We start from the raw sequence: 57,671 nt of genomic DNA, 5'->3' as shown, positions 1-57,671 counted from the left end.
TTAAGGTTTTCATGAGCTCGTCGAGCCCACCCATGGCTTTTAGCTGGGCTTTTTCTTCATCGCTTAGGTGTTTTTCAAACTCTTTACGCAACCAGTCTTTAGGTAAGTTGTGCTGTTGTTTTAAACTTTCGAGCAAATCAAGGTCGGCAATACCGCTAAAATAGTCGCTGAAGGCTTTGTCGAACCTGTCAAAATGGGTTTCGTCTTTTACCATTATGGTGCGCGCTAAATGGTAAAAGCCATCTACATCGGCAAATATAACGCCTTTTTTTAAGGCGTTTATTAAATCGAGTAGCTCGCGTAGGCTTACAGGTAAACGGTATTTGCGCAGCGTGAAAAAAAACTGTACTAGCATGTTAGCGACGGCTCATAAACGCAAGTTTTTCGATGAGGCTTATGTCTTGCTCATTTTTAAGCAGTGCGCCAAACATCGGCATTAAGCCGCCTTTTTGGGCTTTATCGTGCAGTGTTTTAGCGTCTATATCTTCGGCCATTAAAAGCTTTAACCAATCCAGCAGTTCGCTGGTGGAAGGTTTCTTTTTAAGACCGTTGGCTTCACGTAAGTTAAAAAATACTTCGAGTGCTTGGCGAACTAAATCTTGTTTAACGTTAGGGTAGTGCACATCAACGATTTGCTGCATTTCTTCGCAGCTTGGAAAATCAATATAGTGAAAAAAGCAGCGGCGTAAAAAGGCATCTGGTAGTTCTTTTTCGTTGTTTGACGTGATGATCACAATAGGGCGTTCTTTCGCTACAATGCGCTCGTTAGTTTCGTAAACATGAAACTCCATTTTATCAAGTTCGAGCAGTAAGTCGTTTGGGAACTCGATGTCGGCTTTGTCTATTTCGTCGATTAAAAGCACTGGGCGTTTGCCGTTAAGTTCAGCGTAGTTAAACGCTTGCCACAGCTTACCTTTAACAATGTAGTTGCCAATGTTATGTACGCGCTCATCGCCTAATTGGCTGTCGCGTAGGCGCGATACCGCGTCGTATTCGTACAAGCCCTGTTGTGCTTTAGTGGTTGATTTAATGTGCCACTGAATAAGCTCGGTATCTAAGCTTTTAGCAAGCTCTTCAGCCAGCATGGTTTTACCTGTACCTGGCTCACCTTTAATTAATAAGGGTTTTTCAAGCATAATAGCGGCATTTACAGCCTGTTTAAGCGAGCTGCTAGCGATGTAGTTGTCGGTAGAATTAAATTGCACGGGTTCCCCTTGCCTGGTCTGATCAGTGTTGTATGTGATTATAATGCCATAGTTAATCTGCAGCTCCAAGGTAGGCAAAGCGTGGAATAGTGTGTCCATCTTTTTCAACAGTTTCTAAAAACATACTTAGTGGGCGTGCCCACATGCCGTACTCGCCATACAGGGCTTGGTATATAACTAGTTGCTCGTCGGTTTCACTGTGTGTTGCTACGTAAAATACTTTGTATTGTGGGCCTTTGTAGTGTTGATATATCCCTGGTTTGAGGGAAAGCGGTTTTATTGCTGTAGTCATGTTTTGATCTCTTGTATAATTGCGTTTGCTTTTTATTATGCCAAAGAATACACCAACACTATGAATTATATTTCGCTCGATGATCACAAAAAAGCCTGGGTTTTTCGTCATAAAGACCTCCCTGTATCTGAAGAAGACGCTGCGCGTATTAAGCCAATGACCAGCGAACGTGCTGCGGTGCTTTGGAGCACTATGGTGAGCCGCGAGTTCGACCACCCCGATTTTTTTGATAAAACCGATTGGTGCGGTAAAGAAGAAAGCTTTAGCGATGAAGTAAATTGGGAAGATGCGTGGGAAAATGGCGACGAAAGCTTACCGCAAGCTATTTTGGATCATTTAGATTGGCAGGCTAATACCACCGTTTATTTTTGTATGGCACGCGATAACGTTATAGAAACCACCTTTGATGTATTTAAACGTAATTGGCAAAACTTTATGTTTTTAGCTGATGGCAGTTTATTAATTGGTAAAAAGCGTAATACCGTGGTGCAATTTTTAGAAAGCGGCATTGCTAAATTAGGTGAAAAGCCAAGCGCTTAAATTGACAAGTGCGCTTAAAAAATAGCCGCTATTGTGCTATAAAACAGCTACCTAATTGTTTTTTGAGTATAACTATTGGTAGCGAAGAGTCAGCCACTTGCAGCTCAGCAGCAAGAAATATGGCAAAGTGATGCGCAAAAAGTGCTGTATGCACAATTGTGCAATGCGTTTTATCAGCGAGAGGTACAGCGCTTAGTTGCTGAGCCTAATGCCGATAAACTACGCCGCCAATTAAAAAGCTTACCGTATTATATAGAACGGGCGGCAACTTTGGTTGCCAATGGGAGTTCGCCGTTTACGCTCGACTCACAAAATGGCTCTTGGCTTGAAAAACAAAAGCCAACACCGCCAGAGGTTAACGCTCAGGCAAATGAACTTTTTTATAAAAAATATGCCCAAGTGGGGCTAATAGTGCCGGTGTTAATAAATAGCCATGACCAAGTGAGGCTAAGAATAGACAGCATAGATCAAGTAAGCGACAATAAACTGCACTGTAATGAACTAGGCTGGTTTGATTTTTTTGGCAAGGGCCTAGAGCAAGCAAATGCGCAGTTGGTAAAACCCAGTAAAATGAGTTTAACAGCGGCGTGTTGCGGGCATCAGTGGCAATTTTCAAAACGCTGCGCACCTAGGTTGCTTTCACTTAGAGAAATGCTATTAGCGGGTAATATTAATTGGCGTAATATAAAACGCCCACGAGCCTAATTTTATTTAAAAACGAATAGGGAGTGTCAAATGCGGTTTTTTCAGCTTGGCCTGTTGTGCTTAGCACTGTTTATACAATACCGACTTTGGTTTGGTCATAACGGTGTGCAAGACTATACACGTTTAAAAGCAGCCGTGGCTTCTCATCAACAAACTAACGAAAAACTAATTAAGCGCAATAAAGTACTTACCGCCGACATAGAAGATTTAAAGCTTGGTCAAGAAGGTATAGAAGAGCGCGCTCGTAACGAATTAGGAATGATTAAACCTGATGAAACATTTATACGTGTTTTACCGGGCAAACAACATGAAAAATAATAATTCAATAGCTGCCATTGTACCCGCTGCCGGTGTAGGCAGCAGAATGCAGCACAGTGCACCTAAGCAGTATATTAAATTGGCAGGAAAAACTATTTTAGAGCACACGCTCTGTAAGCTTTCGCAATTACAAAGCTTAAGCCAAATAGTTGTAGCCGTTAGTCAAACCGACCCTTATTTTGACTCGCTTGCGCACATAGACTCGCGAATTTTACGCGCGAACGGCGGGCAAGAGCGAGCAGACTCAGTGCTTAATAGCTTATTATTTTTAGAAAATAACCCTCCTGAATGGGTGCTGGTGCACGACGCAGCCCGCCCCTTAGTCACTATTAACGATATTGAAACCTTAATAGCGCATTGTATAGCCGACGACGAAGGCGGTATTTTAGCAAGCAAGGTAAAAGACACCATAAAGCGCGGTAACACGCATAGCGAGCAAACCGTGCCTCGTGATGATTTATGGCAAGCGCTTACACCGCAGTTTTTTAAATATGACGAGCTTAAAAATGCGTTGCAACGTGCGCTTTGTGAAGGCGTAACTATTACCGATGAAGCCAGTGCCATTGAGTGGGCAAATAAACCCGTTAAGCTAATTGCAGGGCGCAGCGACAATATTAAAATAACCACGCCTGAGGATTTAGACCTAGCGGGGTTTTTATTAAACAAACAACAAAACGAGCAAGCATTATGATTCGAATTGGCCATGGTTTTGACGTACACAAATTTGGTGGCGAAGGCCCAATAACAATTTGCGGCGAAAAAATAGATTACCCGCAGGGCTTTTTAGCACACTCAGATGGCGATGTTGCTATTCATGCATTATGCGATGCTATTTTAGGCGCGTTGGCAATGGGCGATATTGGTAAGCATTTTCCGGATACGGCGAGCGAGTATGAAAATATAGATAGCCGTATTTTACTTCGCCATGTTGTAGGCCTTGCCAAAGAGCAAGGTTATGTACTGGGCAATGGCGATGTCACTATTGTGGCGCAGGCTCCTAAAATGTTGCCACACATCCAAGCTATGCGCTCTAATTTAGCCAGCGATTTAAATTGCGAGCTTTCACAAATCAATGTTAAAGCGACCACCACCGAAAAGCTCGGCTTTGAAGGGCGTAAAGAAGGTATTTCTAGTCATGCGGTGGTTATTATGAGCAAAGCGCCTGAGAGTACAGCAAGCGCATGAGCGATTTAAATTACCTATACGGTGCACCCCTTTCAAAAGCAGACTTTAAAACCGTTGCTGAAGATTTTATGGTTGATGAAGACCTCGGCATAGAATTTACCGGCAGTGGTGAGCATGTATGCTTACAGGTCGTTAAAAAAGGTGAAAACACGCAATATGTGGCCAAGCTAATTGCACAAAAGGCTGGAGTGTCACCGCGCGAAGTAAGCTATGCCGGTATGAAAGACCGCCACGGCGTGTGTAGCCAATGGTTTAGTGTAAAAGTACCCATTAAAAAGCACATTGATTTTAGTGAACTCAATAGCGACAGCATTTTTGTGGTTTCGCAACAGCGCCACGAACGTAAATTACGCACCGGTTGCCACAAAGGAAACCGATTCACTATTACGCTTCGTAATGTAACCCAGCCGCTTGATATTTTATGCCGCATTAATGCCGTACGTGCGGGTGTGCCTAACTACTTTGGCGAGCAGCGCTTTGGCCGCGATGGGCATAATTTAGTTATGGCCGAAAAAATGTTTGCCGGCGAGCGCATTCGCGATAAAAAACTACGCGGTATTATTATCTCCGCTGCCCGTTCACATGTATTTAATCAAATAGTGAGCTTACGTGTTAAAGAGCATGGGTTAGCTAAAACCATGCACCGTGAAGTATTTATGCTAAGCGGTAGTAACGCATTTTTTGAAGATGCAATAAGCGATGAAAACATAGCGCGTTTAGCCTCTGGCGATATTATGATGTCGGCTCCTATGGTTGGTAAAAGCGAAAAGGGCTTAACTGATCAAGAAAAATTATGGCTAAAACCATACCAAGCATGGTGTGAGGGCTTAGGCGAATTAGGCCTTAAAAATGAGCGCCGTATGCTGCGCCTCATTCCGCAAGATTTAACCATAGAAACACTAGACGAAACGACTTTAAAATTAAGCTTTGGATTGCCTAAAGGGTGTTTTGCTACCGCACTTTTACGTGAGCTGGTGGATTACACCGATGCAAGCCCTAATGAGCGAAAAGAAAAGGACAGTCAAAATGAAGATACTGCTAAGTAACGACGACGGTGTAAACGCTAAAGGGATTGCTGTTTTATACCAGGCTCTTACGCAAATTGCCGATGTAACCCTTGTAGCCCCTGATCGTAACTGTAGTGGTGCCAGTAACTCGTTAACGTTAATAAATCCACTGCGCTCTACCACGCTTGAAAACGGCTTTATATCGGTTAATGGCACACCTACTGATTGTGTTCATTTAGGGGTTAATCAGTTAGTAGATGAAACGCCTGATTTAGTCGTAGCAGGTATTAACCACGGCGCTAATTTGGGCGATGATACATTGTATTCAGGCACTGTGGCTGCGGCGACCGAAGGGCGCCATTTAGGCTTGCCTGCTATTGCCGTGTCGCTTTGCTCGCACCATGGTGAGCACTTTGAAACCGCAGCAGCTGTGACCGTTAACATAATTAAAGGGCTGGCATCGCACCCACTGCCTAAAGATCAAATTATCAACGTAAATGTACCCGATATTCCTCTAAGTGAGCTAAAAGGGGTGCAAGTTACGCGTTTAGGCGCTCGACATAAAGCCGAAACTATGACCAAACAAACGGACCCATGGGGGCGTGATATTTTTTGGTATGGCTCGCTTGGTATTGAAAGCGATGCCGGTGAGGGCACTGATTTTTACGCTGTTAATAATGGCTATGCTTCAGTTACACCGTTAAGTGTTGATATGACAGCAAAAGAAAGTATTGAAGCGGTTGGGGAGTGGTTAGCTGAAATGGAGATAAACCGTGCTGGCTAATTACTCGCGCAGTGCTATTGCGCTTTCTAAGCTATTAGAGCAAGAAGGGGTAGAAGACAAACAGGTATTAAAAGCCATTGCAGATATACCACGTCATGCCTTTATTGATGATGTACTAAAACACAAGGCGTACGAAAATACGGCGTTGCCAATAGGGCAAGGGCAAACTATTTCGCAGCCTTATATTGTGGCGCGTATGACCGAGCTGCTTCATTTGGCTGGTGTACGCGACAAAGTGTTAGAGATAGGCACAGGCTCTGGTTATCAAACCGCAGTGTTAGCCAAGTGTTTTAATAAGGTGTATTCGGTCGAGCGTATAAAAGCACTGCAATGGCAGGCTAAACGCCGTTTACATCAACTAGATTTATACAATGTAACCATGAAACACGCCGATGGCTGGCAAGGCTGGCAATCGCAGGCCCCGTTTAATGGTATTATAGTTACCGCGGCCGCATCAAAAGTGCCCCAAGACTTACTTGCACAACTAGCTGATGGCGGTGTACTCCTAGCCCCCATTGGAGAGCAAGAACAAAAATTAACCATGGTTATTCGCCAAGGCGATAGCTTCACAGAGCATGTTATTGCACCAGTTCGGTTTGTCCCTCTCGTCCCTGGTGATATTGAATAGGAATTCACGTTGAAATTGTTTACTAAGTTATACGATATGGCCCTAGTGTGGGCAAAACACCGCTTTGCTGAGCGCTATTTAGCAGCCATGAGCTTTGCTGAGTCTGTTTTTTTTCCGGTACCACCGGATGTAATGCTTGCTCCTATGTCGCTTGCTCAGCCAAGTAAAGCGTGGCGCTTTGCAAGCTTTGCAACAGTTGCTTCAGTACTTGGGGGGATTGTAGGTTACTTTTTAGGTTACTGGTTATTTGAGCCTGTTGTACAGCCCTTTATTGAGCAGATGCACTGGCAAGAAAAGTTTGAAACAGCGCTTACATGGTTTAAAGAGTATGGCGTGTGGGTGGTATTTTTAGCAGGCTTTTCACCTATCCCTTATAAGGTATTTACTATTGGTGCAGGGGTATTACAAATGGCATTTTTACCATTTTTAATAGCGTCTGCCGTTGGCCGCGGTGCGCGTTTCTTTTTAGTTTCTGCTTTAATGAAGTGGGGCGGGGTTAAAATGGAGCAAAAATTACGTCAATATGTTGAAGTACTTGGTTGGGGTTTAGTTATATTAATAGCGGTTGCTTACTTTTTATTACGCTAACAAGCAAAAGTAGTACTTTTTAAATTTCGGAGCAAAACACCTTGAATAGTCAGTACGTATTATATGTAGTTGTATTTATTGCTGTTTTGCTTTCGGGGTGTTCATCTCGCCATATTCCTGCTCCTGTTAGTAGCCTCAATACTAATGTTAATGATTTTCAAAAAGGCATTAACATTAATGGAAATAAATACACAGTACAAAAGGGTGATACTTTATATTCCATTGCCTTTAGTGCAGGGCAAGATTTTAGGTCGCTTGCAAAAAACAATTCAATTCCATCACCTTATGTTATTTATCCTGGGCAAGTTATTTCGCTTGCAGTCACCAGTAGCCATGCGGTTGCTAGCAATTCACCCGTTAAACAAAAAATAACACCCACTAAAATAAAACAAAAAACTAACAAAAAATTAAAGAAAAATCTTGATCAGCCGAAACAACGAGAGTATGTTCGAAAACAAGCCAATGAAATAGTTAGTAATGCTAAACCTTCGTCGAGCAGTAAAGTAAAGTGGTTTTGGCCTGCAAAGGGCAAAGTGACTAAACGCTTTTCTAATAAGGAAAACGGTTACAAGGGTTTACAGATTACTAACCGTACAGGGGCTTCAGTTTTAGCCGCAGCACAAGGAACGGTGGTGTATGCGGGTAATGCGCTTCGAGGGTACGGTAATTTAATCATTTTGAAACATAATGATGATTACCTAAGTGCTTATGCACATAACTCGAAACTACTTGTTAGAGAAAAGCAGAAAGTTAAGGCAGGACAAAAAATAGCAGAAATGGGCAAGTCAGAATCTTCGGTCACTGCGCTTCGTTTTGAAATTCGCTACCGTGGGCAAGCTGTCAATCCTGCTAAATACCTTCCCTAATTTTTAGGTATTGATAATTGCTCGGGAGAAGGCTTATGGCTAACGCAGCAAAACTTGACAAAAACACCACCGACGAAAAATTTGATGACACCTCAGTAGAAGAAACTGCAGCATTACTTGAAGAGGTTGATAACGAAGAAGAGATATTTGCAAAAGAGGAAGTAACTAAAAACCTTGATGCAACCCAACTTTATTTAGGAGAAATTGGTTTTTCTCCCCTACTTAGCGCTGAAGAAGAAGTCTTTTTTGCCCGCAAATCGCTACGTGGATGTGAAGCATCTCGCAAGCGTATGATTGAAAGTAACCTACGTTTAGTTGTAAAGATTGCCCGCCGTTATAACAACCGAGGATTAGCACTTCTAGATTTAATTGAAGAAGGTAACCTAGGTTTAATTCGCGCTGTTGAAAAGTTTGACCCAGAACGCGGTTTTAGATTTTCGACTTATGCAACGTGGTGGATACGCCAAACAATTGAACGCGCCATTATGAATCAAACGCGCACAATTCGCCTGCCAATACATGTAGTTAAAGAATTAAATGTTTACTTGCGTACAGCACGCGAGCTGACACAAAAGCTAGACCATGAGCCAACTGCTGAAGAAATTGCTGAAAGCTTAGGTAGACCCGTAGAAGACGTAACTAAAATGCTACGCTTAAACGAAAAAATTGCCTCAGTTGATATGCCAATTGGCGGTGAGAACGACAGCGCACTGTTAGACATTATTGCCGATGAAAAAAGCGCAGGCCCTGAGGGCGAAGTTCAAAACAACGATATTAACAAACATATTGTTGATTGGTTAGGTGAGTTAAACCCTAAGCAACGTGAAGTATTAGCGCGTCGCTTTGGTTTACTTGGCTATGAGCCATCAACACTTGAAGATGTTGGCCGTGAAATTGGTTTAACGCGAGAGCGCGTAAGACAAATTCAGGTAGAAGCATTACGTCGTTTAAAAGATATTTTACAACAAGAAGGGTTAAGCACAGAAAGTTTGTTTGACCAGTTCTCGTAATTCCCTTTTATATGTCTATGTGTTTAAAAGCTGAAGGATAAAACCTTCAGCTTTTTTTATGACTTACGACCCCCAAGAAATACTATTTACAGTATTATCAGCCTCTTAACCACCGCTCAAGTTACCTATATTCAAAGTAGTGCTTTTAATTTATAAAGAAGTTCGTGTGCTTGACGCGGCGATAGGTTATCAGGGTCAATGGCACTGAGCTGCTCCTCAACTTCAGAAGGCTCAGGCGCAGGTAACTCATTAGCAAATGAAAACGCCTGTTGCTCAGCATTAGGCGCTGTTACACTTTGGTGATTTTCGAGCAGTTTAAGCTTTTGTTTTGCTTGGGCTATCACGGCTTTAGGCACGCCGGCAAGCGCTGCGACCTGTAAGCCAAAGCTTTTACTTGCTGCACCATCAAGCACAGTATGCATAAATGCAATGGTGTCGTTGTGCTCTATGGCATCTAAGTGCACATTCACCAGCCCAGTTTTTTGCTCGGCAAGTTCCGTTAATTCAAAGTAGTGCGTAGCAAATAATGTTTTAGCAGATATTTTTTGTGCCAGATGATCAGCCGTTGCATAAGCAAGTGATAAGCCATCGTAGGTACTGGTGCCTCTGCCTATTTCATCCATTAATACCAAAGATTGCGCAGTTGCATTATTTAAAATTGTGGCGGTTTCAGTCATTTCTACCATGAAAGTAGAGCGACCAGAAGCTAAATCATCGCTTGCACCAATGCGAGTAAATATACGGTCAATATTACCAATTTTTGCACTATCAGCAGGGACATAACAGCCAATATGCGCCATCAATACGATAAGTGCTGTTTGGCGCATATAGGTTGATTTACCACCCATGTTTGGACCGGTAATAATCAACATTTTACGCTGGCTATTTAGCTCCACAGGGTTGGCAATAAAAGGTTCTTTCATTACTTGCTCTACCACGGGGTGGCGACCTTGTTTAATGCTTATATTGTCATCATCGCATAGCTGTGGTTTAGCATAGTTAAGCGTTTGTGCTCGCTCTGCTAAGTTATTCAATACATCTAAATCAGCTAATGCGCCAGCCATCATTTGAAGCTGTTCAATATGCGGGGCTATAAACTCAAATAGCTCTTCATATAATTGTTTTTCAAGCGCAAGAGCTTTTGATTGGCTGCCAAGCACTTTGTCTTCGTGCTCTTTTAATTCAGGTATTATGTAGCGTTCATTATTTTTAAGCGTTTGGCGGCGAATATAATCAGCAGGTACTAAGTGTGAATTTGCACGACTTACCTCGATAAAAAAGCCATGCACCTTGTTATAGCCAATTTTTAATGTGCTGATCCCGGTGCGCTCGCGCTCTCTAAGTTCTAGTTGCTCAAGTATATCGGTAGCGCCTTTACTCAAATTTCGCCATTCATCGAGTTCGCTGTTGTAGCCTGGTGCAATAACGCCCCCATCGCGAATTAATACTGGTGGGTTATCAATAACAGCACGCTCAAGTAAAGCTTGTAGTTCAGGCAGCTCTGGAGAATGGCGAACAATGCTAGCGATACGCTCATCATTAGCATCGTTTAATAAAGCATGCAGTGGTGCGAGTGCTTGTAGGGCACTGCGCAGTCGAGTCAAATCGCGCGGGCGTGCGGTGCATAAAGCAAGTCGTGCTATTACGCGTTCTATGTCACCAATTTCTTTTAATGAATCGTGTAACTCGACATATAACTGCACATCTAAAATAGCGCTAATGGCATTTAAACGTGAGTTAAGCTCATTTTTATTACGCACAGGTGTATGAATGCGGCGTTTAAGTAAACGCGACCCCATGGCCGTGGCGGTTTTATCAAGTACCTGCGCTAAGGTGTTTTCATAGCCGCCCGATAAATTAACGGTTAGTTCTAAATTTTTGCGTGTTGCTGCATCTAATATAACTGCGTGCTCATTATGCTCAAGCGTAATAGCGCGAATGTGAGGTAGGGCAATACGCTGTGTATCTTTTACGTATTGCATTAAACAACCCGCAGCGACCAAAGCAGCGTGCGCTTTATCTACACCAAAACCAACTAAATCTTTGGTGCCAAACTGCTCGCACAGTAAGTGTTGCGCGGTGTCTAGGTCAAACTCCCACTCAGGGCGTCGGCGTGCCCCTTTTATATGCTCAATTAAATGTGTGTTTTCAAAGCTTTCACAGTATAAAAGCTCAGCGGGTGCTAAGCGCTGTAGGGTTGAAGTAAATGCTTCGTCGGTGTTAACTTCAACTACGTTGAAACGCCCTGAATTTATATCAAGGTAGGCAATACCGTATAGCCCTTTTTTATTTTGCCATACGCTAGTGAGTAAGTTATCTTGGCGTTCTTGCAATAGCGCTTCATCTGAAATAGTACCCGGTGTAACGATACGTACGACTTTGCGCTCTACTGGCCCTTTACTGGTTGCAGGATCGCCAACTTGCTCACATATAGCAACCGATTCGCCCATTTGCACTAAACGAGCTAAATAGTTTTCTACTGCATGATAAGGGACACCCGCCATAGGGATAGGATCGCCGCCGGCTTTACCGCGATGCGTTTGCGAAATATCGAGTAGTTGGGCCGCGCGTTTAGCGTCGTCAAAAAAGAGTTCATAAAAATCCCCCATACGATAAAACAATAAAATATCGCGATGCTCTGATTTTATTTTTAGATACTGCTGCATCATAGGGGTTTGTTGTTTTATAGTGTGCGGTGCATAAAGATCAAACGACATGTATTTACCCAAAGGCTGAATATGGAATTACATCAAGAGATTAAAACACTTGCTGCGCAATTGGGCGTTATTTTAACGGATAAACGCTTATGGATCACTACCGCTGAATCATGTACTGGTGGCGGGGTGAGTTATGCGCTTACAGATACGCCAGGTAGCTCAGGTTATTTGGGCCGCGCATTTGTTACTTATAGTAATGAAGCTAAGCATGAACTGCTTAATGTGGCCAATACTACGCTAGAGCAATTTGGTGCGGTGAGTGAGCAAACAGTAAAAGAGATGGCTTTTGGTGCCGCAAGCGTTGCCAAAGCTGATGTTGCCGTGGCAATTTCGGGCATTGCAGGGCCAGGTGGCGCTACGTTCGATAAACCAGTTGGCTTTGTGTGGTTTTGCATACAAATTGCCAATGAACAATTTACGTTTAAGCAAATATTTAACGGCGATAGAGCGCAAGTTAGAATGCAAGCTATTGAATTTGCATTGAAAAGCACTATCGAGAAGATAAAATTATAAATTTCACTTGATACTGTGATTTCATACAGTATACTTGTTCGCATTAGCCGGATTTGGAGAACAGAATGAACGATAATAAACAAAAAGCGCTGGACGCTGCACTATCACAAATTGAGCGTCAATTTGGTAAAGGATCAATTATGAAACTGGGCGATAACAAAGCCCTAAATATTGATGCTGTATCTACAGGCTCACTTGGGATTGATATTGCTTTAGGCATAGGCGGTTTGCCTATGGGGCGTATTGTTGAAGTGTATGGCCCTGAGTCTTCAGGTAAAACAACGCTTACTTTGCAAGTTATCGCGCAGGCTCAAAAAGAAGGCAAAACATGTGCCTTTGTTGATGCTGAGCATGCTCTTGATCCGGTATACGCACAAAAGTTAGGTGTTAACATTGATGAGCTGTTAGTGTCTCAGCCAGATACCGGTGAGCAAGCGCTAGAAATTTGTGACATGTTAGTACGTTCAAGTGCTGTAGATGTTGTTATTGTCGATTCTGTTGCAGCGCTTACACCAAAAGCTGAAATTGAAGGCGACATGGGCGACTCGCACATGGGCTTACAAGCACGTTTAATGTCGCAAGCACTACGTAAACTTACAGGTAATATTAAACGCTCAAATACGCTATGTATTTTCATTAACCAAATTCGTATGAAAATTGGTGTAATGTTTGGTAACCCTGAAACAACAACCGGTGGTAATGCACTTAAGTTTTACGCATCAGTGCGTATTGATATTCGTCGTATTGGCTCTGTTAAAGAAGGCGATGAGGTAGTCGGTAACGAAACCCGCGTTAAAGTAGTTAAAAACAAAGTTGCACCACCGTTTAAACAAGCTGAGTTCATCATTATGTATGGTGAAGGTATTTCTAAACAAGGTGAGTTAATTGATTTAGGTGTTAAGCACAAAATTGTTGAAAAAGCAGGTGCTTGGTACAGCTACAATGGCAATAAAGTAGGCCAAGGTAAATCAAACTCTATTAAGTTTTTGAAAGAAAACGTAGAAATTGCAGATGAAATTGAAGGTAAGTTACGTGATATGTTGCTATTAAAAGCAACAGTTGAGCCAGAAGATGGCGAAGACGTATTAGGCGCTGAGTCTGACCTTTAAGTGTAAACGTTCTCTAAGCTTGATTTGACCCGAGCTTTAAAAGGCGCTAACCAGCAATGGTTAGCGCCTTTTTGTGTTTAATGCACGCTAAAACTATAACCTTACAGGCTTTAATAGATGCAGTTTAAATAGCACTTAACCATATTTACAGTGAGGCTGGCTAACAAGTTCGCTTTTTAATTGAGGCGCGTAATAAAAGCATGCTATTGCAATTACTTTGCATAAAGTAGATAGCGCAAGGAGGGTGATAAGCGCTTTAACTTAAAGGGGCTTAAAACAAAAACGGCACTAAAAAGTGCCGTTTAAATTTAAAAGCCGTACTTTAAAAAAGCGACTTATAGCTGCCAGTTTACCGATAGCGCGTAGTTACGCGGCGCACCGTAATAACCTTGAGCCCAGTATAGGCTGTGTAGGTATTTTTCATCTGTGGTGTTATTAACGTTAAAAGTAACCCCAACGTTTTCTGTAATTTTGTAGTTAGCCATTAAATCAAGAATACCGTAAGCATCTTGATTCGTGGTTACAAGTGCAGCGCCGGTTGCATCTTCAACTTGTACGCGGCTAACCGAGTCTTGCCAACGATAATTTGCACCAAATGTTAAGCCTTCAACAAATGGTACTTGGTAAGTTGCAGCAAGTTTTAGCTGATTCTCTGGCGTGTAATCTTCAACTAAATCATCACCATCAATACTTAAATTACTAAAACTGATACTTGCACTTAAATCCTCGGTTACTTTACCACTTAATTCAATTTCAAAACCGTCGCTGGTGATACCATCAGCACCATAATAACGAGTATCGCTTGGTAATGAATCAGGTAATGCAACAGCTAGGTTTTCTTGTTTTGCATCAAAGTAAGCAAAGGTTACAAATACTTGGTCGTCTAAAAGCTGTGCTTTTAAACCAATTTCGCTACTTTTACCTGTAATTGGCGCCAATTGCTCAGCATTAATATCAAGCTCTTTTTGTGGCACAAAGGTCTCTGTGTAACTTGCATAGGCTGAAAGCGATTCATTAAAGTCATAAACAGCCCCCACATACGGGATAACTTCGCTGTCGTTACGTGTTTGTTCTACACCATAAGCAGTGCCGGATGTTTCCCAATCAGTGTAACGTACACCTGCTAATACGCTTAGCGGAGCGCTTAATTTAATGCGAGTAGACATATAAGCTGATTGCTGTTTGTTTTCTATGTCACTGCCATTTAAGCCATCAGCAAGGGTTGCTTCAGGTACTACGCCATCCCACGTATCAAGCGAAGGCATGGCTGGGAAGCCGTTGCCCGTGGTGTAATCGTAAAGCGACTGCTCGTTGTAATCCATTTTTGCTTGGCTAACACCAAATGACAGGTCGTGTTCTTGGCCAAATAAATCAAATTTACCGCTGGCGTATAAATCAAATAAATCGTGCTTATCTTCGTAGTCGTAACGGCTTGCGTAACCGGTTAAACCAAGGCCAGTTTCGCTATCTGGTGTGCCATATACGTAAAATAGTTCTGAGTCTTGCTCGTTTTCTATATGTGCGTAACGCGCTGTTGCAACCCACGTAGCCGATAGGTTTTGCTCAAGTGTTACATATACTTGCTCTGCGCTGTTATCCCAGTAAGACCAATCAGATGCCGTACTTGTAGAGGCGTCGTAGTTTGTTGCTGTGCCATCGGTGTAATAAAGAGGGAGTGCGCCCCAAAGTGGGCTATCGGCATCTTTTTGTTGGTTAACATAGTTGATGCTTAATGTCGTGTCGTCGGTTAGCTTGCCTTCGTAAGCAAGATAAGCAATTGTTTTATCTGTTTCGTAACGATCTAGGTATGACTCCGCTTTTTGCTTGGTAAATACGGCGCGCACAGCGTGGTCGTCGTTAATTGGCGTTGAAACATCTACTTCTAAACGCTTGTTGTTCCATGAACCATACGATGCAGATGCATGCGCTTGAGTTATGTAAGTTGGTTTTTTTAATACCATATTTACGGTTGCAGATGGGTTACCTGCGCCAGTCATAAGGCCGTTTGCACCACGTACAATTTCTACACGGTCGTAAATAGACGTATCTAAAGTGCCTTGAATAGAGCCTGAGCTTTGTGGGATGCCTAAACCATCAACCTGAAAGTTTGTTATTTCAAAGCCACGGGCTTTAAAATAAGTGCGGTCAGTTTCTATTTGTTCTACAGTTACACCGGGGGTGCTCTCTAGCACTGAGTTAATATCATCTAGTGAAAAATCATCCATTAAAGCGCGAGAAACAACAGAAATACTTTGTGGGGTTTCTTTGATTGTTAGGCCTAATTTTGTAGCAGATTGCGCATCTTCTGTGATGTAGTTTTTATGATGCTGGCCATACACTGCTATTTTTTCTAATGAGTCATCTGTATTTGTTGTAGTTTCTTGTGCAAATGCATGACCAGATAAAACAAGTGAAGTAATAAGGCTTAGCTTAGATAAACGCAAAATTTGTTGGGACGACATGTGTTTTTCCAATAGGTTCAAAAAAGAAGTGTATAACATAATCTAAATGAGAGTGATTTTCAATAACACGTTTGTTGTTTGTGCAAAATAATTAGTAGTTATCCGAAATTGTGGGGATTTAGTGGATTTTAGCAACTAAATAGCCGCTTAGTTTAGCGCTAAGATAATATTCCTTAATCGCAAAGAGGGTGTTATTTCTGTACAAACTTTTATCTGAGCTCTTCCAAATGCTGCTATTTAAGCTTGTTTAAGTGCTAACCGTGTTTAATTTACTGAAAATCTCAAACAAAAAAGCACCCTTAAATAGCATTACTATCACAGTACTATTAAACCTTTTAAACAGAGTTCAAGTTGTATAGCTAAAAAAAGCGGCCTAAGCCGCTTTATTGTGATCACTATGTTTAATTAAAAATTGTATTTTACAGAAAATTGTAAGCGCTCTAAATCACCGTCAATACCACTTTCTGTTTCGCGCTCGGCATGTTTAAACTCTGCACCAAATGTTAAACGCTTAACCGGTGAGTATAAAATGTTTGCACTAAAGCTTTGGCTTGATTCAACAGGGTCGCCTGATATTGTTAATAGATCGGTGTTGTTGTCAGCACTAAAGAAAGAATATAAGAAGGTTGAGCGCCACTGGCTTGTCCATTTATGTTGATAAGCAACAAAACCAGATGTTGAGTCTATTGCATCAAGCTCATCGCCATTAAGCACTGTGCCATGGGCAACATTTAAGCCCACGTAACGACCAAGGCCTTTACCTTGAGTAAGCATAAATTTAAGGTAATCTTCGCCAAAATTTACACGGCCCGAAGCGCTAATACCAAACGAGGTTTCATCAGCGTCAACATCGCCTACTTTATAAGTAAGTTGGCGAGCAAGTGCTGCAACTACAAAGTTACCCCAATCGGCATTGTGTGTGTAGCGCGCAGTAAAATCAGGAAGTGACGCATCATCTGTTTCTACACGTGCGCCACCTTGTGTGGTAATTGTGCTTTCTGGGTTTTCTAGTGAGAACGACCAAGCACCGGTTGTGTACTTAATTTGCGTTTGGCGAACAAAAACAGTGCCTTCAGCAGGGCCTACAAAATCAAGTGTTTCTGCAAGTGCACCCACGTTTTGAAAGTTTGACCATGTTTGACCAAATAACCAGCCATCGTAAGTTACAAATGCATGGCGAATACGTGGTGCATAAGAGTTTGATACGCGCTCGTTACCGCCAGGGGCTGATGCTAAAAAGTCTAACTCAATTTTAGTTTTAACTGTTTTACCGTTATCCATTAACGTTGACGTACCAAAGTTAAAACGTGACTCACGTGCATGCATATCAAATACGGCATCCGAATCATCGTCATCGCCTACTGGCAGTGTGCTTGGTACGTAAAAATCACGCCCTACATTCGAGCCATCAGGAGCGCCTGCAGAGTAATCACTCCACATTGTATCTAGCTTAATGTATCCGCCGTAAGTAAATTCGGTGTTACCTACTTTAGCTGCAGTTGCCGCATAAGCCGTGCTTGTTAAAGCACATAATACAGCACTCGCTGCAAGAGTTTTTAATGGGGTAAATTTCATTGTGGTGTCCTTTAAAGGCTACTTGTTGTTTGTTGCTTTTTAAACGTTCAAATGTATTACTTGCTACAGGTATTACTTACGAATAAAAATTTATTTATCTTGCATCACGCTACGAGTTCGTTAAATAAGTGTTTAACTTGCATGGCTGCATCATTATTTTAATGTCCGAAAACCACTTTTAAATATGTGCAAAATTTACTCAATTACCTATTGGTCTATAAGACGAAGGTTTAAGAGTAATTCAATGGCCACTTACTTATATTTAACATACTGTATTTCTATGTAAAAAAGTCATGAGCGGCGAGATTATAAACCACAAAATGTTAATTAGAAGGGTTGTACAACTAAGGTCTAATACTTAATAAAGTACTGCTGAGTAATCCTTTAATCATGGCAAGTTATTAAAATGGAGACTGAGATGTCACAAAGTATCTATCCTGTTCCTGCACATATTGAAAAAACGACGTTAGTTGATAACGAAAAATATAATACACTCTACAAACAGTCGATTGATGACCCACAAGGGTTTTGGCGTGAACATGGCCAGCGCTTAGATTGGTTTACTCCGTATACTAAAGTAAAAAACACCTCATTTGATAAAGGCCATATCGATATAAAATGGTACGAAGATGGCGTTTTAAATGCCTCTTATAACTGTATTGACCGCCATTTAAAAACCAAAGCCGACAAAGTTGCGCTTATTTGGGAAGGAGACAACCCAAACCAAAGTGAAAACATTACCTACCAACAATTACATGATGAAGTGGCGCGCTTTGCCAATGGTTTAAAAAAACTGGGTGTACAAAAAGGTGACCGAGTTGCTATTTATATGCCGATGACGCCGCAAGCCATTTACGCCATGCAAGCCTGTGCACGTATTGGTGCTATTCACTCGGTTGTATTTGGTGGTTTTTCTCCCTCTGCCATTGCAGATCGAATTAAAGACTCTGGCGCTAAAGTGGTGATCACATCCGATGAAGGCCGCCGAGCTGGTAATTGTGTTCCTTTAAAAGCGAATGTTGATGAAGCCGTAGCACAAGAGTCGGTGACAAGCATTGAACACGTTATTGTACATCAGCTAACCGGTGGCGAAGTTGATTGGAACGAGCACGATATTTGGTGGCATGAGCTTGTAGCTGACCAACCGGCGCAGTGCGAACCGGAGCCAATGAATGCAGAAGATCCACTCTTTATTTTATATACTTCGGGCTCTACCGGCCAACCAAAAGGAGTTGTGCATACTACAGGGGGTTACTTAGTTTACTCATCAATGACCCACGAATATGTATTTGATTTACAAGAAGACGACGTATATTGGTGTAGCGCCGATGTAGGTTGGATCACCGGCCACAGCTATATAGCTTATGGCCCACTGGTTAATGGCTGTACGCAAGTGGTATTTGAAGGCGTGCCTACCTACCCAACCGCAGGGCGCATGGGGGAGGTGATTGATAAGCACGGCGTAACCATTTTATACACTGCACCAACCGCTATTCGAGCGTTAATGGCCAAAGGCGATGAGCCAACCGCGTCATCTAATCGTCAAAGTTTACGCATTTTAGGCTCAGTGGGTGAACCCATTAACCCTGAAGCATGGACGTGGTATTACGAAAATATTGGTAATGCTAACTGCCCAATCGTAGATACGTGGTGGCAAACCGAAACGGGCGGCATTATGATCACCCCACTGCCTGGTGCCACCCAAACTAAACCAGGCTCAGCAACGCATCCGTTTTTTGGTATTGCGCCGGCTCTATTTGATGCAGAGGGTAATACACTAGAAGGTGCTGTTGACGGTAATTTAGTGATATTAGATAGCTGGCCTTCACAAGCGCGTACTGTTTATGGCGACCACGAACGTTTTGAACAAACCTATTTTAGTGCTTACCCCGGTGTTTACTTTACAGGTGACGGCTGTCGTCGTGATGAAGATGGCTATTACTGGATCACAGGGCGTGTTGATGACGTGCTTAATGTATCAGGGCATCGCTTAGGCACCGCTGAAATAGAAAGCGCGCTAGTAGCTCACGAAGCTGTAGCAGAGGCCGCCGTAGTCGGTTATCCGCATGATATTAAAGGCCAAGGTATTTATGTTTACATTACGCCAAATGAGGGCGTTACTGTAAGTGATGAGCTGACAACTCAAGTACGTAATTGGGTACGTAAAGAGCTAAGCCCAATAGCTTCCCCTGATATGATTCAATGGTCGCCAGGCCTACCAAAAACGCGTTCAGGTAAGATTATGCGTCGAATTTTACGTAAAATAGCCGCAAATGAACATCAACAGCTAGGGGATACATCAACACTTGCAGACCCAACCGTGGTAGATGAGCTCATAGAAAACCGATTAAATCGTTAAATGCGCGTTAAAAACTTGATTACAAGTTGATTCTAAACGTAGTATATCGGCTGTCAGTAAGTACCTTATACCTTATTGGCAGCCGAATTTATTAGGAGCGAACCATGAGTCAGTTTTTAATAGCGGATGATCATCCGTTATTTCGCGAGGCACTAAAAGGAGCATTAAGTGCTAAGTTTGACGATTTAGAGGTATTTGAATCATCAGATTTTGACAGCACACTGCAAGTACTTAGCGAACAAGAAGATCTTGATATATTACTGCTAGATTTACACATGCCAGGTAATGGCGATTTATATGGCCTGATCCGCATTCGCGAAGACTACCCAAGCTTACCCATAGCGGTTGTCTCAGGAAGTGAAGACATAAACATAGTGTCTAAGGTAATGGGTTATGGCGCAATGGGCTTTATTCCTAAGTCATCATCTTCAGATGATATTGCTAATGCTATAAACCAAATACTAGAAGGCGATACGTGGCTTCCAAAAGAGTTAAAAAATAAAGTAGCCGAAATAGAAGGAGAAGACAGAGAAATTGCCGCGCAGGTTGCATCGTTAACGCCGCAGCAATATCGTGTATTGCAATACCTTCATGAAGGGTTACTAAATAAACAAATAGCGTACGAACTACATATTTCTGAGGCAACAGTCAAAGCACACATTACCGCAATTTTTAGAAAACTTGGCGTTTATAACCGTACCCAAGCCGTTCTTATTGCAGCTAAATTACAGCTAGAACCAATAGAGCAAGCTTAAAATATTAAAAGCGCTAAAATTTGTTTATCGTTTAAAATAAATTTAAAGCCGTATGTTTGGTGTTTAGGCAAAGCAGTGTCTAGCTAATGTGCTTATTGCCTGTTTATAGGTGATAAGCGCTTACAAATACCAGATATTCGCTGCTCTGGGTGATATGGCAAGACTGAATAAACTTCAATCCACAAAAGCCAATACACTCAAGCAGCGCTTTTTAAACTTAAAACCTACACGTCATTTACCTTTTATACATGATCTCTTTTGCAAACAATGCTAGGTTAGCGCAATTTTGTAATTTATAGAGCCAAGTATGACAGACTCCACACACTCACCTAATAATCAACCTAAAGACAATAACGGTTTATTTAATCGCTTTTTAGCAACCGTTGAGTTTTTAGGAAATATGCTTCCTCATCCCATTACTTTATTTGCGATATTTGCGGTTTCAATTGTGCTAATAAGTGGTATTGCCGATTGGTTTGGGCTAAGCGCAATTGACCCAAGACCGATTGGGGCAGCAGGGCGTGCGCCTGATGGAGTAATTGAAGTTGTTAGTTTACTCAGTGCTGAGGGGCTACAGCGTATTATGGCTGGCCTGGTTACTAACTTTACCGGTTTTGCGCCTTTAGGCACTGTTTTAGTGGCACTACTTGGGGTCAGTGTTGCAGAGCATTCAGGGCTACTCTCTGCTGCTATGCGAGGCATGGTTATGGGCGCGTCAAAGCGTTTAGTTACCTTTATGGTGGTGTTTGCGGCCATAATGTCTAACACAGCTTCTGAGCTTGGCTATGTGGTGTTAATTCCGCTTGCAGCCATGATATTTCATAGTTTGGGACGCCACCCTTTAGCTGGCTTAGCGGCTGCCTTTGCCGGTGTTTCTGGCGGCTATAGCGCTAACTTACTACTTGGCACAATAGACCCATTATTAGCAGGTATAACTACGCCTGCAGCACAAATGATTGACCCAACGTACGAGGTTGGCGCCGAGGCTAACTGGTATTTCATGATGATATCAGTATTACTTATTGCCGCACTGGGTACACTCGTAACCGAAAAAATAGTAGAGCCGCGTTTAGGTAAATATAACCCCGATGAAGCCAGTATCGACTTGTCACAAAACAATATTGATACACTTACCGCGTTAGAAAAAACCGGTCTAAAATGGGCGGGTGTTGCTCTATTAGTGGTGCTGTCGTTATTTGCTTGGACGATTATTCCTGCCGATGGTATTTTACGCCACCCAGAAACAGGCCAAGTGGCAGGCTCGCCTTTTTTAAAAGGAATAGTCGCAATTATATTTGTAACTTTTAGTGTGCCAGGCTTTGTTTACGGGCGTGTTGTTGGCAGCATGAAAAACGATAAAGACATTATTAACGCAATGAGCAAAAGCATGAGCTCAATGGGTTTATATATAGTATTAGTATTTTTTGCAGCCCAGTTTGTGGCCTTTTTTAAATGGACTAATTTAGGCACTATTTTGGCAATTAATGGTGCAGCACTATTACAAGCGTTAAACCTTACTGGCCCAGAAGTATTTGTATTGTTTATATTAATGTGTGCAATGGTTAACTTGAGTTTAGGCTCGTCATCGGCGCAGTGGGCGATTACGGCCCCTATTTTTGTGCCTATGCTTATGCTAATTGGTTACGCGCCAGAAACCATTCAAGCGGCGTATCGTATTGGTGACTCTGTGACTAACTTAATCACCCCAATGATGAGCTATTTTGGCTTAATTTTAGCGGTGGCAGTTAAATATAAAAAAGACATGGGTATAGGAACGTTAGTGGCCACTATGCTGCCATACAGTATTGTGTTTTTTATCGGTTGGGTCATTTTATTTTACGTATGGGTGTTTGCTTTAGGCTTGCCAGTAGGGCCTGAGTCACCTATTTATTACACACCTTAATGGTGGATGCCAATTTACAATTAATTACGGTGTCGGATAAAACACAGCTATAGCTAATATCTGACTCTAATTAAGCTGTTAGGCATAAAAAAGCCAGCAAAAGGGGTGAACCCTATTGCTGGCTTTATAGTATGTAAAAAGGGGTCTTAGCTAAATACCACCGTTTTATTACCGTTAATAAATAGTTTGTGTTCAGAAGCTAGTTGTAAGGCTTTACTAAACACGGTTTTTTCTACGTCTTTACCCATTTTAGCCATCATTTCAGCGGTATTAGCGTGCGTTACGCTGGTGACGTCTTGTAAAATAATAGGGCCTTCATCTAGCTCATTATTTACAAAGTGAGCCGTAGCACCAATAATTTTTACGCCGCGCTCAAATGCTTGATGATACGGTTTAGCGCCAATAAAGGCCGGTAAAAACGAGTGGTGAATATTAATAATTTTGTTCTCAAAACGACCCACAAATTCAGGGCTTAGTATGCGCATGTATTTTGCTAAGCCAATAATGTCAGGGTTATAAGAGGCAATTAAATCACCTACTTTTTCATCATGCTCGGCGCGACTTAGGCCTACGTGCGAAACAACATGAAAAGGCACATCAAAGCCTTTTGCTAATGGCTCTAAATCTGGGTAGTTGGCAATCACAGCTAATACTTCAATATTTAACGCTTGCTCAAACTGTTTAAGTAATACAGACCCTAAGCAATGTGCTTCTTTTGTTGCAAGCAGTACCACTTTAGTTTTTGTATCATCATGTAGAGCAAGTTGTGCACCCTCAGGTAATAAAGCGCGTAATTGCGATAAAAAGTCACTTTGTGGCTCGCCGGTTAGTTCAGTGCGCATAAAAAAGCGCTTGGCGTCTTTATCTACAAATTCGTTATTACGTGTAATATTTAAATTGTGCGCGTGGCAAAGCCCTGTAATTTTGGCGATTAGGCCTACATCGTCGGCACATTGGGTGGTTAGTATATAGCTCATTTTCCTCATTCTTACCCAGTTTATAATTGCTTCATTATTTGGTTTTTAACGCATAAAGCAAGGGGTTTATGCGTAAATTTAGAATTAATCGGTCAAATAGGTATAAATGATTCAATAAAGTGAAGGACAATTAAAAATACGTTAATAATAAGGCAGATAAACACCATAAATTTTAACAAGCTGGTATTTAAAAAAGGTTTAGCGGTAAGTAATTAGTGCGCGCACGGTTTGTAACCTAGTTGCCTAGATTACAAACCGTGGCGCAGTTTAGCTTTTACAAATATAGCAAAGCGATTATTAAGCTTTAGGCTCTGGTGTTAAGTTCTCTTCTTGCCTTAGGTAACCAGCGGCCTCTTCATCTTCTTTTGTTATTGCTTGCTGAGTAGGTATTGCACGGGTTTGTTGGTTTAATTGATGTATTTGCGATGCATTGCCTAAATCGCGCTCACTGGTAATTGAGGCAATCGATTCGCGGTCTTTTAGAAAGGCAATTACATCATTTTTAATGGCTTGTAATTGACCTTCATCTTTGTGCATTTCCATTATATGGCGAGGATGCTCAAGGTTTTTCATACCGGTGGCAGCAAACGTGCTCGTAATAACACGAGAGACAATGACCCATGGCGTGATACTGCTGCGCACTAAGGTGTTTTCTGAGCGGGTGCTGTCATGAATACCTGTCCCCGTTGAAATTTTAGATTCGGTAAATGTGCCTTCACATTTAAAGTACACAAGTAATGATTCAAACTGCATTTCGGCAAAAAATAAATGAGCACAGTTAGCCAATAAACGAGCAAAGGCTTTAATAATCACTGCTATTATTAAAATATGAACACTGCTCATTAGTAAGCTACTAAACTGTATAACGTTTTGATTATTAAACGCTTGCTGTAAATTATTAATATTAGCGCTATCTATGTAGTAATAAATATCTATTAATGAATAGGCTAACAACACCGTTAATACTAATGCCACAATATAAAGTAAATTAGCACTTATTAGCGCAACTAATCTGGCTAGGGTAAAGTTTTTACCTAGCTCCATAGCGTGTAGCTTAGGCTGAACCTCTTGAATCATTTCGCCTTTAAAACCGCCTTTACCTTCTATTTGCTCTTGTAGTTTTGGGTCTAGCTCGCGGTAAACTCTATTAGGCACTTCTTTGTAGCGTCTATTTGCCATGACAAGATTATCAAGGTTTATAAATACTTCATCAGGGTGAACAGACTCTTGCCAGTTTTCACGTAATTCTGACACTTCGGCGGTAGGGGTCACTGCGTTTAAGCGTGCTTTGATCATTGTAAATACTAATGCGCAGCTTAACGTTGCTAATATAATAATGGCAATGAGGTATATGCCAGCATGCAAGTTTGGCAGTTGTGCCAGCCACGCGTCTATTTCTTGTTTGCTGATATGTTGCTCTTGCATTAGCCATGACATAGAAAGGCCAATAACAATAGGCAAAATAAATGACAACGAAATAATTTTAGCTAATGTACCGCCTCCCAGCGCTTCAATGTTTCTTTCAGCATTGCGAGAGATAGGTTTGCTACTTGAGCGCCAAGAAAAAAGCACATAAAACATTAAAATAGCACTGTAAACCGGAAAGGCTAATTCGCCAGCTTCCCCAGTAAAGCCCGACAGCGAAACAAACGCTACAAGCCCATAAGCAATTAAGGCAACAAGCGTGCTCACCCATGAGCCAAATAATCGCTGCGCTACATTTCGAATTGGGTAAGGTAAAAATAACAGTTTGGGAATTAAGCTGTGTAACAAACGAGATAAAAATCCGTTAGGCTCTTTAAAGGTACTGTTTTTACGACCAACCAGCATTTCTTCGAGTGATTGGGCGTTATAGGCTACTTCTTTTTTTTCTTCTTGCGCGGTAGAGCTCTCAGACTTACTAAAATTATACGCAAGCGACGTGGGGTGGTTTCTACCTACAAAGTATTTTAAGGTGGCATAAATACCTGACGATAAAGAGCGAATACCCAGCGCTAAAATAAACATGCCAAATAGCATTAAAATCCAGCCTGCGGTGGTACTTTCTTTCACCGAGCTTGCAGCTATAACAAGTAAACTTACGCCTGCTACCGACTCAATAATACCTCTTAGCGCCGTTACTTTACCTTCCAACTTAAAGGGGTTTTTTAATCCAAGATCAATAGAACCATAATCAAATGCCATTGTATGCTCCTTGTAAACAGCACATTATTTAAGGGGGGTTACCAGTTTTGCAATAATACTTAATCATTTGCGGGACCAAACCTAGTGTTAGCTATGTTTTCCGGGCTCAAATAGACTAATTAATTAAGCGAGTTGGTATTATTATCCGTGTATATTTTGGCCAAAACGAGCATAGCTAAACGGTACCAAAAGGTGCAGTTTATATACTTAAGCAGGTAATTAAACTAAACGGATTTTTATATTGTTGTTCAATTTTTTATTATATATCAATAACGTTGTTCAGTTTAAGGTTATTTTACAGTGATACATTTATTGATGGTGGTTTAAGTTGCTAGGAGCATAAATGAAACTAATCTACGTAGATGATAATTTACCCGGTATAACCCGTAAGCGTAAAAACAAAACGTGGCTGTACTTTGACCCAATAGGAAAGCAAATCACCGATCAAAAAGTGATTGATCGTTTAAATGCGCTAGCGTTTCCGCCCGCCTACAAAAATGCTTGGTTTTGCCCTGAAGAAAATGGCCATATTTTAGCAACCGGGGTAGATAGTAAAGGTCGTAAGCAATACCGCTACCATGAAGATTTTAGAGCTCAACAAGAGGCGAAAAAATACCAAGCCTGTGGGGTGTTTGGCAATAAGCTGCCATTACTGCGTGCCCGTTTAGAAAACGATTTACAAGGGGATGAGCTCAGCGTAGAGCGCACATTAGCTGCGGTAGTTAGGCTTATGGACTTAGGTGCATTGCGGGTAGGTAACGAGCGAAATGTAAAGCAAAACAAAAGTTTTGGCGCCACAACCCTGCGCAATCGCCATGCTAAGCTTACGGGTAAAAATATACAGCTACGGTATCGGGCTAAATCGGGCAAAGAGCGCGAGGTAAACATAACCGATAGAGTGCTTAGCCATGTAATTAAAGACCTACAAGATTTACCCGGTCAGCATTTGTTTCAATATATAAGCGATGGAGAGCGCACAAACGTAACCTCTAGTGAAATTAACCAGTATATTCAACAAATTATGGGTGAGGACTTTAGCGCTAAGCACTTTAGAACCTGGCGAGCCAGTGTTATTGCCTTTAAGCAACTTGTAAAAGCAAAAGGCGCACTTAGTTTAAAGAGTATGCTCGAGAGTGTGTCTGAGCAGCTAGGTAACACGCCCGCTATTGCCCGTAAATCGTATGTTCACCCGGATTTAATTGCCTTGTGTAAAGAGGATGAACAAACCCAAACAGCGTGGCGAGAGTCGCTTTCTTTACCGCGAAAAACAAAATACTTGAGTCGTTATGAGCGTGGCTTTTTAGCCTTTTTAAAAGACTAATTGCTATAGCAACTTTACACACTACAGCAACCAAATTACATAATTGCGTAGTTGAAGTGTTTTTTAACTAGCATGTGAAAGTTCAAAAAGTTATTAAATTTCAGTGTGTTGTGTTTTTATTTTATTTTGGCACCTGCATTGCACCTTCAAATTACTGTTAAGCAGTAAGTACAAAAGCATTTATCAATGATATTTAGCGAGGAGGTACAAAGTGAAGGGGTTATTTTCAAAGGCATTGTCTACAAAGGTAAAACACATTACGTTACACGCTACGCTCGCAGGCTGCGTTAGCACCTTGCTAACAGGGCAAGCGCTAGGCAGTGCAGATCTTGAAAGTGTGGCACTTGCCAACTCTTCATTGACCACTTACAACTCGAAACAACAATTGCAAAATGGCGATTATTATTTTGATCAAAATGCATCACAGTTAATAGCGCGCACCGAAAAAGCAATTAACTGGTACACAGAAATAGTTAACAGTGGCGGGTTTACCCCTTTATACACCAATGAGTTGCTTGAACTTGGCAGCACCAGCAAGGCGGTGAGTCAGTTAGCACTGCGTTTGTATCAAGAGCGTGACTTAACCAGCAATGTATGTGACAGCGCAATGTGCACATTTGATAAAACCATAGAGCAGGCTGTGCAACAGTTTCAGCGTCGCCACGGTTTAAAGGTTGATGGGCGAGTAGGAAAGCACACCTTAGCTAAGCTTAATGTACCCGCTAAGAAAAAATTGGCTAAATTAAAGCTTAACTTTTACCGCATAACTAACTTCGCAGGCTCAAGTGATTCGCAGTATGTGTATGTAAACATACCTGAGTACACCTTGCGCTATGTAAAAGCAGGCGAAGTAAAACTACAAAATAACGTTATTGTGGGTAAGCCGAGTTGGGAAACACCTGCCTTTAGTGACGAAATCGAAAAATTTGTAGTAAACCCTGAGTGGCGCATACCAACCTCTATTGCAACCAAAGAAATAGCACCAAAGGTGGCAAAAGATCCTCAGTACCTTGCTAAAAATAATATCGAAGTTAGAAAAAGCAGCTACCTAGATTCTAAAACAGTTAATCCCAGTAATATTGATTGGCAGTCTATTAAGCCCTATCAGTTTGATCACTTTTTAGTTAAGCGTGCAGGGGATGAAAACCCACTTGGCGAAGTAAAGTATTTGTTTCCAAATCCTGAAGCCATTTATGTTCACGATACGCCAGCAAAGCAGCGTTTTAACCAAGCGCAGCGTGCGTTATCACATGGTTGTATAAGGGTTGAAGAGCCATTTTCATTGGCGCGTGAAATAATTAAGCACCAAGGTGAAGAGCGAACCCTTAAGCAAGTGGATAAAGCCAGAGATACCGATACCACTCAAACTTTTTATTTAAATGAGCCCTTACCTATTCATTTAGTGTATTGGACGGCGTGGGTTGATGAAGACATGCTCGTTAATTTTAGAGACGATATTTATCAACACGACGCAAAAGCATTACTTAAAAACGAAGATCAGTCAGTCATTGCTGCATTGATTAAATAGACTATGAGAGGATTTATGCCGTTTATACCGAGTATTTTAGGCTGCATATTAGCGCTTTGCGTAAGCGTAGGTAGTTATGCCGCCGAGCCCGTGAAAAAAGCACACCCAAGCGTTGATATTCAAAATAAAGCAAATTTTGAAGATGCAGAGTTTAGCCTAAAAATTAACGACATAGTAATGCCGTATTCGGTGTTTTCTGTATTTGTGATGCCTAATGAGGCAGTTGAATTTGAAGTGCTTTACGCACAATCAAAACGATCCTATTCATTTATTAATAACCATAGCAACGCCACCTTAACGGATACAAACCGCTGGCAGTGGCAGGCGCCTAAAAAGCCTGGCTTAACACGGGTAATTATTGAATCCCCGGACAAAAAGCAACGTATGACAATTAATGTGTTTGTTAAAGTACCTGCAGATGAAGTACAAGGTGGAAAGCTTAAATATTACCACATTGGCCATTACCCAACGCCCTCACAAATTAAAGATAGTAAGCATTACATAGTGCCCGATGGTTTTGTAAAGGTGACCCCAGAGAACGAAAATATAAAAATATCACCGCATTTTTCTCTTAAAGAATTTGTGAGTAAGCAACGAAGTAAGCACCCTAAATACTTATTTTTACAAAACAAGTTGTTACTTAAACTTGAAAAAATACGCAAAGAGCTGATTTTAGAAAACATACCGGTTAAAAATATGGTGGTAATGAGCGGTTACCGCACCCCTTATTACAACAAAGCCATTGGTAACGTAAAGCTTAGCCGCCATGTGTTTGGCGATGCTGCCGATATATTTATAGATAACGATGGCGACTACCGTATGGATGATATAAACAACGACGGCAAGCACTCTATTGGCGATGCACAAGCTATGGCTGGTATAGTGGAGTCGCTCGCTAAGCGAGAATCATTTAAAGGTTTACTTGGCGGTTTAGGTGTTTACGGGCCAAAATCGCATCGCGGTGCATTTATACATGTTGATACGCGTGGTTTTAAAGCGCGCTGGGTGAGTAAGTAATTGCAGCTGCATCATCATTTAGTATAAAGCTAAACTAGTTATGTCTAACTATGCTAAAGATTAGCTAAGCCAAGTAAGGGGAGTTTTCTTGGCTTTTTATACTCTTTGTTTTAGCAGCATCTTATATACTTACTGCGCTAGCCTTTTTTGTTTAAGGCTGAGGCGCTTATGTGAGCTATAAACATGATGTATATCATCGGCTTTAACAAGGTATGCATCAATTTCTACAGAAATCAGTCCTGATAATGGTTTTATTTCTAGTGTGCCAATATCCTCAAGGTTTGCAGATAACAAAGCTTTGTTGCCAAAGGCAAAAAGCGTTTTATTACACTCGCGCAAGTCACCATTTACATATAACTTAATGCCACCAAACCAATAATTAATTATTTTAATTTTGTTTGATTTGACCGTGAATTCAAACGACTTTCTCATTCAGAGATCCTATTATAAAAAGCGTGGAATAACCTGGCTAATTTTATACGAAAACCGTTATGCTACTGCAGCATAAAAGTTTCGTACTCAAGCTCTTCAAATTGTTTTGATAGCCAATACAGACCAATTACAGATGTAATTATGGTCGAGAGCGCAAAACCGTAACCATAAAACTGTGGCCCTAATGCAATTGAGGCAATCGTAAATACGATATTGATAAACAAAAACAGCCCAGATAAAAATAATACGGTGGCACGCTTATCTAAGTAAAATAAAATATTTAAAATAGACAAAAATATAACCTGTACACCTACACCCACCACATCAATAAACAGCAGTGTTTTATAGTTAGGGTCTATGCCTATAAAGGTCAGTATTTGCTCGCCCCACAGTAATAAGCACGCAACGGTTATACCTTGGATTTTAAATATATCGTAAAGGCCGCCTTGGGCTGTTTGCACCATTTTATCTTTTAGGTAAAAAATTTCTTCAAGCGATGAGCCACCTCTAATGGCGGTATAAAAACGGTCGTATTGTTCTACAAAGTCGGTTTCCATTCTGACTAAAAATACCGCCATCCCTGGAATAATGGTTAAATAGGCTAAAAATATAGGCAAGTCGTAAATAGGGCTTGCTCTTAATGTGCCTATAATTTGAATAGAGGTAGCGGGGGAGTACCAAAAAATAATTTTATCGGCCCACACGCCTATGTTGTAAAAAAGCCCACAAAAAAATAGGCTGTAATACACTTTTTTGTTGTTTAAAAAATCAAAACTAATGAGTTTACCGCCAGGGTAGCGACGAATAATCATAAACAAAAAGCTAAAAAAGAGCAGCGCTTCACCGGCAAAAAAAGCAAAAAACAACCCGTCTATTTGCCAGTCGCGCAGTAAAAATGCTAGTAACACCATAAAGCTGTAACCGCTTAACATGGTTACTAAAATAAGTCGGTACTCCTTCATTCCCGACAAAAATATAGCGCCAAGCCATTGGTTACATAAGCTTACAAACGCCCCTAATATTATTATTTTAGTCACAACAGGTAGCGGTAGTATTGGCCATACAGCTAAGCCGATCAGTAATGCGGCAAGGGTGGTAACAAGCTGCGCGCCAAGTAAATTAGGCAGTACCTGCTCGTCCTTTTTTTGAAAAAACAGATCGGCAACAAAACGCGTTAATAATAGCTGCAGACCGCCGGTTAATATAAGGGACGCTGCCATCATATACGTAATAAGCGTTAAAAACTGAATAATTAATACTTTTGGCAGCACGACACCTAGGCTTAAAATACCAATTAGCATGAGCGCAATGATAGAAAGCAGCCAAGGGCCTGAGCCTATTAATCCCGCATAACCGTATGCTTCAAAAACAGAGAGTAGGGTGTTTTTTTTGAGAATTTTACGTATCTCAAAACCTATTCCGGCCATGCGATTGTATCCTTGTAAAGTTTATCGTAGCGGGCAAACATATGGCTCTCGTCGTAGTATGTTTTAACGCGATTGAGGCCGCTTTGTTGGTACTGATACCATGTTTGCTCATTTTCCAATAGGGTGATTATTTGCTGTGCGGTTTCGCTGGGTGAGGCAATAGAAACTACTTCGCCAGCTTTACCAAGGGCCCTATCTTCCTCGCTTGCCCCTTCTATTATTTCTCGGCACGAGCCCACGTCACTTGCAAGTACAGGTACGCCTGCAGCCATTGCTTCAAGCAGCACTAATGGTTGAGCTTCAGAAATTGAAGTCAGCGCAACAATGCCTAGCTTTGGGAGTATTTCGACGATGTTTTTCATGCCGGTAAACGTAATGTTTTTGTCTAAATCTAGGCTGCTTACTAGTAGCTGGCACTCTTTATAATACTGTGGGTCTTCCTCAAAAGGACCTATGATCCAGCCTTCTATGTCTGGCAGTTCGGCTTGGACCTCTTTAATGGCACGAATAAAGGTTTTAATATCTTTAATTGGCACTACACGGCCAATTAACCCAACCACCATAGGGACCGATTTAGGTCTTGCGTTAAGCGCATCCACAAAGCGTTTTGTTTTTATACCATTAGGCACTACCGAGGCTTTACTTTCGCTGGCACCATCTTTAATTTGCCTTTGTCTATTCCCTTCATAAAGCGAGATGATTTTGTCGGCTTGATGATAAGTAGTGCGGCCAATTTGCTCAAAAAAGCTGATCCACATTCGGCGAATAAAGCCCATTTCAGTATTTAGGTTTTTACCTAGGCTTTGTTCAGACTCTTTTATCCAGCTGGCCTGTATTAAATCTATTTTACGCTCTTTAGTATAAATACCGTGCTCGGTAAGCAAAAATGGCGTGTTGTGTATAACGCTTGCACCTGCGCCCAATATGCCAGCATAGCCTGTCGAAATAGAATGAATAAGTTTAACATCGTGGAGTGAACGGGCTATTTCGGCTATTTTAAACAGTGGTTTATACAAATTTCTGTACGACCAAAAAAAGTCGATAAATGACGATTCATCGCAATAGGTTAAATAATAGTTTGCCAGCACCTGCCACGACGATTCGCTGTATAAAAAATCGGCTTCGTTGATGCCGTCTTTTTTAGCTAGATTTTCAAAGGCAAACTTTAAAAGCTCCGTCGGTATTGGGTCTTTACAGTCACGGAAATACCCTTGCAATTGCTGCCAAAAATCAAACAGTTCTTTTTTATATTTAACGCCATGTTTCGCTTTTATTTTTGTACTGTGTTGCGTAACTAAATAATGCACATGCAGCTTAGTTACATTACTCGGTAACGTGTACTGAATGTCGCCGTAGTGTTCGGGTGCGCCACCAACAAACACTAATTCAAAGTTATAGTGAGGCAGGCCTTCTATAATTTGATGTACCCAGCTTGATACGCCGCCCCGTACATAAGGGTAAGTGCCTTCAAGTAAGAGTAAAATGTCCGCTTTTTTTTCACTCATGCCAATACTCCTGTAAATGGCGTAACTCAGAGCCTTTAGGCTGTAGTGCTAGCTCTTCGAGATAGCGCTGACAGTCTGTATAATTGTGTAATCCAAAGGCGACTTCGGCTTTATAAGGTAGTACGTGGCGCCTAGCCATGCCTAATTGCGTGGCTAAATTTAAGCTTTGCTGCGCCTCATTTAATTTACCGAGCGCAAGTTGAATTCGCCCTAAAAACACATAGCTTGCTGGCTGAGGGTTAAACTTTATACTTGTTAAGGTTAGTGCTTCTGCTTTTTCTAGTACGTACTTTTTTAGTGCGCCTTGTGCTAAGCCTAAGTAACTAAGCTCCCAATAAAGCTCGGCTTGTTGGCGTTGCAGATTGCTTAATTTAGGTTGTTGCGTGGTATTGGCTATAGCGTGCTGGCATTGGCTTATTTTTTCGTTCAGTTTAGTTTCTTTGCTATCAAGAGTTGAATAGGCAAGTAAACGAATATCATCTTCTAAGTCTTTTAAAGCCAGTTTGAGTATAGGAATAGCTTGGGCATCGCTCATGTGCCGTGCAGCCATTACTGCACTTAGGCGTTTATTTGGCTCACTGGCGTGTTTTAAAATAGCTTTTAGTCCACCCATTGAGTAAATAGGCGTTGCTGAGACACTTCTTGCTTCAAAGGGCAGGGCAGGAACCTTGTGCTCTACAATATCAATATCGTTGTTTTTAAGCGGTTTACTAAGAGCAAAAGTAATGGCAAATACCACCCCTAAAATACCAAATACAGGCAAGGTAAATAGCAGCAAAAATAACAGCGCTGAGCCACTTTTTAAGGTGGTTTTGTATTTGTTAGGAATAAATGCATGGCTTACAAAGGTAAAGCACAGGCTAGCAATGCCATGTAATAAAACAATCAACAGCCAGTTAGGCGCATCTAAAATATGCGCAAAAGCAAAGTATTCACATAAACAGCCAATAAAAGCGGCAACGATAATTTTAATCATGGGATGCAACTAACTTAGCGATGTGTTCGCTGCTTATAGGCAATGCCATTTGTTCTTCTATTTTAATTTGCAGTTGCTCAACGGTTTTACCAAAGTGCTCGATACACCAAGTATTAATACGCGATATAAAGCCACTTTTGTCCAGTTCACTTGCCATTGGCATAAGCAGTAATAGTGTGTGGTTTTCACTATCGTAAAGATAAATATCTAGACCTCTGCGAGCTTCACTTAAATACTCTAATAATTGGCGCGACTCTTCACTTGTTTGCATTGCTTTAAGTTTAAGCAGCTGCGAGGGAATATTATAGCGTTTAGCTTCTTTGTTCGCCCTGCGTAGTTGCCTTACAAAATAAGGGGTTTCTTGTGGGGTCATTACCGGGTTGGTAATTTCATGACGCAGCAAATCGCCAATGTTACCGGCCATAACGGCTAGCAAAGTAAGTGTGGTATTTTTAAGGGCAAAAAATTGAATGCTTTGTACTAAAATTACCCCGTAAATAGTGTTATTAATATCAACCAGTGGGATAGCAATATGGTATTGGCTAAATTTATTTTTAACCTCTTTAACAGAAACCAGCTCGCGCTCTTCAAACATGGCTTTAATAAGGGGGTCTTCCCTATTTAGCTCGCCCATAGCACCTATGCTTGCTAATGGTTGCTCTATTATGGTGTTGTTTTCTACTTTATAAAGCGCTGCTTTTTCAAGTGAGCCATATTCAACAAATAAGTTTAAAATGCTATTTGCCGCACTGTCTAAGCGTCTTTGTGTTAGTTGCCCTATAACGGCCCGCACCGCTTGGAGCGATTCGCGCAGGCTAAGAGTATGACCTGCTAACATTTGCTCAATCCGGTCGTGGGATGAGTTTATTAAATGGTATTGGCGGGTAAAGGTTTCTAATCGGTTAGTTACATATTCAAGCTCAATACTTTGCTGTTGATTAGTGCGCTCCCATACATCTCTGAATTCGCCAGCAATCATAATTACAATTAAATAACCAATCATGGCGTTAATATTAAATTCGTTAGGTTGCGCTAATACTTCGCTTTTGCTTAACAGCAATTGCCCGGCTAATAAACATAATATGCTTATAAAGCCTTTTGAAAAACCATAGCGCAAAGCCACTAACAGCGGCCCAAGTACCGGCCACGAAAACCCATTTTCCGTCCAAAAGGGGTCTTCGGCGTTAAATATAACCGGCAGCACAATTGCAAGCGCGGTAAATACAATTACCTCAGCCCAAATTTGTAGCTCAGGGACCTCTCTTGGTCGAAAAAAATGTGTTTTCACTCACTAACCTCAATGTACGAAATTAAATCGGCGATGACATCTTGTGCAGTCGCGGCAATACTGTCGCGCCCCCAGCCACTTTTTGCGATAGTGCCCGTCCAAAGTGGGGTTGTTTGACCTTTAGCCGTTAAGCTAAGTGTAAGTGCGACTACCGGCTCGCCATCTAGGCCCGCTTTATAACGCCATTCTTCTATGCTACCTGATAACACATAGTCTGTTTGCTGTGTGCTTAACCACTGCATGGCGTTATCAAGACGGTATTGATCGTCAAGTGGCGGAAGGTCTTTAGTGTTACTGCGTGGTGCACGTAATAACGTAGGAAGCTTATTTTGCTGCCAAATACTTGCAAGTATATCTTCTGCACGTTCACCGGCTAAGGGGGTTTGCGCATGATTTACCAAAGGCATTAAAGCCACGGTAGTTGATGGACCTAGCTCTACATCATCAGCCACACGGCTGGTGGTACATGCACTGAGCACTAATACCAAACACGGTATGATTAAACGAAACATATTCTCTCCTAACATTAAAAATGTACGTAATAGCCTAATTGTAATTGTGTATCTGAGTTACCCACTTTATTACTACTTTGATAACCCAGCTGTAATTTAAATAAATCATCCCCTAGCACTGACCAGCCCGCACCACTTGATACTGAAATGTCGAGGGTGTCGTTTAACGTTTGATAACCCGTACTGATGTCGAATAACCACGAGGGGCTTTCGCCTAAATAAGGGGGAGCTAAGTTTGAGTTTGACGAAAGCGAAGTGCCCATAGCAAAGCGCCTAAAAGGTTGTATATCAATAAGCAGCGGTCGCGCTCTTTGATCTATGCCTAAAGGGGCTAATGTGCGTTCAAAGTCTTGCCATTGAGCACTAAAATAAGTACTCCAAATAGGGCGGTCTTTTAAAATAGTGTATTGATAGCGGGCGTTATATTCTTGACCGCTGACAAGCGTTGAGCTATCACTGCGGCGCTTAAATGCCATGGCGGCTGCCGAGAACTGCATGTTTTGACGCCCATCAATAGCGTAATTTATATAAGCCGTGGTTTTATTTAATTTGGCAAAGCTAAGTAAGGTTTCTGATTGGCGGTTTTCAACGTTGTGCTCAAGTTTTACGCCTACCTGCGTGCGCGAGTCCCACTGGTAACGCGCATCTAGGCTCAAGCCTTGGCGGCTCATTAAATTGCCCTGATGAGAGTCTACTTTTGCATTAAAGTACCAACGACCCCATGTCATTTTATCTTCTATGGCAAACAGTAACCCGTTGTTATTTAGGTTTTGTTGATTGCTAATGCTAAGTTTCCATTGCCCTTTAGCATACGGAAAATAAACATTTACATCGTATTGGCTAGTGTTTAAACCGGCCTCGGGGGATAGGTTAATCTCTAATGCTCTAAAGTAGCTGGTGCGGGCATTACGTAATAAAGACGTTTCGGCTTGTGTTGGCTCGTGTGTTAACTCCTCATACCAACGCTGCATAGTTGCATAAGGCTGCCTTAAATAGAGCAAAGCACTTAGCTCATCTATTTTGCCTAACGTTTGCGTATTTACCAGTGCTTTTACTTTATTAAACTCGCCGTTGCTCATAGCCAATTGTAGCTTTTGCCATGGCTCAAGTTTTTGTGCTGCGCGTCTGGCTAACCACCAGTTGGCGGTTGCGTTGTTTATAGCCTCAGGTGCTATGTCATCTAAGCTGCTAAATTGGCGTAAGTGGGGCACGGCCATTGCGCCGGCCCATTGGATCATTAAACCTCGGTATGCGTATTTGTCTTTTGGTAAATGGTTTAATAAGTAATGTTTCAGTTCGCTGGCATTAGCGTAGTAGCCTAACTGGTTCATAACATCGGCTAAATTTACTAAAGTGGTTAAATCTCGAGGGTTACTAATGGCTAATTGGCGCAGATAAAAATAAGCACTATTAAAGGCTTTTTGATGAATAGATAAACTCGCCAGTAATTGTGCCCACTCTCGGCTGGGTTCATTGCTTGAGTAGTTAGCTAAAATACGCTTAATCATAATGGTGTCGTGCATTTGCAATGCAAGCCAGCCTTGCGCTAGTACCACATCGGGATTGTATTCACTTAGTTTTGCTGCGCGGTTAAGTGTTGTGTATGCGTAATTTAAGTCACTTTGATTTTGGTACCAGTTTGATAATATTAACCATGCAGGGTAAAGCGCTTTATTATAACGTTGTTTTTCAAGAGCCTGATGAGCACGAGTAACGTGTTCTTCATCGCCAATTTGCGTGCTTAATAAGGTGATTTGGATTAACTGTCTATCAGTGAGTGCGGTTTGTTGCCATAGGTAATTTAATAACCCTTGTGGGTTGTCGGCAAATTTTAGCTGCTGATAATGCAGCATATCACCTACACTCAGTGGGCTAATGTTTTTTAATTGCTCTAAAGCGTACAGCTCTTCTTTTTTATCATTTACACGCAAAGCCATATCAACGCGGGCACCCCAAAACTCATCATCGTTACTATGTGCTTTTTGCTTTAAAATGGCCAAAGCGGTTGTAAAGTCATCGTTTAACCAATGCGCTCTTGCAAGCCAGAGTAAGTCTTCTTCGTTTTTTGGCCCTGCGTAGTGAGGCCACAAGGCTCTCAGCCCAGCTAAATTACCGGTATCGTGTAACACCTTGGCTTTCCAATATTGTGAAAGAGGTGTTTTTCCGTTTATTTGCTCATAGCGCTCAATATGATTAAGCTCTTGTTTTGCGTTACCAATAAATTCGTTGGTTTGCATCCAATTTGCAAATCCGTTGCCTTTAAGTTGTCGGTTTTGCGCTTTATATTCGTAAATGTCGTTGGCATCTTGATATAAGTACAAGGCATTCGCATCATTAATGCTGTCGGTCAGCATAGCTACATCAACGGCTTTATGGGCCATTAACCATTTAAATTCTTTAAGCGCCTGTTTAGGCTTATTTTGCCAGCGCATAATTTTCCAATTTAAAAGCCTCAGCGCTTTATCATTGGGTGTTTTAAGTAATAACTTTGCGATTAATTGTTCAGCTGTGTTTGCATTGCCATTGGCTAAGTTTAAATGCATGGTTTTGGTTAAATATTCGCTGTTATTAGGCTGAGTTTTTAATAATTTTTCTACTGCTTTTAAGGCTTCTTTATTATCACCCGCTAAGCTTGCAAAATATAATGAACGCTCGGTATTAGCGGTATCACCGTATTTTTTCCACCATGTGTAAGCTTGTTTTGGATTGTTAGCACCTAGTGCGGTTTCAATGGCTTTTTGGGCTACATCGGCATTAATGTGGGTTTTATAAATAGCGAGCGCTTTGCCAGGCTCACCTGCGCCTAACCAAAAATCAGCGGCTAATAATGGCTGTGCGTGTTGCTCATAATATTGCGCTACGTTTGCATTGAGCCCCGTGGCTTTAGCTATATTTAATAACTGGTTATCCCAGTGTTTAAATGCCGCAAGTTTAAGTGTTAGTTCTTCAAAACGGTCATCTTTATTTGCGCCGCTATCAACCCACAATGCGTATAAAAGTTTTATTTCTAATTCAGTTTTTGTATCGCTTTTAGAGAGTTTTTCAAGCTCGTTAGTCGCTTGCGAATACTCATTTAAGCCCAGGTGAATGGCTATTTTTTTGGCGCGTAGTTTTTCATTATTAGGGTCGCTACTTAATGCGGCATTTAAGTAGGTTTTTTCAAAGGTATAATCTTGCGATAGCGAGTCATCTTCAAAAAATAAGGTGTGCGGAAACAGCGCGTAAAGTGAAAAGCAACTAACCGCTAATATAATTAAAATGGTTTTAACTGATACTAAGTGAGGGCGCTTTTTGTTATTCATTATTGAGCCCTTTTTGCGCAGTTTAAATAGCCATAAAATTCGCCAGCAGGTAATGTAAACTGCGTTGTATTGGCAAAGGTTTTTCCGCTAAAGCGCTTTCCCATATGCGAAATGAATTGACAATTGCGAGCATTTTTAAGCTCAATTTTAGCCTCAATCCACGCTTTAAAGCTGACAGGGCCGTTTACCTGCCAATTACTAAACGCGACATTAGCAGAGAGCAAATAAGGTTGGTTATCTGGCGTTGTATGATCAAAGTTAATTGTGGCTATTTCATCGCCCACGTGAATATAGTTTCCTTGCGCGGTTACCCCTAAAATACCCTGGCTGTTAGTCATATTGGGCACATCAAAAATAGTAGGCAAGCGCAGCGTTTTTATATATTTAGAACTAAATAGCCATTCGCCGCGCGTATTTTTAGCAAGCGCAGAAAAATAAAAATCTTTGGCAATGCGTGCATATTGACTTAAATGCACCGGGGTATTTTCTTTGGCTAATACGTAATCAATATTGTAATGCAGCGCATCAAGCCCTGCCGGCACTTCGCCAGAGTAAAAATGAAAGTAAATTGTGTAAGGCTTTAACCTGTATGGTTTTTCGGTTATTTCAAATGTTTCTACTAAGCGTTTAAAACCATAGTAAGGGCCGTGCCATAAATTGGTGTAAACATTTTCGTTTAAAATGGGGGCGTATATTTGATACAGCAAATCTCGCTCAGGACGGCCAATAGGTGATATATGCGACAAGCTTGGATTGTCGGCATTTACGTCGGTATTTCCTCCATTAACGTTAATTACACCGGCATCGCGCGCAAGTTCGAGGGCTTTTGGACCTGGGGTTGCATCACCCGACCATAGCATCATCACTGTTTTTTTATTTTTTGGTGCGAGTCGCTCATTAATGTAATTTATTGAGCCGGTTATTTCTTTATTTAAATCGATGGCGTCATATCCGGGTACATCTAAATGAAACCCGTAGTCGGTGTCGTCTTTATTTATTTCTTTTCTACCTGATAAGGCTGTCCAAAAATAGGGATGGCTGTAAGTGTGTGATGCCACTTCGACATAAGGAAGCGCAAAAATTTCTTTGGCTATTTTTTCAAGCTTTGGGCTGTCAGCGCCATGCAATCCGTTAGGCTCAATATCGGCTTGGATAATTGAGGAGGTCAGTGGTAGCTTGTATTTTTTTATAACTTCATCGCGCACAACTTCTGCTGCGTAAGGTTTACCTGCAAAGTGCGCAATGCTTGTAAAGCCGTCGCCATCAATATGAAGGGTTAGCATACGCCGGCCGCTTAATGTAGTTGTATCTGGGGCTAGTATAGGCGCAAGCCCCATTGCCTTAGTTAACACGGCTTTGGGGTCTACAACCCAGTTACTGCCCTCCATAGGCAGTGTATCTATAAGCCAAGGTGCCGCGATAAGTGCGCCGTACTTAGTTTTACTTCCTTGGGTTAGGGTAGTGCCATCTTCAGCGTGTATTGATATTAATGATTGCGCATTCTCTGCAAGTGTTAATAAATAGGGCTTTACAATAGCGGGCGCAGTGGTTGACTCACCTTTGAGCCAAGATGCCATAGCCGCGAGTTTATAAGGCCCATTTGAAGGCAAATTAAAAGGCTCGACTCCTAAGCTTTCAAGTAACTTATTAGAAGGAGGGAGCTCGCCAAGTACCAGTTGCGGTACCACGCCTAAGTTACTTTCGAGCCACTCAATAACCTGTGCATTATAAAATTGATCGCTCGTCGTCCAAGAGATAATGCCAGCATGGAGGCTGGTATCTACTTTAGGTAAGGGCGTGTTAGCCATGTCTATGTAATCAGGTATGTAGCCTAAATACTCAATCATTGTGGCAAGCTTTAAGTGAACCGTAGTGTATATAAGTGGCTTTACATTACTGTTGTATGGAATAAGTATGCGCCTAGGCACTGGCTGTATATTTGATGTCCCCCAAGTTTGAAGGTGCCCATCAGTAACCCAAGGAGCATAACCTTGGGCAATAATCTGCTTAGCCATCGCAAGGCGCTGCTGTGGTTTAGCGTAATCAATTACCTGTACGTTAAAGCCCAGTGATTGTGCTTTATGAAGCTTTTCATTTAACCAAGCTTGATCGTTCTCAGTGGTAAGTTTGTAGCTGTTATCTACTGGATTAAAGTGGCTAAATAGCCCCTCGGCAACTAAATCAGAGGCGTAATCGTTAAGCTGTGGCAGTAGCTCAAACCCTCTGTTTAAAATTAAATGTTTATTAAATGTACTCGACAAACCTTTAATTATATTCACAAGCCCCACTTGTTGAGCCGCTTTATCGTAATCGGGTTTTAATAATTGGTAGCTGTCGAGCGTATCTAAAAATAAACCGTTAAAGCCTCGTTGTTGTAATTCACGTGCTTGTTTTTGCAGGTGTTGTTGCCAATGCTCAGCGGTTAAATCAGCAATATGGCTATTCCAGTGTGGATTTTTTGCTACTGAGGATTCATTTTCAGTAAACGATTCTCCCACACTTAAATAAGCGTATACGCTAATGTTGCGCTCTTTAAGCCAATTAAGTTCGTGTTGAGTGATGCTTTGCGGCTGCACAACAACCCGTGAGTAAAAGGTCATTTCAGCCAGCGGCATGGGGGATGAGTAATAAAAGGCAATGCTCTTGTTAGCAGGTTGAGCGCACACGTTTAAACAAATCAACAACGTTAGATATAAGAAGTACTTCATTATTATTTTTAAAAACCACAGCCTAAGTTAACGTTGAACATTGTCCCGCTTTTTGTATAAGTATTTATTATTAGAATTGTGATGATTATATGTTAAATAAAAATGCCTGGCTACCTTAATGTGAGATGAATAGCGGTGGAATTGCTTGAGTGACAACTAAGTAAAAGGTAATGAAAACGCCTTACTGCACAGTGTTTTCGATAAAAAATTGCGACTAATGTCGAGTGATAATGTATATCTAAAGCGCTGTAATCTAATTATAATGCGCCCACCTTGCCAGCCCTTGGCAACCCCCTGCGCTATTTATAAATTGATATAAATAGTGACATATTAAATGCTTACTTTATTGCGTTGATTACTGCAAAGCAGACAGTGATAACGTGCATACCCTATTTGTGGAGATTTAATGAGTAACTTAAGCTTGAGAAATAAACTTTTACTACTGGCTATTTTACCGTTGAGCTTGTTATTAATTAGCTTAATGGCCAGCTCGTACTATTTAGAATCGCAAAACCAGCAACAAAATTTTGAAACAATTAAATCTAAACTCATTAAAGACAAACACACGCTACTTGCCACTGAAGTGGAAATAGCAAGCAAGTTGGTACGCCATCAGTTAGATAACGGATCAACACAAAGTGTTAAAAATATCCTTAGGGAGCTTACTTTTGGTGACGACGGTTACTTTTTTATTTACGACACACGTGGCGTTAGCGTGTTCCATGCCCTGTTAGGAAGTGCTATTGAAGGGCAAAATAAAATAGGGATGACAGACCCAAATGGTAAAAAAATAATTGTTGGATTATTAGAGCAAGCACGTAAAGGTGGCGGGGCATTTAATTACCATTTTCAAAAGCCAAATACCAACGGGTTAGTAGAGAAAATAGGGTATGCCGTAATGATACCAGGTACCGATTGGATGATTGGTACGGGTGCCTATATGGATGATATACAAACAGAGCTTGCAAATTATAAACAAACTATGCAATCGCATACTCGCGAAAAAATAACCACCTTGTTATTAATTGCCTTATTTTGGGTTGTGGTTAGTGTAGTGGGCGCACTTTTAGCGTCTAACGCTATGGTTAAACCTATCCAAATAATGGGCCAAAGCTTAGATGATATTGCAAAAGGTGAAGGCGACTTAACAAAACGCCTAGCTATACATACGCACGATGAAATAGGGCAGTTGGGCGAATCGTTTAATGTGTTTGTTAGCAAGCTGCAAAGCATTATAAGTAATGTGGCTGATGTTACTAATGATGTAAAAAATGCCTCAAGCGATATTAATTCGCAAACAAAACTGTTTGAAAATAAACTGCTCAATCATAACCACGAAACAGATTTAGTTGCCACAGCGATTACCGAAATGTCGGCCACCTCTCACGAAGTGGCTAAAAATACCACGCAAGTTGCTGAGTCTACTCATACGGCAACGCTAGAAGTGGCAAAAGCGCAAGAGTGCGTAGATATTTCCCTAAGTGAGGTTTCCAACCTTATGGGCGAAATTAACCTAGCTGCTGATCAGGTAAACTCTTTAAGTGAGCAATCTAAAAAAATAGACAGTGTACTTAGTGTAATAGGTGGCATTGCCGAGCAAACTAATTTGCTTGCACTTAACGCCGCCATAGAAGCCGCACGTGCCGGCGAGCAGGGTAGGGGTTTTGCCGTGGTGGCTGATGAAGTAAGGAGCTTAGCGAGTCGTACACAACTTAGTACTCATGAAATTAGTGAAATGCTAAGTGAATTACATAACTTAGTAGGCGCCGCGGTAGACGCCATGCAGGCGAGCCAAGCAAGTTGTAATCGCTCAGTTGAGTCATCGCGCGATATATCGCAAAGTTTAGGTGCTGTGACTACGTCGGTTACTACTATTAACGACATGAGTACGCAAATTGCAACCGCTGCCACAGAGCAAAGCTCAGTGACAGAAGAGATAAATCGTAATGTGTTTGCCATTCAAGAAATTGTTAATGAACTAACCCAAGCAAGTAAGGCCACCTCTGAGGTTAGCCAGCATTTAGCAGGGCGCGGCGAGAACTTAGGGCAATTAATAGGGCAGTTTAAGGTTTAAAATTTAAAACGGCATTGTATAAACCACTACTAGCCGCAACTTATGTTGCGGCTTTTTATTTTAAATACAAAATGGTTTAGGGGAAGTTTACTTTTTGAGGTTGAATTTTTAGCAACGTACTTTTATTTGGTAAAGCTGTGCTTATATTTTAAGGTTGTTGCAGAGGCATAGGCGATAACGCAGTATTAACGCCAAACATGCCAGACCCTAGGTAGAACAAATTTTTATTTTTGAAAGTACGCTAACCCTAGGGAATTTTATTAATTATGTGTAGTCTATTACACGCATTTTGAATAAACAGAGTAACCCTTATATGCAACAAAGTATGCCTTCAGTACAAAACGCCGACCCCGAAACGCTCGTAGCAGAGCAAGACCTAGGCCGGTTGATATCGTTTTTACGTTCAAAAATTGCTACACACATTGATGCCCAACTCGATTGTATGGACTTAACCTCTGCGCAATATATTGTGGTGGTGCTATTAGCGCGTGGCTCAGTAAACACATTAGCCGGACTGAGCGATCATATGGTGTACGATAAAGGCGCGATGAGCCGTTTGTTAAAGCGTTTAGAAGAAAAAGACTTAATTGAAAAAACACAATGTGAGTTTGATAAGCGCTCTACACTTTTAAGTTTAAGTGATAAAGGCAAAGCGCTTTATCCGCAAATAATGCCCTTAGTAAATCAAGTGTACGAAAAAGCACTTAGCGGTTTTTCTGAAAATGAAAAACACAGCGTTATGGACTTACTAAACCGAGCAATAAACAACCTAGATACACCTTCATAAATCTCTAAAAAAGATTATCAACATTTTAGCGATACTGTTTCAATAAAAACTTAGCCTGCTAAGTACTAGATCTAATTGTGCGGCAAATCCAACTTTGCTAATATAGTTGCCTAGGCAATTAAGGTTATCATCTTGTTAGGTTTGTTATGATTGAAAATAAGTTGTTATCACAATTACAGCAGCAGTTTCCTGAACATGTATTTATGCAACAGTATTTAAGTGTTGTTCATAAAGGGCGTTTTGCGAACGCAATTGTATACAGGTACAAAGATGATACGTTTGACTTAATAGTAAAAGACTTTAGCCAAAGCCCGTGGTTTATTCGTAAAACCTTTGCCAAGCTTTCTGTAAATCAAGAATTTAAAGGGTTGAGCCGCTTAGCACAGCTTGATGCAGTTGCTAATCGGTTTAGTCGTTTATCGCCGATAGCGGTGGCGTATGACTACATAGAAGGCACGCCGCTTAGAAGCTTAATACACCAGGGTGAGACGTTGCCTGTTGAATTTTTTATTGAGCTTGAACGCCAAGTTGCAAAAATGCACCGCCTAGGCATTGTGCATTTAGATTTACGTAATATGGGCAATATATTATGTGGTAGCGATGGCAAGCCTTATATCATTGATTTTCAGTCAACCATTAGCTTTTCGCGCTTTTCGCGTTGGTTGCAACGTTTTATGCGCGGCTCTGACATGTCGGGCGTATATAAAGCGTGGGATAAGCTATGTAGTACACCTTTGCCGCGTGCTAAGCAGCAGTATTTGCAGCGTTTTAACCATGTTCGTAAACGCTGGATATTTAAAGGCTACCCAATACAACGTGCATATGCATGGGGTGCTGCAATGGTCACGCAGTTTGTGGACTCTGACCTAATACGTAACTTAACCGATAGATTTTAATTCCCCTTTTTCATTGTGTGACTTTGCCCATAGCAGCTTAGCGTTATGGGCTTTTTTTTGGCTAAAAATAAGGCCAATAATTTCTTTTTTAATTTTTAAAATAAACAGTAGTATCGCTGGTGTTTTTGCCCCTACAATGCGCAAAAGTAATGAGCGCAGTTTCAACCATCAAAGCTTAAAGCGTCTTAATAAGTTTAGGTTTTTTCTGCAATTTTTTATTGTTCAAGTAAACTATAAGCAATGTGCATTTTTAAATTTAAGGTTTCAAGATGATTGAGTATCCAGTCGACCAACTACCGCAGCTAATAAACGATTTATTACAATGCGAAACACACACGCAAAAAAGCCAGCTTTTAGCCGATGCACAGCTTAATTTATCTACTGAGCACCTATCGCTACTTTTTGAAGCCATCCCAAAAGAACAGCGTCTAGAAATTTGGCAGCTATTAGATAAAGACACGCAGCATGAAATATTCGTCACCCTGAGCGATGACAGCTGCTTATGGTTACTACAAACCTTAGATGATAGCGAGGCATACGCGCTATTAGATGAAGTGAATGTTGAAGAATTACTTGAGCTTGAAGAGGTTATTCCTGAGCGCTTTGTTGATTATGCTAAAAAGCAACTCGATGAAGCACAAACGAAACAATACGATCTTGCTCAGCAGTATCCGCCTGAGCAATTAGGTCACTGGGTTGGTTTCGACTTTCTAAAAATAACTGAAAAAGCAACAATTGCAGGCGTTAAAAAATTACTGCACAAAGGTTTGCCGCAATACAGCGAAGTTGTGTATTTAGTTAGCCGCCAAGGCAGCCTAATAGGTGAACTTGCAGTAAATGATTTAATAAAAGCCGATGAAGGCGATAACCTATTGGCGCTGGCAAACTATGATTTTTCATCATTGCATGCTGATGATGATTTATACGAAGCGGCAGAAGTGGTTATTCACAGTGAAAAAATGGCCATGCCGGTGGTTAATACCGATAACAAATTAGTCGGGCGTTTAACCATTAGCTCGGCATACGAACTACGCCAAGAAATTGCCGACGAAGCTGCTGCCAAAGCTGGTGGTTTACGCGAAGACGAAGACCTGTTTGCCAGTGTAAGAAAAAGTGCTAAAAACCGGGGAATTTGGCTGGGTATAAATTTAGCCACTGCGTTTTTAGCATCGTGGTTTATTGGCTTATTTGGCGCAACAATAGAGCAGGTTGTGGCACTGGCGGTACTTATGCCTGTGGTGGCCTCTATGGGCGGAATCGCCGGGAGTCAAACTTTAACGGTAATAGTGCGCGGTTTAGCGCTTGGCCAGGTAACCGACTCTAACCGCAATGCACTTTTAAAAAAGGAGCTACGGGTGGGGGCGGTGAACGGCTTAGTGTGGGCATTAGTGATTGGCGCGCTCACCTTTGTTTGGTTTAGCGACATAATGCTAAGCATTACAATTACCGTTGCTATATTGCTTAACTTAGTTGCTGCGTCGTTAGCTGGGGTTGTTATACCGTCTATTTTAGACAAAATGAAAATAGACCCTGCGCTTTCTGGCTCGGTAATATTAACCACGGTTACCGATATAGTTGGGTTTGTGACCTTTTTAGGGTTAGGCAGTTTATTACTGCTTTAAGCTAAAAAACAACAAAGCCGCATTAAGCGGCTTTGTTTTTTATTAAGAAAGGTCGCGTTCTTTAATAGTAACCACCCGCTGCGGAAAGGGTATTTCTATCTCAGCGCTATTAATGGCTTTATAAACGCCTGCGTTAATAGCAAGCTTGGTTTCTATTATTTTGGTTGTAGGCACCCAATAGCGATAACTAATGGTTACGCCGCTATCGGCAAAGCGCTCTATGCCTACTTGAGAAATAGGGTTTTGAGCCACCTGATCATGAGCCTTTAATACTTCTTCAATAAGGCTAACAGCGGTATCAGCGCAGGCAGTATAGGCTATGTCTATTTCTCCTTTAACTAACGAGTAGCTAAACGAGTTGTGAATAATTTCACCCACTATGTGCTTGTTAGGAATAGTGATTTCTACTTTTTCTTCATCTATTAAAATGGTGTAACCCAGCTCAATTGTTTTTACTTGGCCACTGACCCCTTTTACTTCAATGGTATCGCCTACCACAAAAGGGCGCGTGGCAATAATAGCAAGGCCAGCGCCATAGTTTGAAAGCATCCCTTGTAAGGCCAAACCCGCACCCAGAGAAGCAGCACCTATAGCCGCTACAAAGGGGGTAACACTAATGCCTATTTTGCCAAGCGCTATCACTACAACCATCACAATAAGCAATACTTTTACCACGTTACTGACAAAGCTGGTAAGCGTGATATCGACATTATGACGAGCCATCAATTTAGCGACTAAATTTGAGAGTTTTTTAGCCACCCACAAACCTAGTATAAGAATAAAAACAGCACCCACAATTTGCATGCTGTAGGTAACTAAATACTCAGTGAGCATGGTGTAGTATTTTTCAAATTGTTCTATTTCAGAACTGATCATAGTGGGCTCTTTATATTGCGTAATTATTTTTTGCTAACTATAGCAAAGAGTTGACTAAAAAAGGATATAGCACGGGGACTATTATGGCGGTTAATAAAGCGCTTAAAGCCATAGCAACCGAGGAAAACGCGCCTATTTTTGGGTGCTCGTCCAGTGCTGCTGCGGTGCCTATAGCATGGCACGCAGTTCCCATTGCTATTCCTTGAGCTTGGTGGTTATTAACACCTATCCACTTAATGAGGATTAACCCAAAGAGCGCACCTAGTAAGCCAATAAATATAACTAATGCAGCGGCAAGAGAGCTAATCCCCCCTAAAGACTCAGTAACTATTAATGAAATAGGCGTAGTTACACTTAATGCAGCTACGGAGGCGCTTAAATTGGCGGGTACATCAAATAAAATACTTAAAATAAAAGCCACCACAGTGGCGTTAATAATGCCTAAGCTACACGTGCTTACTATTAACAGTAGATTTTTTCTGACATGTATAAACTGCTGATACAAAGGTAAGGCCAGTGCCACTATAGCAGGCTCTAATAGCCAACTAAGTAGTTGGCTATGCGTGGAAAAATCAGCATAAGGTAATTTTAAATTAACAAGAACTAAGGCAATAATCGCAATACTTAAAAACACCGGGTTGGTGAGCGACTTTACTATGCTGTGCTGCCAGTGTTTATTAAACGCTCTTAATAATAAAAACAGCAAAATAATAGCGGGAGTTGTTAAGTACCATAGTGTAAGGTGCAGCTCAGTCATTGTTATTTTTACCTTTAACATAGCCAACAACGCTGCTTACCAGTAAAAGCGTACTGGCAGGGACGAGCAAAATAACCAAAACCAAATAGGGCCAATGCAGCTTAATAAGTGCAATGTGCTCGATAAATCCTACCCCCGCGGGTATAAAAAATATTGGCATAATATTTAAAATAGGGGAGGCCGAGGGCTTAATATGGTGCTCTTTCACTACACCTAACAGTAATAAACTCAGTAAAATAACCATGCCAAGGAGCGGTGCAGGGAAGCTGCCACCAATTAAGTGCATTATTAATTTAGCACACCCTAAGCACAGTAAAATAATTGCACTGCTAAGCAAGTACTTCATGATAATGGCTCATTAATATAGAAAGAAATTAACGTTAGCAAATACGCACTATTATTAAATGCTAATTTAGTCTTACCAGCGCTTTGAATTTGCATAGCTTATATCTGTTTTCCCTTTTGCTTTGGCAATTGCTTTTTTAGTATTAGGATTGAGTAACAAGCGAATTTGGCTAAACGTTTCTTTAGCTAAAATTTGTCGTTGGTTTGTTGTGTAGCTTTTTTGAGTAACGCGCTTTATCGCTGCCAGTGTATCGGGGGAGCGTTCACGTAATATATTTAACATGCGCTGCGTGGCCTGTTCGGTATTGTCTGTAAGCTCTGTGACTAACCCCAGCTCGTAGGCCGTGTGTGCACTAATAGGATTGGCATGGCTTGCCAGCCACAGCGCTTGGTCGCGCTTTAATAAACCAGCAAGCACTACATTAGCGCCCATATCGGGGCATAGCCCCCAACGCGCTTCCATAATGGCCAGTTTTGCTTGGGTATCAACAACTCTATAGTCGGCGCCCAATGCTATTTGTAGCCCACCCCCTAAACAATTTCCGTTTATTTGCGCAATCACAGGTACGCTTAACGATTGCCAGCCCAGTACCACTTTTTGCGCTAGGTTTTGATTGCCAGGTAGCCATTTTAGCAACAGCCTAACAATGTTTAATGGTGAGGCCATCACTGCAGCCACATCAAGCCCTGAGCAAAAATGCTCACCATCACCTTTTATCACTACGGCGCGAACACTTTTATCTTTTTTTATACGTTTAATAGTGCTGTTTAATTGCATGAACATATCAAAGCTAAGTGCATTTTGTTTTTCTGCGCGGCTTAAAATAACGTTAGCAATGCCTTGTTGTATTTCTAGTTTTATCATTGCGCTCTCCTATTATTATGTGTTTGAGCTTATGATGTACGCCTTACTAAGTAAAGTAACGGTTTGTTTTATAATAAAAAATAAATTGAATTATTTTTAACTTTTTTAGTCAAAGCACTTTGAATCTTATTTAAGCTTAACTGCGCATGAGCTGGTAACAAAAAAGTCATTATTTTTAGCTGTTTTTTCTCAAAACACAGATGAGTTTTGATATTATGTGCGCACTTAAAATGCATTGAGGTTTTACCCATGTCAGGCCCACGTTTATATAGCGAAGAAGAAGTTACCCATCAAGCGTACGATATTTTTTTAGAGCTGGCGCCAAATAATCTTAGCGAACAAGATGTTGAAGACTTTAACGAATACCGAGAAGAACTTGGGTTTATTGAAGAGGGCGAGCCTGATGAGCAATGGCAAGACTTTGTAGCACTTGAAATAGAGCCGGAGTTATTTGTGCAAGTGCTAGTGGGGTTAGAGTTTGAAAACGAAGATGTGTTATTTGCAAAAATTTTAATTAGCCGTGATAAAGACGCGCCGTTTTGTCATATTTTGTGGAAAGAAACAGAGCACGCTGAGTAAGCAGTTTTGTTTGTATGTGCAAGAGAGTTTACCGTGCATAAGTATTTACTATTCGTGTTTTTAATAATGAGCAGCCGCTGTTGGGCTGTTGATCCATTTGAAGACTTTCATGAATATGGACAACTCTCTGATGAAGAAATTCACGAGCTACATAAAGGCGAAATGCTCTATGGCGATACTGAATTTGGCTTGATTTTAAGTAAGGGTAATACTAACTCTACCAGCTTTAAGTTTAGAGGAAATTTATACCAAGACTTCGAAAATTGGCGTAACCAATTTAAATTAGACACCTTGTATAAACGAGATCAAAACGAAGATACAGGGCAAACCGATGTAACGGCAGACCGTATTTTTGTCTCTGCACAGGGTAACTACAAAGTGGGCGTTAAAAACTCTTCATTTTTTATTTACGGTGACTACGAAGAAGATAAATTTAGTGGCCTAGATTACAAAAGTACAGTGGCTACAGGCTATGGAGCCAGAGTTTACCAAGGTGTAAAAAATAAAGTAGATATTGATATTGGCCCAGGTTTATATCGCTCCGTCGCTGATGATGAGTCAGAGGTAAGCGAAGAAGATGAAAACAAAACCGGTTATTTAGTTCGTATTGCAATGCAGTGGGAGCGTTTGGTATCAAAGCGCACGCGCTTTAATCAAGATGTGAGTATTGAGCAGTCTTTGTCGGGGTTAAATTCGCGTTTGAAGTCAGAAACCGCTTTGATTAGCCAAGTCATAGGTGCGGTATCGTTAAAGTTTGCCTACATGTATCGTTATAATTCAAAACCTGAAGACGATAACCTTAAATACGACTCAGAATTAAGCGCCACGTTGGTGTACAGTTTTTAATAACAAAGAGAGCGTTATGTATCAGCATAAACAATATGCGGTGTTTATATTTTTTGTTTTAGCATGGATAGGCGGCTTTGTAGCCTTAGCCTGGAACTTAATGGGCGCCGATGTGCCATTAATGGTATTTGCCGGTGTATTGGTTTTAGTCGGCTTTTTGTTTCATGGTTTAACCGTAAAAGTTGATGAGCAAACAATTAGTTGGGCTTTTGGCCCTGGCGTTGCGGGGCAACGATTAGCACTAGCTGACATAGTAGAGGCTAAAGCGGTGCAAAACTCTTACCGCCATGGTATTGGTATTCGTATTACGCATGATGGGTGGGTGTATTCTGTATCCGGGTTTAGTGCGCTACAGTTAACCTTAAAAGACGGTACTAAGTACCGAGTGGGAACAAACGATCAGCAAGGCTTATTACGTGCGCTTGAGGGTAAAATAACACCCAGTGAAACTCCTTTAGAGGAACCGGCGCCAATAAAAACCGCAACCTACAACAATATGTTATAAAAAAAGCGCCTTAGGCGCTTTTTTTATAAACGGCGGTATGATTAGTGAACGTGACCACAACCGCCTTCACCGTGCACGTGGCCGTGCGCAAGCTCTTCTTCGGTTGCTTCGCGCACCTCTAAAATTTCTACATCAAAATTAAGGGTAATACCCGAAAGCGGGTGGTTGCCATCAACTATAACGTCTTCATCTTGAATCTCGATAATCATCACAGATTGATCACCATCATCAGTCGACGCTCTAAATTGCATACCCACTTCAATCTCCATGCCATCAAACATCGACTTAGGCACCGCTTGCATTAGGTTATCGTGACGTTCGCCGTAGCCTTCTTCAGGTTCTACTTTTACATTTAATGTATCACCGGCTTGCTTGCCTTGGAGTGCATTTTCAAGCCCTGGGATTAAGTAGCCTGTGCCAATAATAAAAACCAGTGGCTCGCCATCAAAAGAGTTATCAATGGTATTGCCATCGTTATCCAGTACTGAATAATGCATTTTTACTACTGTGTTTGGTGCAACGATCATAGTCATTCCTATTTATTCATCTTCAAGAGAGTAAGGTAGAGGCAGAATGCTTAGCTCTACCTGAGGGGTGTGCTTTGCACGAAGTACGTGTGTACTTGGTGTATCGTTTGGCAGCACAACAAGGCCAAATATGGTTTGGCTATTTTCGTTATAGCTTTGGGCAATTAGTTTACCAGCGCGGCGCCAGTTTTCGCCCACTTGGGTTTCAAGCTCTGGCTCTTCAAGTAGGCCATCGCTTTTACCTGTAACAATATACATAGCGCGTTTGTTTTTACCTAGGTACTTCATACGGGCAACCGTTTCTTGGCCGGTGTAACAGCCTTTTTTAAAGCTAATGCCGTTAATCGCTTGAAGGTTTACCATTTGTGGTACGTATTCGCCAATGGCGTCACTATTTAATTGTGGCTCGCCCGCTTTTATAGCGGCTTCTTGCCATAGTGCGCAGTTATCTAATGTAGACACATCATCTGGCATACTAAATTGGCTATCAACCATTAGTAAAACGCGATTTGGCGCTAACTTAAGGGCTTTACCACTTGGGAAATCACAGGCCGTTTGGTCATCAGAAAAACGAATATCAAGTTTTTCTAGTACTGGGGTTAAATCGTCACTGATCAACCCGATTAATCTGTTCGTAGAAACATCAATATCTACTTTGGCAAACACAGCGTATTTTTTTAGCTCACTGAGCGACTTCTCTACCTCAGGCTGTGAACCTGCTAAGTAGTAGCTATCTTGGTGAGAAAATAATTTAAACACACCCCACAACTTGCCTTTGGCACTGCAGTGACCAGCCCATAAATAATTGCTGTTAGATAGTTTATTGAGATCTTGAGTGATTTGTCCGTGAAGATAAGACAATTTATCCGCACCGGTTAGGCTAATAAGTTGGTGAGATAACGGACATGCATAAACGCTCGACATAAAAACCTTCTGTGCAATACAAATGAGTAGACATAATAACGCAGTTATAACCTAGGGTACAGCAACGAAGGCGGGCAGTTTTTTATTATTTGAACACAGATTAATAGCTGCTAATTAGGCGGGTATTTGTTAAACTCGGGACAATTAAGTATGAGGTTTAAAATGACTGAAATTCATAGTAAAGCACGTATACGCTGGGCTTGTCGCCGCGGCATGTTAGAGTTAGATGTTTTGTTTATGCCATTTGTAGAGCAGGCGTATGATTCGTTAAATGCACAGCAACAGGCTGTATTTCAGCGTTTGCTAACCCAAGAAGACCCTGATTTATTTGCATGGTTTATGGGCCATGAAGAGTGTAAAGATGCTGAGCTTAATACCATGGTATCGCTAATTTTAGACCGAGTTCGTGTATAGGTTTACAGTAGTAAATAATAAAGCAGAGCAGCGGCCTGTGGTGCTGTTTTTCTGCTTATTAAGTGTGGTATTGGGGCTTTATTTAAGCTCTTTTTTTAGCATTGTTGTTTGTATAACTGTAAATGCAATTGCGCTTTGCTGGGTATGGCAAAAAATAGTGGCCATTCACCCTGAAAGTGGCGTTATTATTTTAGAGCCTAAGCAAATACGCTTCGAAAACGAAAGTTTAAAAGTTCAGGGGCAAATAACCCCTAAAACAAAAATATTAAATACCAGTGTGTGGTTACACATTAAAGGTTTTAATAAACGCCAATGGCTTATTATTTCAGCTAATGGCGTAAATAAGCAAAGCTACGCACGTTTAAAGCGCGCAGCATTGATTGCCATTAATGGCGAGGTGGAATCAAAATAGTGGGTGTTGGGTTTTCATTTTGCTCAGGGTAGTCAATCGTATAGTGAAGGCCACGGCTTTCTTTACGCTGCATTGCACTTCTAATTATAAGCTCGGCTACTTGTACTAAATTACGAAGCTCCAATAAGTTATTACTTACTCTAAAGTTTGCGTAATAATCATGTATTTCTTGTTGTAATAACTCAACACGGTGCAGTGCTCGTTCTAGGCGTTTAGTTGAGCGCACAATGCCTACATAATCCCACATAAATAACCGCAGTTCGTGCCAGTTATGGGTAATAACAATTTCTTCATCAGAATTACTGACTCGGCTTTCATCCCAGCTTGGCAGCGCAAGTGGTGCTGGCGCATGCTCAAGTTTACTTAAAATAGCTTTAGCTGCAGCGTGTGCAAATACAATGCACTCTAATAATGAATTGCTCGCCATACGGTTAGCGCCGTGCAAACCTGTGTAGGCTACTTCGCCTACAGCGTATAAGTTATCTAAATCGGTTTTACCGTTAAAGTCGCTCATTACACCGCCACACGTATAATGCGCGGCAGGAACAACCGGGATGGCTTCTTTGGTTATATCAAGCCCTACACTTAAACACTTTGCGTAAATAGTAGGGAAGTGCTCAATGATAAAGTCTTTATCTTTGTGGCTAATATCTAGGTATACACAATTTGCACCTAAACGCTTCATTTCAAAGTCGATAGCACGGGCTACTATGTCGCGCGGTGCCAGCTCTTCTCTATCGTCAAAGTCTTTCATAAAGCGAGTGCCGTCGGGGCGCTTTAAATACGCTCCTTCACCGCGCATAGCTTCGGTAATTAAGAAGTTTTGTAGCTCTGGATGATAAAGGCTTGTGGGGTGAAACTGGTTAAATTCCATATTGGCTACCCTACAGCCTGCACGCCACGCCATGGCAATACCGTCACCGCTAGATACATCAGGGTTTGAAGTGTACAAATACACCTTGCTTGCCCCCCCTGTTGCGAGCGCTACAAATTTAGCTGAAATAGTTTCTACTTTTTTTGCTTTTTTATTCCACACGTACATGCCATGAATATGCGAACCCGGCTTACCTAAGCTTTTATCACTAATCAAGTCGATGGCGTTGTATTGCTCGAGCAAGGTAATGTTTTTATGCGCTTTAACTTGGCTAATTAACGTGGTTTGTACGGCCTTACCAGTGGCATCGGCTGCATGTAAAATACGGCGATGGCTGTGTCCGCCTTCGCGGGTTAAATGAAAGCGCTCTTTTCCTTTGCTATCAAACTCCATGTCAAAAGGAACGCCTTGCTCAATGAGCCATTGTAAACACTGATGCGCATTACTTGCAGTATAATGCACAGCTTCTCGGTCACATAAACCACCGCCGGCATCAAGGGTATCTTCAACATGTGATTCTATGCTGTCGTTTTTTTTATCAAATACTGCGGCAATCCCGCCTTGTGCATACAGTGTAGAGCCTTCGGTGAGGGCACCTTTACTGATCACAGTAACATTACAATAGTTAGCTAAAGACAATGCAAGAGATAAGCCCGCCGCGCCGCTACCGATAATAGCGACATCAGCAATATGATGTTTATTTTGGTTCATGTCAGAGGTACTTTGCGGTTACAATGCTCAAATTAGAGCAATATTTGTTTTTAATAGTGTAGTTGTATCATATTTGTCATATTACTACGTAGTGATTTTAATGGCTTAGCGCCGTTATTTACGACTATTTTATAAAAAAATAATATTAAGCAGAACTTTTTATTCATAAAGAGGTCAGAGTATTTGTGAACAATGGCGACACTATGAATAACCAGCAAGAATTAAACAGAGGAGTACCGGCTCGAATGAGCGAGCAGGAATTAGATTTAGCGCTTGTAAAAAGGGTCCAGCAAGGAGATAAAAACGCCTTCAACCTATTAGTAAAGAAGTATCAGAACAAAATTGCAGGGTTAATTTCACGTTATGTGTCTAATCAAGGCGATATTGCAGATGTAGCACAAGAGGCATTTATTAAGGCCTACCGTGCACTTCCAAACTTTAGAGGTGATAGTGCCTTTTATACGTGGTTATACCGTATTGCCGTTAATTGTGCTAAAAATTATTTAGTAGCTCAGGGCCGTAAACCGCCAGCAAACGATATAGACGCTGAAGATGCCGAGTTTTATGACGGTGCGGATTCGATGCGTTCAAACGCATCGCCTGAAAACTTACTGTTAAGCGACGAAGTACGCGCTGTTATTTTTAATACGATTGATAGTTTGCCTGAAGACCTTAAAACCGCGATTACCCTAAGAGAAATCGAAGGGATGAGCTATGAAGAAATAGCCGTGGTAATGGATTGCCCTGTTGGGACAGTACGTTCGCGTATTTTTAGAGCCCGAGAAGCAATAGATAATAAATTAAACCCATTAATAGGCGAGTCTTAGTATGACAAAAGCACACGTTAACAAGTTGGATAGCGAAACGTTATCAGCATTACTTGACGGCGAACAACACCTTGCAGAGGGTAAAATTTCTGATCAGGATGTTGCTACGTTTGGTCGATATGCGCTAATTGGTGATGCGATGCGTGCTCAAAAAAATAACAACGACATACACATCGATATAAGCGATAACATCGCCTTAGCACTTGAAAGTGAGCCTGTGTATGCCGATTTCACCCAATCGACAGCAAACAAAGCGCCTGATACCGAGCACAGTGAAGCGCAGCAAGATAACAAAGTAGTGGCGTTTAATTGGCGCAAGCCGGTTGCACAACTTGCTATTGCTGCAAGCGTAGCTATGTTTGCCATTGTTGGCGTAAATACCTTGCCGCAAGGTGCGGGCGAGCAAGAAAGCGAAATTCCGCTTTTACAAACTACCCCATTAACAGGTATGGCATCACCGGTGAGTTATTCTTCAGAACCTGCTCTTGAAAACGCTGAGCAAGGTTTACGCGAATTACAGCAACAACGCATTGGCGCGTTAGTTTTAGAGCATCAACGTCAAGCACGTGTTGCACACTCTTTGCAAACAGCGCAAAATAGTGACAAAGCGCAAGAGGAAAAAAACTAATTAAATGAAAGTAATCACTTTTGTTCTGTCGTTAGTATTAAGTTTTAATGTTTTTGCTAACGACACAAATCCCGCCAAAGATTTATTACTAAACATGGCGAATGCAGTGCATACCCGTAATTTTGACGCCTCTTTTGTGGTGGTAAAGGGTAAAGCCATGGAACCTTACCGTTGGGTGCATGCAAAGCAAGGTGAAACAGAGCTTGAGCATTTAAGTTTACTTAATGGCGCGGGCTTAGAAATGGTGAGAATTAACGACCAAGTAACCTACTTTGAACCGCAATCGCAGCCATATTCTATAAATACAGACTCCATTGCTGGGCCAATACCTGAAGTATTATTTAAAGATATTGAAGCGCTAAGCAGCCAATATGATTTTGTGCTAGGTGGTAAAGGCCGTATTGCAGGGCGAGCGGCGCAACTGGTGAGAATAGAATCAAAAGATGAATACAAATATAACTATTGGATATGGCTTGATACAGAGTCATCGCTGTTATTAAAAGC

At 41.4% G+C, this 57,671-nt stretch carries 54 protein-coding genes (2 of these 54 cut by a window edge); 31 read left to right on the top strand and 23 right to left on the bottom strand.

Annotated features, from left to right (window positions below; all coding sequences use genetic code 11):
- The 3 genes in view from PSH48_RS11345 to PSH48_RS11335 are tightly spaced (at most 52 nt apart) and all read right to left on the bottom strand, a layout consistent with a single transcriptional unit that may run on beyond the window.
- Positions 1-355, bottom strand: partial view of a vWA domain-containing protein gene (locus tag PSH48_RS11345; RefSeq protein WP_273611595.1) — the 5' end (the start) only. 833 nt of this gene lie to the left of the window's left edge; the window shows 355 of its 1,188 coding nt (coding positions 1-355); its start codon is at positions 353-355; its stop codon lies beyond the left edge, outside the window.
- 1 nt (position 356) lies between these two features.
- Positions 357-1,205 carry an AAA family ATPase gene (locus PSH48_RS11340; RefSeq protein ID WP_273611594.1) on the bottom strand — a complete coding sequence of 283 codons (849 nt, stop codon included), beginning with the start codon at positions 1,203-1,205 and terminating at the stop codon, positions 357-359.
- A 52-nt stretch (positions 1,206-1,257) separates the two neighbouring features.
- Entirely contained in the window at positions 1,258-1,497 is a 240-nt protein-coding gene (locus PSH48_RS11335; protein WP_029774266.1) for a DUF1653 domain-containing protein, read from the bottom strand.
- A 60-nt stretch (positions 1,498-1,557) separates the two neighbouring features.
- Between PSH48_RS11335 and PSH48_RS11330 the strand changes: the two genes are divergently transcribed.
- The 11 genes from PSH48_RS11330 to rpoS all read left to right on the top strand — a co-directional run bounded on the left by PSH48_RS11330 (position 1,558) and on the right by rpoS (position 9,128).
- Positions 1,558-2,037 carry a DUF2947 domain-containing protein gene (locus PSH48_RS11330; protein ID WP_024033120.1) on the top strand — a complete coding sequence of 160 codons (480 nt, stop codon included), beginning with the start codon at positions 1,558-1,560 and terminating at the stop codon, positions 2,035-2,037.
- A gap of 75 nt (positions 2,038-2,112) precedes the next feature.
- A complete protein-coding gene (locus PSH48_RS11325) occupies positions 2,113-2,742 on the top strand; it encodes a hypothetical protein (RefSeq protein ID WP_024033119.1) in 630 nt (209 codons plus the stop codon).
- Between the two features lie 30 nt (positions 2,743-2,772).
- Positions 2,773-3,060 (top strand): cell division protein FtsB, encoded by a 288-nt coding sequence (gene ftsB, locus PSH48_RS11320; RefSeq protein ID WP_004586182.1) that lies wholly within the window; start codon positions 2,773-2,775, stop codon positions 3,058-3,060.
- On the top strand, positions 3,050-3,751 hold the full coding sequence (gene ispD, locus PSH48_RS11315) for a 2-C-methyl-D-erythritol 4-phosphate cytidylyltransferase (protein ID WP_054982725.1): 702 nt from the start codon (positions 3,050-3,052) through the stop codon (positions 3,749-3,751). Before ftsB ends, ispD begins: the two co-directional genes overlap by 11 nt.
- Positions 3,748-4,245, top strand: coding sequence for a 2-C-methyl-D-erythritol 2,4-cyclodiphosphate synthase (gene ispF, locus PSH48_RS11310; protein WP_004586184.1), 498 nt, complete (start codon positions 3,748-3,750; stop codon positions 4,243-4,245). Before ispD ends, ispF begins: the two co-directional genes overlap by 4 nt.
- Positions 4,242-5,291 carry a tRNA pseudouridine(13) synthase TruD gene (truD, locus tag PSH48_RS11305; protein WP_273611593.1) on the top strand — a complete coding sequence of 350 codons (1,050 nt, stop codon included), beginning with the start codon at positions 4,242-4,244 and terminating at the stop codon, positions 5,289-5,291. Before ispF ends, truD begins: the two co-directional genes overlap by 4 nt.
- The gene (gene surE, locus PSH48_RS11300; RefSeq protein WP_273587458.1) at positions 5,272-6,036 is read left to right on the top strand and encodes a 5'/3'-nucleotidase SurE; all 765 of its coding nucleotides are present in this window, start codon (positions 5,272-5,274) and stop codon (positions 6,034-6,036) included. The genes truD and surE overlap by 20 nt, the downstream gene beginning before the upstream one ends.
- Positions 6,026-6,664 (top strand): protein-L-isoaspartate(D-aspartate) O-methyltransferase, encoded by a 639-nt coding sequence (locus PSH48_RS11295; protein WP_004586187.1) that lies wholly within the window; start codon positions 6,026-6,028, stop codon positions 6,662-6,664. Before surE ends, PSH48_RS11295 begins: the two co-directional genes overlap by 11 nt.
- Before the next feature lie 9 nt (positions 6,665-6,673).
- The gene (locus PSH48_RS11290; RefSeq protein ID WP_004586188.1) at positions 6,674-7,252 is read left to right on the top strand and encodes a YqaA family protein; all 579 of its coding nucleotides are present in this window, start codon (positions 6,674-6,676) and stop codon (positions 7,250-7,252) included.
- A gap of 41 nt (positions 7,253-7,293) precedes the next feature.
- On the top strand, positions 7,294-8,118 hold the full coding sequence (locus PSH48_RS11285; protein ID WP_273611592.1) for a peptidoglycan DD-metalloendopeptidase family protein: 825 nt from the start codon (positions 7,294-7,296) through the stop codon (positions 8,116-8,118).
- Positions 8,119-8,153: 35 nt separating this feature from the next.
- On the top strand, positions 8,154-9,128 hold the full coding sequence (rpoS, locus tag PSH48_RS11280; RefSeq protein WP_273611591.1) for an RNA polymerase sigma factor RpoS: 975 nt from the start codon (positions 8,154-8,156) through the stop codon (positions 9,126-9,128).
- A gap of 131 nt (positions 9,129-9,259) precedes the next feature.
- Here rpoS and mutS read toward each other — a convergent pair whose 3' ends face one another.
- Positions 9,260-11,845: a DNA mismatch repair protein MutS gene (gene mutS, locus PSH48_RS11275; protein WP_273611590.1), complete on the bottom strand. Its 2,586-nt coding sequence runs from the start codon at positions 11,843-11,845 to the stop codon at positions 9,260-9,262.
- Between the two features lie 21 nt (positions 11,846-11,866).
- Here mutS and PSH48_RS11270 point away from each other — a divergent pair, with 21 nt between their 5' ends.
- Positions 11,867-12,358, top strand: coding sequence for a CinA family protein (locus tag PSH48_RS11270; RefSeq protein ID WP_273611589.1), 492 nt, complete (start codon positions 11,867-11,869; stop codon positions 12,356-12,358).
- A gap of 65 nt (positions 12,359-12,423) precedes the next feature.
- A complete protein-coding gene (gene recA, locus PSH48_RS11265) occupies positions 12,424-13,467 on the top strand; it encodes a recombinase RecA (RefSeq protein WP_004586193.1) in 1,044 nt (347 codons plus the stop codon).
- Between the two features lie 335 nt (positions 13,468-13,802).
- Here recA and PSH48_RS11260 read toward each other — a convergent pair whose 3' ends face one another.
- Both PSH48_RS11260 and PSH48_RS11255 read right to left on the bottom strand, forming a co-directional pair.
- Positions 13,803-15,929 (bottom strand): TonB-dependent siderophore receptor, encoded by a 2,127-nt coding sequence (locus tag PSH48_RS11260; protein ID WP_096739201.1) that lies wholly within the window; start codon positions 15,927-15,929, stop codon positions 13,803-13,805.
- A 405-nt stretch (positions 15,930-16,334) separates the two neighbouring features.
- On the bottom strand, positions 16,335-17,504 hold the full coding sequence (locus tag PSH48_RS11255; protein WP_273611588.1) for a DcaP family trimeric outer membrane transporter: 1,170 nt from the start codon (positions 17,502-17,504) through the stop codon (positions 16,335-16,337).
- Positions 17,505-17,922: 418 nt separating this feature from the next.
- Here PSH48_RS11255 and acs point away from each other — a divergent pair, with 418 nt between their 5' ends.
- The 3 genes from acs to PSH48_RS11240 all read left to right on the top strand — a co-directional run bounded on the left by acs (position 17,923) and on the right by PSH48_RS11240 (position 22,521).
- The gene (gene acs, locus PSH48_RS11250; protein ID WP_024033109.1) at positions 17,923-19,863 is read left to right on the top strand and encodes an acetate--CoA ligase; all 1,941 of its coding nucleotides are present in this window, start codon (positions 17,923-17,925) and stop codon (positions 19,861-19,863) included.
- A gap of 104 nt (positions 19,864-19,967) precedes the next feature.
- Positions 19,968-20,618, top strand: coding sequence for a response regulator transcription factor (locus PSH48_RS11245; protein ID WP_004586197.1), 651 nt, complete (start codon positions 19,968-19,970; stop codon positions 20,616-20,618).
- Positions 20,619-20,925: 307 nt separating this feature from the next.
- Positions 20,926-22,521 carry an AbgT family transporter gene (locus PSH48_RS11240; RefSeq protein ID WP_054982716.1) on the top strand — a complete coding sequence of 532 codons (1,596 nt, stop codon included), beginning with the start codon at positions 20,926-20,928 and terminating at the stop codon, positions 22,519-22,521.
- A 146-nt stretch (positions 22,522-22,667) separates the two neighbouring features.
- Here the strand turns inward: PSH48_RS11240 and purU are convergent, their stop codons facing one another.
- Entirely contained in the window at positions 22,668-23,498 is an 831-nt protein-coding gene (gene purU / locus PSH48_RS11235; RefSeq protein ID WP_024033106.1) for a formyltetrahydrofolate deformylase, read from the bottom strand.
- A 297-nt stretch (positions 23,499-23,795) separates the two neighbouring features.
- Entirely contained in the window at positions 23,796-25,682 is a 1,887-nt protein-coding gene (locus PSH48_RS11230) for a hypothetical protein (RefSeq protein ID WP_273611587.1), read from the bottom strand.
- A gap of 343 nt (positions 25,683-26,025) precedes the next feature.
- On the opposite strand from PSH48_RS11230, the gene PSH48_RS11225 reads away from it, so the two are divergent.
- The 3 genes from PSH48_RS11225 to PSH48_RS11215 all read left to right on the top strand — a co-directional run bounded on the left by PSH48_RS11225 (position 26,026) and on the right by PSH48_RS11215 (position 29,548).
- The gene (locus tag PSH48_RS11225) at positions 26,026-27,003 is read left to right on the top strand and encodes a DNA topoisomerase IB (protein ID WP_004586201.1); all 978 of its coding nucleotides are present in this window, start codon (positions 26,026-26,028) and stop codon (positions 27,001-27,003) included.
- 211 nt (positions 27,004-27,214) lie between these two features.
- Positions 27,215-28,531, top strand: coding sequence for a L,D-transpeptidase family protein (locus tag PSH48_RS11220; protein ID WP_273611586.1), 1,317 nt, complete (start codon positions 27,215-27,217; stop codon positions 28,529-28,531).
- A 15-nt stretch (positions 28,532-28,546) separates the two neighbouring features.
- A complete protein-coding gene (locus PSH48_RS11215) occupies positions 28,547-29,548 on the top strand; it encodes a D-Ala-D-Ala carboxypeptidase family metallohydrolase (protein WP_273611585.1) in 1,002 nt (333 codons plus the stop codon).
- A 129-nt stretch (positions 29,549-29,677) separates the two neighbouring features.
- On the opposite strand, the gene PSH48_RS11210 is transcribed toward PSH48_RS11215, so the two are convergent.
- The 8 genes from PSH48_RS11210 to PSH48_RS11175 form a co-directional block, all read right to left on the bottom strand.
- The gene (locus PSH48_RS11210; protein WP_004586204.1) at positions 29,678-29,980 is read right to left on the bottom strand and encodes a hypothetical protein; all 303 of its coding nucleotides are present in this window, start codon (positions 29,978-29,980) and stop codon (positions 29,678-29,680) included.
- 62 nt (positions 29,981-30,042) lie between these two features.
- Positions 30,043-31,407 carry an exopolysaccharide Pel transporter PelG gene (gene pelG / locus PSH48_RS11205; protein WP_024033100.1) on the bottom strand — a complete coding sequence of 455 codons (1,365 nt, stop codon included), beginning with the start codon at positions 31,405-31,407 and terminating at the stop codon, positions 30,043-30,045.
- Complete coding sequence (gene pelF, locus PSH48_RS11200; RefSeq protein ID WP_273611584.1) at positions 31,395-32,912, bottom strand: GT4 family glycosyltransferase PelF; 1,518 nt, start codon at positions 32,910-32,912, stop codon at positions 31,395-31,397. Before pelF ends, pelG begins: the two co-directional genes overlap by 13 nt.
- Entirely contained in the window at positions 32,905-33,888 is a 984-nt protein-coding gene (locus PSH48_RS11195) for a tetratricopeptide repeat protein (protein WP_054982710.1), read from the bottom strand. The genes pelF and PSH48_RS11195 overlap by 8 nt, the downstream gene beginning before the upstream one ends.
- Entirely contained in the window at positions 33,881-35,176 is a 1,296-nt protein-coding gene (locus PSH48_RS11190; RefSeq protein ID WP_273611583.1) for a PelD GGDEF domain-containing protein, read from the bottom strand. The genes PSH48_RS11195 and PSH48_RS11190 overlap by 8 nt, the downstream gene beginning before the upstream one ends.
- Positions 35,173-35,688, bottom strand: coding sequence for a hypothetical protein (locus PSH48_RS11185; RefSeq protein ID WP_055252862.1), 516 nt, complete (start codon positions 35,686-35,688; stop codon positions 35,173-35,175). Before PSH48_RS11185 ends, PSH48_RS11190 begins: the two co-directional genes overlap by 4 nt.
- 14 nt (positions 35,689-35,702) lie before the next feature.
- The gene (locus PSH48_RS11180; RefSeq protein ID WP_273611582.1) at positions 35,703-38,990 is read right to left on the bottom strand and encodes a tetratricopeptide repeat protein; all 3,288 of its coding nucleotides are present in this window, start codon (positions 38,988-38,990) and stop codon (positions 35,703-35,705) included.
- Positions 38,990-41,698 (bottom strand): endo alpha-1,4 polygalactosaminidase, encoded by a 2,709-nt coding sequence (locus PSH48_RS11175; protein ID WP_273611581.1) that lies wholly within the window; start codon positions 41,696-41,698, stop codon positions 38,990-38,992. Before PSH48_RS11175 ends, PSH48_RS11180 begins: the two co-directional genes overlap by 1 nt.
- A 406-nt stretch (positions 41,699-42,104) precedes the next feature.
- Between PSH48_RS11175 and PSH48_RS11170 the strand changes: the two genes are divergently transcribed.
- From PSH48_RS11170 to PSH48_RS11155, 4 genes are all read left to right on the top strand, one after another.
- Positions 42,105-43,772 carry a methyl-accepting chemotaxis protein gene (locus PSH48_RS11170; protein ID WP_273611580.1) on the top strand — a complete coding sequence of 556 codons (1,668 nt, stop codon included), beginning with the start codon at positions 42,105-42,107 and terminating at the stop codon, positions 43,770-43,772.
- A gap of 313 nt (positions 43,773-44,085) precedes the next feature.
- Entirely contained in the window at positions 44,086-44,559 is a 474-nt protein-coding gene (locus PSH48_RS11165) for a MarR family winged helix-turn-helix transcriptional regulator (protein ID WP_052026274.1), read from the top strand.
- Between the two features lie 146 nt (positions 44,560-44,705).
- Positions 44,706-45,455, top strand: a complete 750-nt coding sequence (locus PSH48_RS11160; RefSeq protein ID WP_273611579.1) for a serine/threonine protein kinase — start codon at positions 44,706-44,708, stop codon at positions 45,453-45,455.
- 269 nt (positions 45,456-45,724) lie between these two features.
- The gene (locus PSH48_RS11155) at positions 45,725-47,077 is read left to right on the top strand and encodes a magnesium transporter (protein ID WP_024033089.1); all 1,353 of its coding nucleotides are present in this window, start codon (positions 45,725-45,727) and stop codon (positions 47,075-47,077) included.
- Positions 47,078-47,119: 42 nt separating this feature from the next.
- Here PSH48_RS11155 and PSH48_RS11150 read toward each other — a convergent pair whose 3' ends face one another.
- From PSH48_RS11150 to PSH48_RS11135, 4 genes are all read right to left on the bottom strand, one after another.
- A complete protein-coding gene (locus PSH48_RS11150; protein ID WP_029774567.1) occupies positions 47,120-47,953 on the bottom strand; it encodes a mechanosensitive ion channel family protein in 834 nt (277 codons plus the stop codon).
- A gap of 37 nt (positions 47,954-47,990) precedes the next feature.
- Positions 47,991-48,710 (bottom strand): LrgB family protein, encoded by a 720-nt coding sequence (locus PSH48_RS11145; protein ID WP_273611578.1) that lies wholly within the window; start codon positions 48,708-48,710, stop codon positions 47,991-47,993.
- On the bottom strand, positions 48,703-49,056 hold the full coding sequence (locus PSH48_RS11140; protein ID WP_004586211.1) for a CidA/LrgA family protein: 354 nt from the start codon (positions 49,054-49,056) through the stop codon (positions 48,703-48,705). Before PSH48_RS11140 ends, PSH48_RS11145 begins: the two co-directional genes overlap by 8 nt.
- A 72-nt stretch (positions 49,057-49,128) precedes the next feature.
- Complete coding sequence (locus tag PSH48_RS11135) at positions 49,129-49,920, bottom strand: crotonase/enoyl-CoA hydratase family protein (protein WP_273611577.1); 792 nt, start codon at positions 49,918-49,920, stop codon at positions 49,129-49,131.
- A gap of 249 nt (positions 49,921-50,169) precedes the next feature.
- Here PSH48_RS11135 and PSH48_RS11130 point away from each other — a divergent pair, with 249 nt between their 5' ends.
- From PSH48_RS11130 to PSH48_RS11120, 3 genes are all read left to right on the top strand, one after another.
- Positions 50,170-50,499, top strand: a complete 330-nt coding sequence (locus PSH48_RS11130) for an HI1450 family dsDNA-mimic protein (protein WP_004586214.1) — start codon at positions 50,170-50,172, stop codon at positions 50,497-50,499.
- A gap of 66 nt (positions 50,500-50,565) precedes the next feature.
- Positions 50,566-51,345 (top strand): DUF481 domain-containing protein, encoded by a 780-nt coding sequence (locus tag PSH48_RS11125; RefSeq protein WP_276537847.1) that lies wholly within the window; start codon positions 50,566-50,568, stop codon positions 51,343-51,345.
- Positions 51,346-51,361: 16 nt separating this feature from the next.
- The gene (locus PSH48_RS11120; protein ID WP_004586216.1) at positions 51,362-51,850 is read left to right on the top strand and encodes a hypothetical protein; all 489 of its coding nucleotides are present in this window, start codon (positions 51,362-51,364) and stop codon (positions 51,848-51,850) included.
- A gap of 41 nt (positions 51,851-51,891) precedes the next feature.
- Here PSH48_RS11120 and PSH48_RS11115 read toward each other — a convergent pair whose 3' ends face one another.
- Together PSH48_RS11115 and ygfZ are read right to left on the bottom strand one after the other, a co-directional pair.
- A complete protein-coding gene (locus PSH48_RS11115) occupies positions 51,892-52,377 on the bottom strand; it encodes an FKBP-type peptidyl-prolyl cis-trans isomerase (protein ID WP_273611576.1) in 486 nt (161 codons plus the stop codon).
- A gap of 12 nt (positions 52,378-52,389) precedes the next feature.
- Positions 52,390-53,301 (bottom strand): CAF17-like 4Fe-4S cluster assembly/insertion protein YgfZ, encoded by a 912-nt coding sequence (ygfZ, locus tag PSH48_RS11110; protein ID WP_256851215.1) that lies wholly within the window; start codon positions 53,299-53,301, stop codon positions 52,390-52,392.
- Positions 53,302-53,463: 162 nt separating this feature from the next.
- Here ygfZ and PSH48_RS11105 point away from each other — a divergent pair, with 162 nt between their 5' ends.
- Entirely contained in the window at positions 53,464-53,715 is a 252-nt protein-coding gene (locus PSH48_RS11105; protein WP_004586219.1) for an FAD assembly factor SdhE, read from the top strand.
- Complete coding sequence (locus PSH48_RS11100; RefSeq protein WP_085065394.1) at positions 53,708-54,127, top strand: hypothetical protein; 420 nt, start codon at positions 53,708-53,710, stop codon at positions 54,125-54,127. Before PSH48_RS11105 ends, PSH48_RS11100 begins: the two co-directional genes overlap by 8 nt.
- On the opposite strand, the gene nadB is transcribed toward PSH48_RS11100, so the two are convergent.
- Positions 54,102-55,712 (bottom strand): L-aspartate oxidase, encoded by a 1,611-nt coding sequence (nadB, locus tag PSH48_RS11095; RefSeq protein WP_273611575.1) that lies wholly within the window; start codon positions 55,710-55,712, stop codon positions 54,102-54,104. The genes PSH48_RS11100 and nadB overlap by 26 nt on opposite strands.
- Positions 55,713-55,957: 245 nt before the next feature.
- Here nadB and rpoE point away from each other — a divergent pair, with 245 nt between their 5' ends.
- The 3 genes in view from rpoE to PSH48_RS11080 are tightly spaced (at most 4 nt apart) and all read left to right on the top strand, a layout consistent with a single transcriptional unit that may run on beyond the window.
- Positions 55,958-56,539 (top strand): RNA polymerase sigma factor RpoE, encoded by a 582-nt coding sequence (gene rpoE, locus PSH48_RS11090; protein ID WP_004586222.1) that lies wholly within the window; start codon positions 55,958-55,960, stop codon positions 56,537-56,539.
- Between the two features lies 1 nt (position 56,540).
- The gene (locus tag PSH48_RS11085; protein ID WP_024033083.1) at positions 56,541-57,167 is read left to right on the top strand and encodes a sigma-E factor negative regulatory protein; all 627 of its coding nucleotides are present in this window, start codon (positions 56,541-56,543) and stop codon (positions 57,165-57,167) included.
- A 4-nt stretch (positions 57,168-57,171) separates the two neighbouring features.
- On the top strand, positions 57,172-57,671 hold the 5' portion of the coding sequence (locus PSH48_RS11080; protein WP_054982697.1) for a MucB/RseB C-terminal domain-containing protein. Its footprint extends 451 nt past the window's final position; the window shows 500 of its 951 coding nt (coding positions 1-500); its start codon is at positions 57,172-57,174; its stop codon lies beyond the right edge, outside the window.

Source organism: Pseudoalteromonas sp. Angola-4 (assembly GCF_028599265.1).
Classification (GTDB): Bacteria; Pseudomonadota; Gammaproteobacteria; order Enterobacterales; family Alteromonadaceae; genus Pseudoalteromonas; species Pseudoalteromonas atlantica.
Note: the sequence above shows the minus strand (reverse complement) of the source record. Positions and strands in the feature narration are given on the sequence as shown.

Excerpts from the sequence above, each read along its gene's own strand:
- PSH48_RS11260 (WP_096739201.1), bottom strand. The coding sequence starts at position 15,929 with ATGTCGTCCCAACAAATTTTGCGTTTATCTAAGCTAAGCCTTATTACT.
- rpoE (WP_004586222.1), top strand. The coding sequence starts at position 55,958 with ATGAGCGAGCAGGAATTAGATTTAGCGCTTGTAAAAAGGGTCCAGCAA.
- PSH48_RS11130 (WP_004586214.1), top strand. The coding sequence starts at position 50,170 with ATGTCAGGCCCACGTTTATATAGCGAAGAAGAAGTTACCCATCAAGCG.
- PSH48_RS11155 (WP_024033089.1), top strand. The coding sequence starts at position 45,725 with ATGATTGAGTATCCAGTCGACCAACTACCGCAGCTAATAAACGATTTA.
- PSH48_RS11170 (WP_273611580.1), top strand. The coding sequence starts at position 42,105 with ATGAGTAACTTAAGCTTGAGAAATAAACTTTTACTACTGGCTATTTTA.
- PSH48_RS11105 (WP_004586219.1), top strand. The coding sequence starts at position 53,464 with ATGACTGAAATTCATAGTAAAGCACGTATACGCTGGGCTTGTCGCCGC.
- PSH48_RS11270 (WP_273611589.1), top strand. The coding sequence starts at position 11,867 with ATGGAATTACATCAAGAGATTAAAACACTTGCTGCGCAATTGGGCGTT.
- acs (WP_024033109.1), top strand. The coding sequence starts at position 17,923 with ATGTCACAAAGTATCTATCCTGTTCCTGCACATATTGAAAAAACGACG.
- ygfZ (WP_256851215.1), bottom strand. The coding sequence starts at position 53,301 with ATGTCGAGCGTTTATGCATGTCCGTTATCTCACCAACTTATTAGCCTA.
- PSH48_RS11160 (WP_273611579.1), top strand. The coding sequence starts at position 44,706 with ATGATTGAAAATAAGTTGTTATCACAATTACAGCAGCAGTTTCCTGAA.
- PSH48_RS11225 (WP_004586201.1), top strand. The coding sequence starts at position 26,026 with ATGAAACTAATCTACGTAGATGATAATTTACCCGGTATAACCCGTAAG.
- PSH48_RS11230 (WP_273611587.1), bottom strand. The coding sequence starts at position 25,682 with ATGGCATTTGATTATGGTTCTATTGATCTTGGATTAAAAAACCCCTTT.
- pelF (WP_273611584.1), bottom strand. The coding sequence starts at position 32,912 with ATGAGTGAAAAAAAAGCGGACATTTTACTCTTACTTGAAGGCACTTAC.
- PSH48_RS11140 (WP_004586211.1), bottom strand. The coding sequence starts at position 49,056 with ATGAAGTACTTGCTTAGCAGTGCAATTATTTTACTGTGCTTAGGGTGT.
- ftsB (WP_004586182.1), top strand. The coding sequence starts at position 2,773 with ATGCGGTTTTTTCAGCTTGGCCTGTTGTGCTTAGCACTGTTTATACAA.
- pelG (WP_024033100.1), bottom strand. The coding sequence starts at position 31,407 with ATGGCCGGAATAGGTTTTGAGATACGTAAAATTCTCAAAAAAAACACC.
- PSH48_RS11335 (WP_029774266.1), bottom strand. The coding sequence starts at position 1,497 with ATGACTACAGCAATAAAACCGCTTTCCCTCAAACCAGGGATATATCAA.
- PSH48_RS11245 (WP_004586197.1), top strand. The coding sequence starts at position 19,968 with ATGAGTCAGTTTTTAATAGCGGATGATCATCCGTTATTTCGCGAGGCA.
- PSH48_RS11150 (WP_029774567.1), bottom strand. The coding sequence starts at position 47,953 with ATGATCAGTTCTGAAATAGAACAATTTGAAAAATACTACACCATGCTC.
- PSH48_RS11195 (WP_054982710.1), bottom strand. The coding sequence starts at position 33,888 with ATGATTAAAATTATCGTTGCCGCTTTTATTGGCTGTTTATGTGAATAC.
- recA (WP_004586193.1), top strand. The coding sequence starts at position 12,424 with ATGAACGATAATAAACAAAAAGCGCTGGACGCTGCACTATCACAAATT.
- PSH48_RS11165 (WP_052026274.1), top strand. The coding sequence starts at position 44,086 with ATGCAACAAAGTATGCCTTCAGTACAAAACGCCGACCCCGAAACGCTC.
- PSH48_RS11210 (WP_004586204.1), bottom strand. The coding sequence starts at position 29,980 with ATGAGAAAGTCGTTTGAATTCACGGTCAAATCAAACAAAATTAAAATA.
- PSH48_RS11135 (WP_273611577.1), bottom strand. The coding sequence starts at position 49,920 with ATGATAAAACTAGAAATACAACAAGGCATTGCTAACGTTATTTTAAGC.
- PSH48_RS11145 (WP_273611578.1), bottom strand. The coding sequence starts at position 48,710 with ATGACTGAGCTGCACCTTACACTATGGTACTTAACAACTCCCGCTATT.
- purU (WP_024033106.1), bottom strand. The coding sequence starts at position 23,498 with ATGAGCTATATACTAACCACCCAATGTGCCGACGATGTAGGCCTAATC.
- ispF (WP_004586184.1), top strand. The coding sequence starts at position 3,748 with ATGATTCGAATTGGCCATGGTTTTGACGTACACAAATTTGGTGGCGAA.
- PSH48_RS11255 (WP_273611588.1), bottom strand. The coding sequence starts at position 17,504 with ATGAAATTTACCCCATTAAAAACTCTTGCAGCGAGTGCTGTATTATGT.
- PSH48_RS11185 (WP_055252862.1), bottom strand. The coding sequence starts at position 35,688 with ATGTTTCGTTTAATCATACCGTGTTTGGTATTAGTGCTCAGTGCATGT.
- mutS (WP_273611590.1), bottom strand. The coding sequence starts at position 11,845 with ATGTCGTTTGATCTTTATGCACCGCACACTATAAAACAACAAACCCCT.
- PSH48_RS11085 (WP_024033083.1), top strand. The coding sequence starts at position 56,541 with ATGACAAAAGCACACGTTAACAAGTTGGATAGCGAAACGTTATCAGCA.
- PSH48_RS11180 (WP_273611582.1), bottom strand. The coding sequence starts at position 38,990 with ATGAATAACAAAAAGCGCCCTCACTTAGTATCAGTTAAAACCATTTTA.
- PSH48_RS11240 (WP_054982716.1), top strand. The coding sequence starts at position 20,926 with ATGACAGACTCCACACACTCACCTAATAATCAACCTAAAGACAATAAC.
- PSH48_RS11125 (WP_276537847.1), top strand. The coding sequence starts at position 50,566 with ATGAGCAGCCGCTGTTGGGCTGTTGATCCATTTGAAGACTTTCATGAA.
- PSH48_RS11115 (WP_273611576.1), bottom strand. The coding sequence starts at position 52,377 with ATGATCGTTGCACCAAACACAGTAGTAAAAATGCATTATTCAGTACTG.
- nadB (WP_273611575.1), bottom strand. The coding sequence starts at position 55,712 with ATGAACCAAAATAAACATCATATTGCTGATGTCGCTATTATCGGTAGC.
- PSH48_RS11120 (WP_004586216.1), top strand. The coding sequence starts at position 51,362 with ATGTATCAGCATAAACAATATGCGGTGTTTATATTTTTTGTTTTAGCA.
- PSH48_RS11175 (WP_273611581.1), bottom strand. The coding sequence starts at position 41,698 with ATGAAGTACTTCTTATATCTAACGTTGTTGATTTGTTTAAACGTGTGC.
- PSH48_RS11330 (WP_024033120.1), top strand. The coding sequence starts at position 1,558 with ATGAATTATATTTCGCTCGATGATCACAAAAAAGCCTGGGTTTTTCGT.
- ispD (WP_054982725.1), top strand. The coding sequence starts at position 3,050 with ATGAAAAATAATAATTCAATAGCTGCCATTGTACCCGCTGCCGGTGTA.
- truD (WP_273611593.1), top strand. The coding sequence starts at position 4,242 with ATGAGCGATTTAAATTACCTATACGGTGCACCCCTTTCAAAAGCAGAC.
- PSH48_RS11215 (WP_273611585.1), top strand. The coding sequence starts at position 28,547 with ATGCCGTTTATACCGAGTATTTTAGGCTGCATATTAGCGCTTTGCGTA.
- surE (WP_273587458.1), top strand. The coding sequence starts at position 5,272 with ATGAAGATACTGCTAAGTAACGACGACGGTGTAAACGCTAAAGGGATT.
- rpoS (WP_273611591.1), top strand. The coding sequence starts at position 8,154 with ATGGCTAACGCAGCAAAACTTGACAAAAACACCACCGACGAAAAATTT.